Here is a 57,671-nt window from a genome sequence, read left to right as displayed (position 1 = left end):
CTCACGCTCCGGCAAATTGGCGATCGCATCCGCCAGCGCGGTCTGGAAACGTTCATCCTCCAGATCGCGCGACGGTTCGAGATGAGCACTCGCGCCATCCTCGTGCAGCCCTTCATGCTCGCCGTCCTGTAACAGGTCGTCGAAACTGAACAGGCGACTGCCCAAGGTATCATTCAAAATCCCGTAATAATCATCGAGACTCAACTGGAGTTCGGCTGCAACTTCATGATCTTTAGCGTCGCGACCGGTTTTCGCTTCAATTGCGCGGATTGCGTCACTGACCATGCGGGTGTTGCGGTGTACCGAACGGGGTGCCCAGTCACCCTTGCGCACCTCGTCGAGCATCGCGCCACGAATGCGGATACCGGCATAGGTCTCGAAACTGGCGCCCTTGCCCGAATCGTATTTGGTCGAGACCTCGAGCAGGCCGATCATCCCGGCCTGGATCAGATCCTCGACCTGGACGCTGGCCGGCAACCGCGCCAGCAGGTGATAGGCAATGCGCTTGACCAGCGGCGCGTAGCGCTCGATCAATTCATACTGGCTGTCACGCGACGACTTGGAATACATGCGATAGCCACTTGCAGTCATAGTACCGGTCCCGCACTCGTTTGAAGTACCAGACGTTCGACGAAGAATTCCAGGTGCCCACGCGGGTTGGCGGGCAACGGCCAGGTGTCGACCTTCTGCGCGATGGCCTTGAACGCCAGGGCGCATTTCGAACGAGGGAAAGCTTCATAGACCGCACGCTGCTTTTGCACGGCCTTGCGAACGCATTCGTCGTAGGGAACGGCGCCAACGTATTGTAGGGCCACGTCGAGGAAACGGTCCGTGACCTTGGTCAACTTGGCGAACAGGTTGCGCCCTTCCTGCGGGCTCTGGGCCATGTTGGCCAGGACCCGGAAACGATTCATGCCATAGTCGCGATTGAGCAGCTTGATCAATGCGTAGGCGTCGGTGATCGAGGTCGGCTCATCGCAGACCACCAGCAGCACTTCCTGGGCCGCGCGGACAAAACTGACCACCGAGTCACCAATACCCGCAGCGGTGTCGATCACCAGCACGTCGAGATTGTCGCCGATGTCGCTGAACGCCTGGATCAGGCCGGCATGCTGGGCCGGATTGAGGTTGACCATGCTCTGGGTACCGGAAGCCGCCGGCACGATACGGATCCCGCCGGGCCCCTGCAGCAGCACATCGCGCAATTCGCAGCGACCCTCGATCACATCGGCCAGGGTCCGTTTCGGGGTCAGCCCCAGCAGAACGTCGACATTCGCCAGGCCCAGGTCGGCATCCAGCAGCATGACACGCCGGCCAAGCTCAGCCAGCGCCAGGGACAAGTTCACTGACACGTTAGTCTTCCCGACGCCACCCTTGCCGCCGGTCACCGCAATCACCTGTACGGGATGCATGCTGCCCATGTTCTCTTCTTACCTTGTCTTGCGTAGACGGAAGGCCACATAACTGGCTGCGCGCTCCCGAGGGAGACTAATGCCTGGCAGACCATCGATGTAGATGCGTTGCAACGTCTTCATGGTTACCTCACCCCACTCGCTTGGAGGGGCTGTGGTAGATGTCAGCGAACATATCGGCCATGGCCTCTTCGCTGGGTTCTTCCTGCATCTGCACACTCACTGCACGACTCACCAACTGGTGACGGCGAGGCAGATGCAGATCGTCCGGGATCCTCGGTCCATCGGTCAGATAGGCCACCGGCAATTCATGGCTGATGGCCAGGCTCAGCACTTCGCCGAGGCTCGCCGTCTCGTCCAGCTTGGTCAGGATGCAACCGGCCAGGCCACAGCGCTTGTAGCTGTGGTAGGCGGCGGTGAGCACCTGCTTCTGGCTGGTGGTGGCCAGGACCAGATAGTTCTTTGCCTTGATCCCGCGACCGGCCAGGCTTTCCAGTTGCATGCGCAAGGCCGGGTCGCTGGCCTGCAGGCCGGCGGTGTCGATCAGCACCACGCGCTTGCGCAACAGCGGATCGAGGGCCTGAGCCAGGGACTGGCCGGGGTCGACATGGGTCACGGAGACATTGAGAATCCGCCCCAGCGTCTTGAGCTGCTCCTGGGCGCCAATGCGGAAGCTGTCCATGCTGACCAGCGCGATATTCTGTGCACCGTACTTGAGTACGTAGCGTGCGGCCAGTTTGGCCAGCGTAGTGGTCTTGCCCATGCCGGCCGGGCCGACCATGGCGATCACCCCACCCTCTTCCAGCGGCTCGATTTCGGGCGTGACGATCATCCGTGCCAGGTGCGCCAGCAACATGCGCCAGGCCTGGCGTGGATCCTGAATCTCGGTGATCAGCGCCAGCAGGTCACGCGACAGCGGGCCGGACAGGCCGATGCGCTGCAGGCGCCGCCAGAGGTTGGCCTGTTCCGGCTGACGGCCTTGCAACTGGTTCCAGGCCAGCGAGCCGAGCTGGACTTCCAGCAGCTCGCGCAAGCCATTGAGTTCCGAGCGCATCGACTCGAACACCCGCTGATCCACCGCCGGGGCCGCCGCAGCCGGGGCCGCGGCCGGAGCCGGGCGGCGCGGCTCATCGAAGGTCGGCTCGATCAGCGGCTCGGCCGCGGTCAACGGCAGGCCGGCGAACAGTTGGCGATTGGTGCCGGCGTCGCTCTCACCTTCGCTGCGCAGGCTCAGCTCGGCCTGGGCGTTGACGATCCGCGACTGGGTCTTGCGCAGCTCGTCCTCAAGCTCCATGTTCGGAACCCGTGGAGCCAGGGCCGAGAGCTTGTAGTCGAGCGCAGCCGTCAGCTCGACACCGCCGGCGATCCGGCGGTTGCCGATGATGGCCGCGTCCGAGCCCAATTCGTCACGAACCAGCTTCATGGCCTGACGCATATCGGCGGCGAAAAAACGCTTAACTTGCATAACCCACTACCTCAGCCGTTGGGCCCTACTGTCGCAACGATGGTGACTTGCTTGTTGTCCGGAATTTCCTGGTAGGCCAGCACATGCAGACTGGGTACCGCCAGGCGTCCGAACCGCGAAAGCATCGCGCGAACCGGACCGGCCACCAGCAGGATCACCGGCTGCCCCTGCATCTCTTGACGCTGGGCGGCTTCAATCAGTGAACGCTGGAGCTTTTCAGCCATGCTCGGCTCGAGGAGAACGCCCTCTTCCGAGCCCTGTCCGGCCTTCTGCAGACTATTGAGCAATATTTGTTCCAACCTTGGCTCCAAGGTGATCACAGGCAGCTCGGAGTCAAGCCCTACAATGCTTTGGACGATTGCACGGGATAATCCGACACGCACGGCGGCGACCAAAGCGGCAGTATCTTGACTCTTGGAGGCATTGTTGGCGATGGCTTCGGCAATGGTGCGGATATCGCGCACCGGTACGTGTTCGGCAAGCAATGCCTGCAGCACCTTGAGCAGATGTGACAGGGAAATGATCCCCGGCACCAGCTCCTCGGCCAGTTTTGGCGAGTTCTTGGCCAGCAGTTGCATGAGCTGCTGGACCTCCTCGTGGCCGATCAGTTCGCTGGAGTGCTTGTACAGGATCTGGTTGAGGTGGGTCGCGACCACGGTACTGGCATCGACCACGGTGTAGCCCAGCGACTGCGCCTGGGCACGCTGGCTGACCTCGATCCAGACCGCATCCAGCCCGAAGGCCGGGTCCTTGGCGGTGATCCCGTTGAGGGTGCCGTAGACCTGCCCCGGGTTGATCGCCAGTTCGCGCTCGGGGTAGATCTCGGCCTCGGCCAGGATCACCCCCATCAGGGTCAGGCGATAGGCGCTGGGAGCCAGGTCGAGGTTGTCACGAATATGCACGGTGGGCATCAGGAAGCCCAGATCCTGGGACAGTTTCTTGCGCACGCCCTTGATCCGCGCCAGCAACTGCCCGCCCTGGTTGCGGTCCACCAGCGGAATCAGGCGATAGCCCACTTCCAGGCCGATCATGTCGATCGGCGTCACGTCATCCCAGCCCAGCTCCTTGGTTTCCATGGCGCGAGCCGGCGACGGCAACAGTTCCTGCTGGCGCTGGACCTCGGCCAGGGCCAGGACCTTGTCGGCATTCTGCTTTTTCCAGAGCAGGTAGGCTGCACCGCCGGCCAGCAGTGCCAGGCTGAGGAAGGAGATGTGCGGCATGCCCGGCACCAGCCCCATGATCGCCATCAGGGCGGCGGCGACGGCCAGGGCCTTGGGCGAGGCGAACATCTGCCGGTTGATCTGCTTGCCCATGTCCTCCGAACCGGAGGCACGGGTCACCATGATGGCCGCTGCTGTGGATAACAACAGTGATGGCAATTGCGCCACTAAACCGTCACCGATGGTCAGCAGGGCGTAGACCCTGCCGGCATCGACGAACGTCATGTTGTGCTGGAGGATCCCGACCAACATGCCGCCGATCAGGTTGATGAACAGGATCAGCAGACCGGCGATGGCGTCACCGCGGACGAATTTGCTGGCACCGTCCATCGAGCCGTAGAACTCGGCTTCCTGGGCCACCTCCGAACGGCGCGCCTTGGCCTGGGCCTGATCGATCAGGCCGGCGTTGAGGTCGGCGTCGATCGCCATCTGCTTGCCGGGCATCGCGTCGAGGGTGAAACGCGCGCTCACCTCGGAAATCCGCCCGGCACCCTTGGTCACCACGACGAAGTTGATGATCATCAGGATCGCGAAGACCACGATACCGACCACGTAGTTACCGCCGATCACCACCTCGCCGAAGGCCTGGATCACCTTGCCGGCAGCGGCATGACCCTCCTGGCCGTGAAGCATGACCACCCGGGTCGAGGCCACGTTCAGCGACAGGCGCAACAGCGTTGCCACCAGCAGGATGGTCGGGAAAACGGCAAAGTCCAACGGCCGCAGCGCGTACACACAGACCAGCAGGACCACGATCGACAGGGCGATGTTGAAGGTGAAGAACACGTCGAGCAGAAAGGCCGGCATCGGCAACATCATCATCGCCAACATGATCAGCAGTAGCAGCGGCACACCCAGGTTGCCCCGGCCAAGGCTGACCAGGTTACTGCGAGCCGTGTTGATGAGTTGAGTGCGATCCACCGGTATTCCTCGTCACCTTGAAGCAAACTTTTGACGCCCGCGGGCGTCGTGGAGCTGCTTCTGCAAGAAGCTCTCCAACTATGACGAAGATCCAGAAAATGCTCAGAGGCGCACGGATTGCGGACCTATTCGCGGGCAAGCCCTGCCCAGGCCACCCGCACAAGAGCGACCGCCATCAGGAATCGCGGCGCAGATCCGGCGGAATCGGCAGGTCGTCCTTGAGCGGGTCCGGCCGGCGCCCCTTGCCCGCGCGGAACTGGCGAATCTGATAGACATACGCCAGCACCTGCGCAACCGCCAGGTAAAGCCCCGACGGGATTTCCTGCTCCAGCTCGGTGGAGTAATAGATCGACCGCGCCAGGGCCGGTGACTCGAGCAGCATGATCTCGTGCTCGACGGCGATCTCGCGGATCTTCAGGGCAATGAAGTCGTTGCCCTTGGCCAGCAGGATCGGCGCCCCGCCCTTTTCCGAGTCATATTTGAGCGCGACCGCATAGTGTGTGGGGTTGGTGATGACCACGTCCGCCTCGGGAATCGCCGCCATCATCCGATGCTGGGACATCTCCCGCTGCAACTGACGAATCCGCTGCTTGATCTCGGGACGCCCCTCCTGATCCTTGAACTCGTCGCGCACTTCCTGCTTGGTCATCAGCAGCTTCTTGTGGCTTTCCCACAACTGCAACGGCACGTCCACCGCCGCGATCAGCAGCAGGCCGAGGGACATCCACCAGGCACTCCACCCCACCAGTTGCAGGCTGTGGATAATCGCCATTTCCAGAGGTTCATGAGCGATGCTCAGCAGGTCGTCGATATCCGACGACAGCACCGCCAGCGCGACCATCAGGACGATAGTGAATTTCGCCAGGGCCTTGAGCAGTTCCACCAGAGACTTGGGCGCGAACATGCGCTTGAGACCGGATAGCGGGTTCATCCGGCTGAACTTGGGCGCCATGCTGCCGGCGGCGAACAACCAGCCCCCCAGGGAAACCGGCCCGATGAGGGCGGCAGCCAACAGGGTCAGCAGCAGCGGCTGAACCGCCAGGAGCGCCGCCTTGCCCGACTGCAGCAGGAAGATCGCCATGTAGCGCTGGTCGAGCACCACCTCGCGCGACAGGGTGAAGTTCAGCCGCATCAGTTCGGCCATGTGCTGGGCCAGCGTACCGCCGAACATCAGCACCCCGCCCGTGCCGGCCATCATCACCACCAATGTATTGAGTTCCTTGGAACGGGCAATTTCGCCCTTTTCCCGGGACTCCCTCTTGCGCTTCTCGGTGGGTTGTTCTGTCTTGTCCTGACCGCTCTCGCTCTCTGCCATGCTCAGCGCGCCCGTGCCAATTCACGTAAAAACTGCAAGGCCTCGGCGACCAGCGGTTGATACTGATTGAGAAGGTCCCCGAGGCTGACCCAGAGGATCAGCATCCCCAGGGCCAGCGTCAGCGGGAAGCCGATGGAAAAAATGTTCAGTTGCGGCGCCGCACGGGTCATGATGCCGAAGGCGACGTTCACTACCAGCAGTGCGGTGATCGCCGGCAGAACCAGCATCAGCGCGGCCGCGAGCACCCAGCCGAGCTTGCCAGCGATCTGCCAGAAATCCGTAGCCGCCAGGCCGCTGCCCACCGGCAGGGTGGTAAAACTCTCGGTCAGCACCTCGAACACCACCAGGTGGCCGTTCATCGCGAGGAACATCAGCGTCACCAGCATGGTCAAGAACTGCCCGATCATCGCGGTCGAGACTCCGTTGACCGGGTCGACCATCGAGGCGAAGCCCATGCCCATCTGGATCGCGACGATCTGCCCGGCCACCACGAAGGCCTGAAACAGCATCTGCAGGGAGAAACCGAGCAAGGCGCCGATGATGATCTGCTCGGCGATCAGCATCAGCCCGCTGAGGTCGAGCGGATGAACCTCGGGCATCGGCGGCAACCCCGGGGTGATCACCACGGTAATGGCCAGGGTGAAATACATTCGTATCCGTCGCGAAACCAGGGCCGTACCGAAGATCGGCATGGTCATCAGCATCGCGCCGACCCGGAACAGCGGCAGCATGAAGCTCGCGACCCAGGTACTGATCTGCGTATCGGTCAGCGCGAGCAGCGACATGTCAGCCAATGACCTGCGGAATGCTGGCGTAGAGCGTCTGGATGTACTCCATGAATTTCTGCACCATCCACGGACCGACGACGATCAGGGTGATCAGCATCACCAGCAGTCGCGGCAGAAAGCCCAGGGTCTGTTCGTTGATCTGCGTGGCGGCCTGGAACATCGACACGATCAGACCGATCACCAGGCTCGGCACCACCAGCACAGAAACCATCAGCGTGGTCAGCCAGAGGGCATCGCGGAAAATATCAAGGGCTACTTCAGGCGTCATGGCACGTTACTCGTATAGATCTAGACACCACCGAAACTGCCGGCCAAGGTACCGATGATCAGCGCCCATCCATCCACCAACACGAACAGCATGATCTTGAACGGCAGGGAGATGATCAGCGGCGACAGCATCATCATACCCATCGCCATCAACACACTGGCAACCACCAGGTCGATGATCAGGAACGGGATGAAGATCATGAAACCGATCTGGAACGCGGTCTTCAGCTCGGAAGTGACGAAGGCCGGCACGATGATGGTCAGCGGCGCCTGGTCGGGCGAGGCGATGTCGGTGCGCTTGGACAAGCGCATGAACAGCTCCAGGTCACTGCTGCGGGTCTGTGCCAGCATGAAGTCCTTGACCGGCCCCTGAGCCTTGAGCACCGCATCCTGGGCCGTGAGCTTTTCGGCGAGATAAGGCTGCAGGGCCTGCTGATTGACCTTGTCGAACACTGGCGCCATGACGAACATCGTCAGGAACAGCGCCATGCCGGTAAGGATCTGGTTCGACGGCGTCTGCTGCAAGCCCAGAGCCTGGCGCAGGATCGAGAAGACGATGATGATCCGGGTGAAGCTGGTCATCAGGATGACGAACGCCGGAATGAAGCTCAGCGCCGTCATGATCAGCAGGATCTGCAGGCTGACCGAGTACTCCTGCTGGCCGTTGGCGCCCGTGCCGAGGGTGATCGCCGGGATCGACAACGGATCGGCAGCGAACGCCAGCGGTGCGGCCAGTACCAGCACCAGGGTCAGGATGAAACGCAACGCAACCATCACTTCTTGTCCTTACCCAGCAATTCCATCAGGCGTTGGGCGAACTCCGGCGCCGCCGGCTCGCCATTCGACACCTGCACCGGCTCCTTGAGCACGTGCAACGGGGTAATCGTGCCCGGTGTCAGGCCGAGCAGGATCTGTTCCTTGCCGACCTGTACCAGCACCAGCCGGTCACGCGGTCCGAGCGCGCGTGAACCGATCAGCTCGATCACCTGCGCCTTGCCCGCCGGCCCCGCCTGCTGCACGCGACGCACCATCCAGGCGAGAGCGAAGATCACCACCAGCACCAGCAGCAGGCCCAGTACCAACTGCGCCAACTGCCCGGCCATGCCGCCACCGACCGTCGGCGCAGCCGCCGCCGTGGCCGCGGGCTCGGCAGCCAACGCAGAGAGCGGCAAGCACAGGAGCGCGCCGAGAAGCCTGCTCATTCAGCGCAACTTCTTGATACGTTCGCTCGGACTGATCACGTCGGTCAGACGGATACCGAACTTTTCGTTCACCACCACCACTTCACCATGAGCGATCAGCGTACCGTTGACCAGCACGTCCAGTGGCTCGCCGGCCAGACGGTCGAGTTCGATCACCGACCCCTGGTTCAACTGCAGCAGGTTGCGGATGTTGATATCGGTGCTGCCGACTTCCATGGAAATCGACACCGGGATGTCCAGGATCACGTCCAGGTTCGGTCCATCGAGGGTGACCGGGTCCTGGCTCCTCGGCACACTGCCGAACTCTTCCATCGGCAGGCGGTTGGAGCCTGGCGCGGTGGCCGCATCGGCCGCCAGCAGGGCGTCGATATCGGCCTGGCCGGATTCACCGGACTCTTCCAGGGCGGCCGCCCATTCGTCAGCCAGGGCCTGGTCGTTCATATCGTGTTCATCAGCCATGAGTCATCCTCGGCAGGCAGAAATTCAGTTAACGGTACATGCCTGGTCGAGCGCTCAACGGCGCTCGATCGGCGAAATCACTTGCAGCGCCAGGTTGCCCTTGTGGGAACCGAGCTTGACCTTGAACGACGGCACGCCGTTGGCGCGCATGATCATGTCCTCGGGCAACTCCACCGGAATCACGTCGCCCGGCTGCATGTGCAGGATGTCCCGCAGGCGCAGTTGTCGACGGGCCACGGTGGCACTGAGTGGCACGGCCACATCCAGCACGTCTTCGCGCAGGGCCTTGACCCAGCGTTCATCCTGGTCGTCGAGATCCGACTGGAAGCCGGCATCGAGCATTTCGCGCACCGGCTCGATCATCGAATACGGCATGGTCACGTGCAGGTCGCCCCCCCCACCGTCGAGCTCGATATGGAAAGTGGACACCACCACCGCCTCGCTCGGGCCGACGATGTTGGCCATGGCCGGGTTCACTTCCGAGTTGATGTACTCGAAATTGACTTCCATGATCGCCTGCCAGGCCTCCTTCAGGTCGATGAAGGCCTGCTCCAGCACCATGCGCACCACCCGCAGTTCGGTCGGGGTGAACTCGCGACCCTCGATCTTGGCGTGACGACCATCGCCGCCGAAGAAGTTGTCCACCAGCTTGAACACCAGCTTGGCGTCGAGAATGAACAGCGCAGTACCGCGCAATGGCTTGATCTTGACCAGGTTGAGACTGGTCGGCACGTACAGCGAGTGCACGTATTCGCCGAATTTCATCACTTGCACCCCACCTACCGCCACGTCGGCGGAACGGCGCAGCATGTTGAACATGCTGATACGGGTGTAGCGGGCAAAACGCTCGTTGATCATCTCCAGGGTCGGCATGCGTCCACGGACGATGCGATCCTGGCTGGTCAGGTCGTAACTTTTGACGCTGCCGGGGTCGGCAACGTTTTCGGTCTGCACCAGGCCGTCGTCGACGCCATGCAAGAGGGCATCGATCTCATCCTGGGACAGCAGGTCCTGCACGGCCATGTCGTGATCCTACTGCAGTACGTAGTTAGTGAAGAGCAACTGTTCGACCACCGGCTTGCCCACCTCTTTCTGGGCCACTTCCTGCACGCTGGCAGTGGCCTTCTGGCGCAGCAGTTCCTGGCCGACCGGTGTCGCGAGGGTTTCGTAGGCCTGCCCGGAGAACAGCATGACCAGGTTGTTGCGGATCACCGGCATATGGACTCTCAAGGCTTCCAGGTCAGCCTGGTTGCGCGCCAGCAGGGTGATGCTCACCTGCATGTAGCGCTGGCGGCCGCTGGCATCCTTGAAGTTGGTGACAAAGGCTGGCGCCATCGGCTCGTAGATCGCCGGCTGCTTGCCGGTCGGGGCCGCCTCGGCATGCGCTTCGGAGGCGGGCTTGCTCTGGGCACTGTGCATGAAGTACCAGGTCGCGCCCACGGAAAGACCGATGGCCAATAACAGGGCCACCACGATCACGATAATCAGCTTGAGTTTGCTTTTCCCGCCTGGTTCCTTTACCGCTGCCGCTTCGCTCTTCGCCATGCCAATAATCCGTCACTATTCGATTTTTCACAGTCGCACGGCAAGGCTGAGGCAAGTGTTATGCCAGAGTTGAGACAAACTCAAAGGAGAGAGGCATTGAGCCGCGAAAGGAACTCGACTGACGCCTTGACGATGGGAGACTCTATGGTTGTGCGCAAGGTTTGAGGGCTTCTTCGCGGCGGTCCGACGCTTCGCTGAAGCCTGTGGGAGCCGGCCGGGCGGCGCTCCGCTTGCTGGCGATAGCGATTTGACAGTCGATGGTTGCGCTGACTGAAACATCGCAATCGCCAGCAACCCGGCTCCTGCAAAAGCTTCCCGACCACACGGCGGGAAGGATCAGGCGTAGTAGTCGACCGCGCTGGAACCGACCACCACACTGGTGCCGGCCGCCGCCGCAGCCGCCTCACCGACAGCCGCGACGGACAGGTCATCATCACCACCGTCGACGCGGGTGCCGCCGTTGTTGCTCCCCTTCTGGGCCTGCTGTTGCTGCTGTTGCGGGTCCTGCCCCTGACCGGCCCAGCCACGCGCCTGGTCAGACACGCTGACATCGGCCTGGCCCAGGCCCTGCTGCTGAAGCATCTCGCGCAGACGGAACATGTTGCCTTCCAGCGCATCGCGAACAGCGGCATGACCGCTGATGAAATTGATCTGCGTGGTCTGGTCGGCCGACATGTTGACCTTGATGTCCAGTCGCCCCAGTTCCGCCGGTTCCAGTTGAATGTCAGCGGATTTGAGGTTGGCACTCGACAGATACATGACCCGGTTGACCACTTCCTCGGTCCAGCCGCTCTGGTGCATGGCCAGCGGCTGGTTGACCGGCAGCGCATTGGCAGTCTTGGGCACCACCGCCTGAGTCAGGGCCGCCAGGCGATTGGCGAAATCATCCACACGGGTGTCGCTCGAAGCGCTTTTCAGATCCTTCAGGCCATCCTCGATCAGGCCCTTGAAGGACTTCTCGCCCCCCTGCTCGGTGGTGCCCGCGTCGGTTTTCTGAGCGACCAGCAGGCCCAGATTGCCAGCCAGGTTCTGCGCCTGAGTCGGATCCTGATCAGCGTTGCCGGCAGTCTTGGCGGTGGCCGACTGACTGGCGGTCGACACGTGCCCGCTCTGCTCCATCGCCAGGCGCACGACCGGCAGGTTGTCCAACGGATCGGCGTTCGGATCGAAGTCATCGGTGCCCGTCGGGATCGCAGCCGCCTGCACCGGTGTCACGGTCGCGGTTGTCGCCAGTGGTGTCTCCACCACCGGTTCCGGCTGCACCGGCGCGGGCGGCGTCTCAGCGACCGGCGGTGTGACGACAGCCTGGATCAGCGCCGGATCGACCGGCACGGCATCCGCCACCGGGGCGCTGCCGGCCGTGTCCTTGCCGCTGTCGTCGGCATTCGCCTGCCCCTCGCCGCCAGCCTGCGCGCTATCGCTGCTGGTGGTGGTCTTGTCATCGGCCTTGCTGGCAGGCAAGGAATTGCCGCTATCGGCAACCGCCGGCTTTGCCACGTCGTCCTTCTTGCTGGCGATGGTGTCTTTTTTTGCCGGTGCCACCGCACTGGTGTCGCGGGTCGACTTGAGCGGTGCATCCGCCTGCTTGACCGGTTTGCTCTGGGTGTCCTTGTAGACCTGGGCAAAGCTGGAAGCATTGTCCTTGGGCTCCGCAGCCGGGGTTGGCTGACTGCTCGCCAGGTCAACCTTGGACTTGGCCGCAGCGGTGGCCTGCAGGAAAGGATTGGGAGCGAGGGGCATAAAACAGTCTCCGCTGCACAGGGATCGTAGATTCAATACAGGGAGTGCAAGCAAGGTTCGGGCCAGCTTATCCGACAGCGTCGTCAACTAATGCTTGACCGGGAACCGCTCGCGTTCGCGCGCATACAGAAAGCGCACCTGCTCGTACTCGCGATCGATCCGCCCGAGCAGAGCCTCGATCTCCGGTAGCGGCAACTGCGCGGCCTGTTCTTCCAACTGCCGGCAAAGGTCGGCCAGATGGAAAGCGCCCATGTTGCTGCTGCTGCCCTTGAAGCTATGGGCGACCAGCCCCAGCTCGGCCGGGTTGTTGGCCTGATGCAACTGGCCCAGGCGTTTTTCCGAATCGTCGAGGAAGGTGTCCAGCAATACCGGATACTCGTCCTCCATGACTTCCTGCAATGCATTGAGCACGTCGTAGTCGAGGTGTTCTTCCTGATTGACGCTCACTGATTCGCTCCCTGATCAACACCCGTGAATTATGCCTGAGGCCCCCACGAAAACTCCACGTGGGCACACCGGCCGCCCTTGGACCAGCGGGCGCGGTGACCAAGCTGGCGGACCAGGCCGATACCACGCCCCGACAACCGTCCAACCTCCGGCGGGCACTCCATGACCCGCTCGAAATCGAAACCGGCACCGCTGTCCTCGACCTCGATGGACAGTCGCCCACCCTCGCCTTCCGGGGTCACCCGCAGGCTGACGCGGACAAATCCCTCGCTCAGGTCGAGCAGACGCCGGTTGCGCTGCTCATAGTATTGCGCGAAGCCGCGCACATCGCGTTTGAGGTTGGAATCCAGGCCCAGCACGCCATGTTCCAGGGCATTGGAATACAGCTCGGCGAGCACGCTGTACAAGGCGCCGCCGAGGGCCCGCAAGCCATGCACCTCCGTCAGCAGTTGCAACAGGTAGGGCAATGGGTTGAAGCGCCGCAGCGTCGCGGCGCGGAATTCGAAATTGACCGACCAGTCCAGCGGACAGGACTCACCGCTGTCGGAATAGACCACCGCCGTCGGCAACTGCGCGCCGATCTCGGGCAGGCCGATCTCCACCAGGCTGATATCGTCGCGGGCCACGCCACCGAACCGCCTGAGCGCCTCCTGGACCTCCTCGAACAGCAGATCCGCATCCCGGTTGCGCTCGAACACCTGGTGCAGGCGCTCCACACCGAACAATTGCTCATCACCGTTACAGGTATCGATGACGCCGTCCGACAGCAGGATGATCCGATCGCCCCGGGCCATGGGATAGACCTCGGTGCGGTCGTCGAAGGCCTTGGCCCCCAGCACCCCCAGCGGCAGATGCCGGGCCACCAGCGGCCGGCGCTCGCCCGAGGCGACATCGTACAGATAGCCGTCGGGCATGCCGCCGTTCCACACCTCGACCGCCCGCCGATGCGGGCTCAGACGCAGAAAGGTGGCGCAGCAGAACATGTCCACCGGCAGGATACGCTTGAGCTTGGCGTTCATCTCACGCAGGGTTTCCGCCGGCCCGTAGCCCTTGGCGGTCATGCCATAGAAGACTTCCGCCAGCGGCATCGCGCCGACGGCGGCCGGCAGGCCATGACCGGTGAAATCGCCAAGCAGGATGTGCATGTCGCCACCCGGCGTATAAGCCGCCAGCAACAGGTCGCCATTGAACAGCGCGTAGGGCGATTGCAGGTAACGGATGTTCGGGGCCCGCAGGCAGCCGGAGTGGGCGACCTTGTCGAACACCGCCTTGGCCACCCGCTGCTCGTTGAGCAGGTAGTCATGGTGCCGGGCGATCAGGTCACGCTGCTGCAGTACGGTCGCCTGCAAGCGGCGCAGGCGATCCATCGCCTTGATCTTGGCCGCGAGAATGACCTGGTTGTAGGGTTTTGCCAGGAAGTCGTCACCGCCCGCCTCCAGGCAACGAACCAGCGCGCTGCTTTCGGTCAGGGAGGTGAGAAAGATGATCGGCACCAGCGACTCGCCAGCCAGCCGCTTGATCCGCCGCGCGGCCTCGAAGCCGTCCATCACCGGCATCAGCGCATCCATCAGCACCAGTTGCGGCCCCTGCGCCTGGAACACCTCGACCGCCTCGGCGCCATTGCTGGCAGTGAGCACCGTGTGCCCCTGACGTCGCACGATACTCGACAGCAGCAAGCGGTCGGCCGCACCATCCTCGGCAATCAGTACCGTCAGCGGCTCCTCATCGGACTGCATGATCGTCAGGCGATATCGAAGAGCTTGTCGAAATTGGAGATGGCGAGGATCTTGCGCACGTCCGAGTTGCTGTTGATCACGCGGATATCGGCACTGTCGCCGCCCGCATGGTCACGCAACAGGAGCAGCATCCCCAGGGCCGAACTGTCGAGGTAGGTGGCATCCTTCAGATCGACGACCACCGAGTCGGGCCTGGTGTCGACCCGCTCGTAGGAATCGCGAAACTCCTGATGCTTGCCGAAATCGAAGCGCCCCTTGATGGAGATCGTCAATTTCCTGCCGTTGTCACTTACTGCAGACTCTACAGCCATGATCCAGCTTCCTTGTCAGTGGCAATGTGTACAAGGTTTAGCACCCCGCTGACGGCAGGGCAACCAAGACCGTCAAAATACCTGCGGTCGACCCGCGCCCCGCCTGGAACGCGGGACCTGTCCGCCGGGCACTCAGTAGGCGTTCTGGCGCGGCAGGCGCTGGGACAACTCGTCCAGCAGTTTCTGCTCGCGCTTGTCCTCCAGCATCCGGGCCTCTTCGATGTAGCGCTGAACCAGCTTGCGCAGGCCTTCGACACGGGCATAGGCCTCCTGCCAGACTACCCGGCCCTTGTCGAGATTGTTCTGGTGCCAGGCCAGGCTCTGGCGCTGCTGGGCCACCGCGGTATCCAACTGGCTGAGAAACTGCTGGTAGCCCAGCAGCCACTGACTGGAAACGCCGTGCCGGCCACGCTCGATCCATTGTTCCTGATACTGCAGGCGAAACCCTTCGAGGTCGGCCAGCTTGTTCTGCGCCAGTTGCACCTGCCCCTGGAAATAACCCAGGCGCTGGGCAGCCGTGCGCTCCTTGCTCTCGGCCATCTCGACCACCGGCGCCAGGCGCGCGGCTCGACTCTGGGCCATGGCCGGATCAGCCGCCCGCCGCCGGGGCGAAGATCGTCGACAGGTGCGCGTCGCTCTCGCCGAGGCTGACGTTGTCGTTCAGGCTTTGGCGCAGGTACTGAACCATCGCCGGCTGCAGCGAGATCGCCGTGTCGGTCTCGCGATCGCCGCCAGCCACATAGGCACCGACGCTGATCAGGTCACGTGCCTGTTGATAACGCGACCAGAGCTGCTTGAAGTATTGCGCGCGCTTCATGTGGTCGGGACTGACTACCGCTGGCATCACCCGACTGATGGATGCCTCGATGTCGATGGCCGGGTAATGCCCCTCCTCGGCCAGACGCCGGGACAGCACGATGTGCCCGTCCAACACACCCCGCGCCGAGTCGGCGATCGGGTCCTGCTGGTCGTCGCCTTCCGACAGCACGGTATAGAAGGCGGTGATCGAGCCGCCGCCGGCCTCGGCATTACCGGCCCGCTCCACCAGTTTCGGCAACCTGGCGAATACCGAAGGCGGATAACCCTTGGTCGCCGGCGGCTCACCGATGGCCAGGGCGATTTCCCGCTGAGCCTGGGCGAAGCGGGTCAGCGAATCCATCAGCAGCAGGACATTTTTGCCCTTGTCGCGGAAATACTCGGCGATCCGCGTACAGTACATCGCCGCACGCAAACGCATCAGTGGTGCATCGTCGGCAGGGGATGCAACCACCACCGAACGCTTGAGCCCCTCCTCACCCAGGATGTGCTCGATGAACTCCTTCACCTCACGACCCCGCTCGCCGATCAGCCCGACCACGATGATGTCGGCCTCGGTGAAACGGGTCATCATGCCCAACAGCACACTCTTGCCGACGCCGGTACCGGCGAACAGCCCGAGACGCTGACCACGGCCCACCGTCAACAATCCGTTGATGCAGCGGATACCGACATCCAGCGGCTGGTGGATGGGGTCACGATTGAGCGGATTGATGGTCGGACCGTCCAGCGGCACCCAGTCCTCGGCCTTCATCCCGCCCTTGCCGTCCAGCGCCCGCCCGGCCCCGTCCAACACCCGGCCGAGCATGCCCATGCCCATCGGCAGGCGGCCGGTATCGGCCAGCGGCACGACCCGGGCCCCCGGCGCGATACCGGCGACGCTGCCCACCGGCATCAGGAACACCTTGTTGCCGGAGAAGCCCATGACCTCGGCTTCGACCTGCACTGGATGGTAACTGTCGTCGTTGATCACCACGCAGCGCGCGCCCATGGCCGCGCGCAAGCCCTCGGCTTCGAGGGTGAGGCCGACCATGCGCAACAGGCGCCCTTCGAGAATCGGTTGTCCCGGCAGATTGATCGCGTCGGCGTAAGAGCTCAAGCGCTTGCCGAAGCTGGTCCGTTCAAGACGCATCGGCGGGTTCCGGGGTGCCTAGCGGCACGTGGAATTCACCCAGGTCGACCTGGAGGTCGGGCTGGGCCGGATGCAGCGACTGCTCGTGCATCTGATCGAACAGTTGGGCGATCGCCTGTTCGATCCGCGTTTCGACGCTGGCATCGATCCGGCTGTGCTCGGTCTCGACCCGACAACCGCCAGGCAGCAGCGCCTCGTCCTCGACGATGCGCCAGGACGCCTCGTGGCGCTCGCGCAAGGCCTTGACCTGCTCGAAATCCTGCGGATTGATGTACAGCCGCACATTGTCGACTTCCAGCGGCAACAGCTTGAGCGCTTCGCGCAGCACGTGTTCGATCTGGCTGGAATCGGTCTTGAGTTCGCGCTGGATGACCTGCCGGGTGATATGCCCGACCAGTCGCACCAGGGTCTTCTCGATCTGCTGGTCCTGCTCGGCGATGGGCTGGAACAGGTTGCCCATAAGCCGCTCGAGGTTGGCCAGCTTGACCCCCAGGGCCACTTCGGCCTCCTGGCGGACCTTGATCTGGGTACTGTGGAAGCCTTCCCGCTCACCTACCGCGAAGCCTTCGTTGTAGGCTTCCTGGCGAATGGTCTCGAGCTCCTCGAGGGTCAGTGGCTGGACCTCCTCCAGCGGCACTTCCTCGATCTCGGCCTGCGGCTCTTCCTCCGGCTCCGGCTCGGGTTCTTCCACCTGCGGGTCGAAACTGGGCAGCGACCACAGGTCGAAGCCGCTGACGTCTCGCGCGCGGATCAGATCGGTTGGATCAGTCATGGCTCGATCCTTAGATCATCTCTTCGCCGCCCTTGCCACCGAGCACGATTTCTCCGGCTTCGGCCATACGGCGGGCGATGGTGAGGATTTCCTTCTGCGCGGTCTCCACGTCGCTGACGCGGACCGGGCCCTTGGCCTCGAGGTCGTCGCGCAGCAATTCCGCCGCACGCTTGGACATGTTCTTGAAGATCTTTTCCTTGACGTTCTCGTCGGAGCCCTTGAGCGCCAGTACCAGCACGTCCGAGGAGACTTCGCGCAGCAGCGCCTGGATACCGCGGTCGTCGACATCGGACAGGTTGTTGAAGACGAACATGAGGTCTTCGATCTGGGTCGACAGATCCTCGTCCACTTCGCGGATCGAATCCATGAGCTGGCCTTCGATCGAGCTGTCGAGGAAGTTCATGATGTCCGCGGCACGCTTGATACCGCCCAGGGTGGTACGGGCGGCGTTGGAGTTGCCGGAGAACTGCTTCTCGAGAATCTGGTTGAGCTCCTTGAGGGCCGCCGGCTGCACGGTGTTCAGCGAGGAAACCCGCAGGATGATGTCCAGGCGCACCTTGTGGTCGAAGTTGTTCAGCACTTCGCCGGCCTGGTCGGGGTCGAGATAGGCCACGACGATCGCCTGGATCTGCGGGTGCTCGTAGCGGATGACATCGGCCACGGCGCGTGGCTCCATCCACTTGAGGCTGTCCAGGCCGCTGGTGTTGCCACCGAGCAGGATACGGTCGATCAGGCCGTTGGCCTTGTCCTCGCCCAGGGCCTGGGTGAGCATCTTGCGCACGTAGTCGTCGGAGCCGACGCCCAGGCTGGTCTGGTCGCCGACGATGTCGACGAACTCGCTCATGACCTGCTCGACCTGCTCGCGATGCACGTTGCGCATCTGTGCCATGGCCACGCCGACACGCTGGACCTCCTTGGGCCCCATGTGACGCAACACCTGCGCGGCATCGGCAGAGCCCAGCGACAGCAGCAGGATCGCGGCTTTATCCACCCGGGTCAGCTTCTGGGTGACGGCGGCGTTATTACTCATCGGCGTTAATCCACTCTTTGACGACCTGTGCCACACGGCCCGGATCTTCGGCTACCAGACTCTTGATGGCGTTCAACTGCGCGTCATAGCCTTCACTTGGGCTTGGCAGGAGGATGCTCTGCGGACCGCCGAGGCTCACGCGGTCGTTGGCCAGCTCGCCATCCAGGCCGCCCATGCCACCGAGTTCGACGTCGCCGAGACCGGCCAACTGCTTGCTCTTGCCACCGTTGGTGATGTTGTTCAGCACCGGACGCAGCACGCCGAACACCAGCACCAGGATGAACAGCACGCCCAGTACCTGTTTGACCACATCCCAGAACCAGGGTTGCGAATAGAACGGAATATCGGCGATCACTTCTCCACGCTCGGCGGAGAACGGTACGTTGATCACGCTCACGCTGTCGCCGCGGCTGGCATCGAAACCGACGGCATCCTGCACCAGGCGGGTGAAGCGCGCCAATTCGTCGGCGCTCCACGGGTTGCGGGTGGTTTCGCCGTTGGCCGGGTTGACCTTGACCTGGTCATCGACCACCACCGCCACCGACAGGCGGGTCAGGCGACCCTGCTGCTGCTTGGTATGGCTGATGGAGCGATCCAGCTCGAAGTTCTTGGTGGATTGTTGACGCTTGTCCGACGGATACGGCGCCAGCATCGGCTGACCGGTCGCCGGGTCCATGATCTGCTGGCCGTTGGCATCGAGCAGCGGCTGGCCAGGTTGCACCGCACCGGCCGAAGCGGTGGCACCACCGGTGGTCTGCGGCGCCGAAGCCGGTGCCGGCGGCTGGTTGCTCAAGGCTCCCGGAACACCCTGCGGGCCGTTGCTGGCGGTGCGCTGTTCACTGGTCGACTGCTCGCTGCGCAGCGCCGGCTGGTCCGGATTGAACTGCTCGGAGGTCGATTCGACCGAACTGAAGTCGACATCCGCCGAAACCTCGGCCTTGTAGCGATCATTGCCGAGGATCGGTTGCAGGATGTTATGCACGCGCTGAGTCAGCATGCTTTCCATGCGGCGGCTGTAGTCGAACTGCTTGCCGGCCATGGTCAGTTCGGAGTTCTGCGCCTGGTCGGAGAGCAGGTTGCCCTTCTGGTCGACCACGGTGATCTGCGATTTGTTCAGCTCGGGGACGCTGGTTGCCACCAGGTTGATGATCGCCACCACCTGGCCCGGTTCCAGGGAACGGCCAGGGTACAGCTCGACCAGCACCGAGGCGCTTGGCTTGCGCTCGTCACGGACGAACACCGAGCTTTTCGGAATCGCCAGGTGCACACGGGCCGCCTTGACGTTGTTCAGGCTGGAGATGGTCCGCGCCAGTTCGCCTTCAAGGCCGCGCCGGTAACGGGTCGCCTCCATGAACTGGCTGGTGCCCAGGCCCTGTTCCTTGTCGAGGATCTCGAAGCCGATGTTGCCATCGGTCGGCGCCACACCGGCGGCGGCCAGTTTCAGACGGGCACGGGACACATCCTCGGCCTTGACCAGCAGCGCACCGGAATTCGGTTCGACGGTGTAGGGAATGTCCGCCGCCGTCAGGGTTTCGGTGACCTGCTTGGCATCCATACCGGCCAGGCTGCCGTAAAGCGGCCGGTAGTCAGGTTGCTGGGACCACAACACCACGGCAAAACCAATCGCCACGCTGGCAGCCAGGCCGACCATCAGGCCGACCTGACGCAGCATGGTCATCTCGGAAAGGTTTTCCAGAAAGGACAAACCGAACAGCGGCTTGCTCTCTGTCGCACCGGCCTTGGCCGGTACGTTCTCGGCGACTGCTTCTGCCATGACTCAATCTCGCCCTTAAACCGGCATCTGCATGATGTCTTGATACGCCTGGACCAGCTTGTTGCGGACCTGGGTCAAGGCCTGGAACGAAACGCTGGCCTTTTGCGAGGCAATCATCACGTCCGTCAGGTCGACGCCGCTCTTGCCGATTTCGAAGGCATTGGCCAACTGGCTCGAAGCCTGCTGGGTATCGCTGACCTTGTTGACGGCCTGGCCGAGCAGGTCGGCAAAGCTGCTGCCGGCAACCTCTGGCGCGGCCACAGCCGACTTCGGCTGAGCCATGGCATCCATTTGCATGGCGCGCATGTCCAACATCAACCGATTGAATTCAATACCCTGGCTCATGAACTACTCTCTCCGGCAACCTGCAATTTTTTGACACTCGTGCAGCGGTTAACACTGGTGTTAGCAACAAGGGTGCCATCTCCTTGTCGCCTCCGAATAAAAACCGATACATGACCGTATAACGGGTGAAGCGACTCAAGTGGCGAACAGATAGGCTTCCACGTCCATGCCGGCATCGCGCATCTGCGCCAATTTGTAGCGCAGCGTACGCGGACTGATACCCAGGCGCTCGGCCGCCTCCTTGCGACGCCCGCGCTCGGCGCGCAAGGTGTCGATGATCATCTGGAACTCACGCCGACGCAGGTCGTCACCGAGCGCCCCGGCGGACTCCGCCACCGCCATTTCGCTGGCGTCCGCCTCCCCCGATGGCGCCCGCGTCGCCGGCAACGGTGCACAGCCGATCGGCCCGGCGAGGCAGAAATCCTCGGCCTGGATGACTCCGCCCTGCTGCAGAATCAACGCGCGCTGGATCGCATTGTCGAGTTCGCGAACATTGCCAGGCCACGCATGAGCGACCAGGCAAGCCTGGGCCCCAGGCGACAATCTGACGGCAGCGTGCTTCATTTTCGCGCTGTGCTTGACCAACAGGCGCTCGGCCAGTGGCAGGATATCGGCAGTCCGCTCGCGCAATGGACGCCAGGCCAGCGGAAAAACCGACAGCCGGTAAAAGAGGTCCTCACGGAAGCGCCCCGCCGCCACCTCGGCAGCCAGATCACGGTTGGTGGTCGCCACCACCCGGATATCCAGGGCAATCGGCTTGCGCGCCCCGACCCGCTCGACCTCACGCTCCTGCAATACCCTCAGCAGCTTTGCCTGCAGCCCGAGGGGCATCTCGGAAATCTCGTCGAGCAGGAGAGTGCCGCCATCGGCCTGCTCGAACTTGCCCGCCTGGGATGCGATCGCGCCGGTGAAGGCCCCCTTCTCATGACCAAATAGCGTAGCTTCGAGCATGTTGTCCGGGATGGCCGCGCAGTTGATCGCGACAAACGGTTGTCCTGCACGCTGGGATTGCTGATGGATGTAACGCGCCAGCACTTCCTTGCCGGTACCCGACTCACCGGAGATCAGCACCGTCGAATCGCTGCGGGCCACCCGCGAAGCCAGTTCGAGCAACTGCGCGCTGGCCGGCTCGGCGGCGATCGGCCCCTCGCTCTCCAGCGCACCGGACAACCCCAGCGCATGACGCTCCACCAACTCCAACAGCGCCCTGGGTTCGAAGGGCTTGACCAGATAGTCGGCGGCGCCCTGGCGCATCGCTTCCACGGCGCGCTCGACCGCGCCATGGGCAGTCATCAGCAGCACCGGCAGCAGCGGCTGGCGGGCCCGCAGCAGGCCGAGCAGTTGATGCCCGTCCATGCCCGGCATGTTCACGTCGCTGACCACCAGGCTGAAGGATTCCTGCGCCACGGCCTCCAGTGCAGCCTCGGCGCAGGGCACCGCGCGAAAATCATGCCCGGCCAGCAGCAAGGTGTCCGCCAGGGCCTCGCGCAGCGCCCGATCATCCTCGACCAACAGAACCCTGATCCGTGCCGCCATCGCTATGCCTCCGTGGCGCCGGGAATCAGCGGCAGGCACAACATCGCGCAGGTGCCGCGCCCCGGACGTGAACGTAATTGCATGTCGCCCTGGTGCGCCCGGGCGACGGCCTTGACCACCGCCAGGCCGAGCCCGGTTCCGGTGGTCTTGGTGGTGAAGAAAGGCTCGCCCAGGCGCGCCAGCACCTGCGGCTCGATCCCGCTGCCGTTGTCACTGATACTCAGGCGCAAGGTATTGCCGCGACTGTACAGATGCACCTTGAGGAGCACATCGGCCCCGCTGGCCTGCATGGCGTTCTCGAGCAGATTGAGCAGCGCGCCGACCAGGGTGTCACGATTGCACAGCAACTCGCCCCCATGACTATCGCACTGCCAACGGATCGCCACGCCCTGCACGTGGGTCTGTGCAGCTGCCTGCAGGGTCTGCAGCAGGGCCGCGGGGGTCAACCGGTCGGTCAGCGGCAACTCGCCGCGGGCGAACACCAGCATGTCGCGCACCTGGTGCTCGAGTTCATGCAGACGCTCTTTCAGGCGCCCGGCGAAACGCTGCTGGGTTTCCACCGGCAAGGCCTGCTCATTGAGATGACTGGCGTACAACAGCGCCGCCGACAGCGGCGTGCGAATCTGATGAGCCAGGGAGGCGACCATCCGCCCCAGGGAAGACAGACGCTCGTGACGGGCCAACTGATCCTGGAGACGACGGGTTTCAGTCAGGTCATTGAGCAGCACCAGTTGTCCAGGCTCGCCTTCCAGCGAACGCGTGGCGATCGACAGGCGCCGACCATCCTTGAGCGAGATTTCATGACCGTCATCCTCGCGTGGCGCGAAGCAGCGGGCGATCACCTGGCGCCACAGCTCGCCTTCCAGCGGCTCGCCGAGCAATTCACGGGCGGCCGGATTGGCTTCGCAGACGAAGCCATGGGAGTCGATCACGATGACGCCGCCAGGCAGCAGGTCCAGCAGGTTCTGCAGGCGATTGGCCAGGCGCTCCTTTTCCGCCAGCTCGGCCATGCGCTGGGCGCTGACCACGGCCAGCTCACCCTTGAGTTCGGTGACCCGCGCCTCGAGCATGCTGTAGGAATCGGTGAGCTGCGTAGACATCTGGTTGAACAGGGCAAACGCCTGCTCAAGACCCAGCCGGCTTGCCTGCTCCACAGAAGAGGGTTGCCCCGGGATATCGGGGACAGTAGGCATCTGGGCGGCTTGGGGCATCGTCGTCTCTCGCTGGCTGACCGTCATTTAAACGGAAGGTTGCGGGAGACCTAGCAATACCCGTGCCTAAAAAAACCGCCCGATTTTTCAACAACTTGGGAAACAGGCGTCAATCGTCCGCCTGCTCATCCCCCTCACGACGGCTCATGCCGTACTTGCGCATCTTCTCCACCAGGGTGGTACGCCGGATACGCAGCCGCTCGGCGGCCCGCGCGACGATCCCGTTGGCATCGTCCAGCGCCTGCTGGATCAAGCCCTGCTCCAGGCCGCCCAGATAGTCCTTGAGGTCCAGGCCTTCGGGAGGCAGCATCGCCGACGTGCTGAAGTCCGGCGTATGGCCATTGATCGCCACACGCTCCTCGAGGTCGCTGCGCAGGCTGTCAACCATCTGCTCGTCTTCGTCATCGACGTAGCGGAACTTCTTCGGCAGCTCGGCCACGCCAATCACACCATAGGGATGCATGATCGCCATGCGCTCCACCAGGTTGGCCAGTTCGCGGACGTTGCCCGGCCAGCCATGACGGCACAGCGACATGATCGCGGCCGAGTTGAAACGGATCGAGCCGCGCTTCTCGTGCTCCATGCGCGAGATCAGCTCGTTCATCAGCAGCGGGATATCCTCGACCCGCTCGCGCAGTGGCGCCATCTCGATCGGGAAAACGTTCAGACGATAGTAGAGATCCTCCCGAAAGCTGCCCACCTCGATCATGCTTTCGAGGTTCTTGTGGGTGGCCGCGATGATCCGCACGTCGATGCTCTGGGTCTTGTTGCTGCCCACGCGCTCGAAAGTGCGCTCCTGCAGCACGCGCAGCAGCTTGACCTGCATCGGCAGCGGCATGTCGCCGATTTCATCGAGGAACAGCGTCCCGCCATTGGCCAGTTCGAAACGCCCGGCCCGGCTGGTGATGGCGCCGGTGAAAGCGCCCTTCTCGTGGCCGAACAGCTCGCTCTCCAGCAGCTCGGCTGGAATCGCCCCGCAGTTCACCGGAACGAAGGGCGCGTCACGCCGCTTGGAATGGTAGTGCAGGTTGCGCGCCACCACTTCCTTGCCGGTGCCGGACTCGCCCAGGATCAGCACGCTGGCGTCGGTATCGGCCACCTGCTGCATCATCTGCCGCACATGCTGGATCGCCCGACTGGTGCCAACCAGACTGCGGAACAGGTTCGGCTCGCGCTGACGGCCACGCTCGCGGGCCTGGTCGTACATCTCGCGATAGACCTGGGCACGGTGCAGCGAGTCGAGCAGCTTGCTGTAGCTGGGTGGCAGTTCGAGACTGGAAAGCACCCGGCGGCGCAGGTCCTCGGGCAGCTCGGCGGAACTATTTTCGCCCAAAAGCAGAACAGGAAGGAACTCATCCCAGGTTCCGAGTGTCTTAAGCAAGCCCGATAACCCGGTGCTGGCGTTGACGCTCCCGATCAGGACGCACAACACCTCGCGACTGGACGCCAGGGAATCGGCCGCCTGCTGCCAGTCATTGCTGCCGCAGGACAGGTTGTCTTCGCCGAGAAAATTTAGAATCACCGCCAAGTCACGGCGGCGAACGCTATCGTCATCGATCAGCAGAATTTTGGTTTCACGCCACATGCAATAGCAACTTCCCTAGTCAACTCGATGCCCTGGATGAGCGGGCAGCCTTGACGCCCGAGGTGGGCTATCACCTTCAAAGACGACCGAAATCTGGAAAACAGCACTAGTTAAGTCAAAAATTCGTACGCAGTCAAATTTATGGCGCAAGTACGTCTCGATTTGCCCTGCGCGAAATCTGCGTCAACCGAATAAATGGTAAACCTTAGCCGCATTCTGTGCCTGCTGGAGGTGTTGCATCTCGTCGACTATTGCCTGCCTCTCCGCCATCGCCGTCTCCAGCAACTGCCGATAGACGTGCAACAGTTCTTCCAGGCTGCTGCGCAAGGCATCCTCGTCGACCGACGCCTCGTTGAGCACATCCTCCATGCAGGCACGGCATGCGAGGTCCAGTTCGGCGATGCTGCCCCAGTCACGATCGGCCAGGGCTTTCACCAGGGCTTCACGGGTTTCCTGGATACGCTGCAGTACGAGGCTCATGACGCTGTACTCCTTAGAACTTTGGAGCGGGGTCGCCGATGGCGTCCCAACCCTCTTTGACCGTGCTCAACAGGCCTGCCACTTCATCAAGGATCTTGGGATCGGACTTGATATTGGCTTCGGCCAGACGCCTCATCATGTAGATATAGAGACTGTCCAGGTCAGCCAGGGCATCCGCCTGCTTCTCCAGATCCAGACCTTCACGCAGGCCGCCGACGATGCCGATGGCCTTGCCGATTGCCACGCACTTGGCGGGGATATCCTTGCGCTCGATAGCCCCCTTGGCCTGAGCAATGCGATCCAGGCCACCTTCCATCAGCATCTGCACCAGACGGTGAGGGCTGGCCTCGGAGGTCTGTGCCTGGGCCCCCACTTTCTGATACTGCCGAAGGGCTAACATCGGGTTCATGTCGTACCTCGCTACAACCTTGAAAGTTCGTATGTCCAGTGTATCGCCTTCGAGTCAAAAAACTTTAACTCTAAAGGCAAAAACCCGGCGCGCCTTTAAGCGTAGCCGGGTTTTTGGCGTCAACCTGGATTACTTGGCGGACTGCTGCGCGTTCAGCGAAGTGAAGAACGAGGTGATACTGCTCGCCGTCGCCTTCATCTGCCCAACCAGAAGATCCATGGCATTGTACTTGGCCGTCAGTGTCTTGGTCATGTTGGCGACCCGCAAGTCCAGGGCGGCCTGCTGATCGGTCAGATTCTTGGCCGTTTTCTGCAGAATGGTGTTACGGTCGTCGAGCAACCCGCCAGTGCGCAGACTGGTACCGGCAACCGGCGTCCCCAGGTAGGTGTTGAGCGTGTTGCCGATGCGCGAAAACAGGCCATTGGTCGAGTTGGTGCCATTGAACAACTGCTGCACCTGACCACTCATGCCAGGCGTAGCCATGGCCTTGCTGAACGCGGCGGTGTCGAAGGACAGGTTACCGGAGTTGCTGGAATTACCACCCGCCACCGTCAGAACGCCCAGTTGCGACAGCACGGACAGCGCCCCACCCGGCCCCGGAGCGGTGAGCTGCTCGCGGATGTCGGAAATCAGCGAACGCGGCAGGGAATCACCCGTGAACGCCGCCGATACCGTCAGATTGCCATCGGCATCCGCCGTCGCCTTGGACAGGCTATTGATGGTAGTCATCAGGGTGTTATACGAGTCGACGAACGACTGGATCGAGGTCTGCAGCCCGCTGGTGTTGGTCGCGACGGTGACTGTCGAACTGGCGCCGACACCGGGAGCACCAGCCGATAGCAGGTTCAGGGTCAGACCACTGATCGCACCGGTGACGGTATTGCTCTTGCTGGTGACCTGCAGGCCGTCCACGGTCAGCGAAGCGTCGGTGGCAAGCGCTGTCACCGCACCGGATGCCGTTGCCGAGGGATTGTTACCCATCAGTTGGGTACCATCGATCGCCAGGCCGGCGATACCGCTGACCTTGATATCGGAACCCGCACCGGTGGTCGTCGAACTGATCACCATGCGCGACGCGCCAGAGCTGTCGGTCACGATGTTGGCCGAGAAGCCATTGCCGCTCAGCTTGCTGTTGATCAGGTCCCGGGTGCTTTGCAGGGTGGCATTGGCCGGGATGTCGACATTGTAGTTAGTGCCATTTTGACTGATAGTCAGGGTACCACTCGGAATGGCACTGCTGGCACCGCCGGCAAACGCCGCACTGGCGACCTTCGACCCCGTGGCCAGACTCGACACGACCACGTTGTAGGTACCGGGAACGGCCGTGTTATCGGCAGTCGAGGTGAGGGTGGTCGCCGTACCGGAGGTCGCCGTATAGCCAGCGAACGCGGTAAGCGAAACATTCAGATCGGTCATGGTCTTCTGAAACGCCGCCAGGGCGCTCTTCAGGGACGCAACACCGGAAATCTTCAGCGTATTGGTTTTGGTCGCGGTATCGATCTGCGTCTGCTTGGCCGATTTGTCGGCGTTCACCAGCGCAGTAACGATCGAACCGATGTCCAGGCCCGAGCCGAGGCCCGTTCCCGGTAAAATTGGACTTGCCATGTGCCTCTCCCGTCAGGTTGCTGCCGGTCTTTTGACCTTCATCAGCAGTCAAAGATCCTGCAAACACTATTCATGCCAGTTGTCAGGCTTTTCCATCGAACAGCACACTGCTCGCCGAACTCAGACTGTCCGCCAACTTCATGGCCTCGGCGGAAGGGATCTGCCTGACCACTTCACCCGTCTCGCTGGCGATGACCTTGACGATGACTTTCCCGGAGTGTTCGTCAATCGAGAACTCCAGGTTGCGCTTGATCGACTGCACGAACTTTTCGATGTCCTGAACAGCCCGCTTGAGTCTTTCGGAGGAATCCGCATCCTTGTTGGTGGCGTCGGTGTCGGGAGCTGCTTGCACCTTGTCCGCCTGAGGCGCCGCAGCCGATTTGTCAGCCACAGGGGCGCTGTTGGAACTGGCCGGCAGAACAGCTGGGTAAGACAGATTAAGCTTTACACTCATGTCCATCTTCATCACCTCTCAACGTAAAAAGGCGAGAGAGCGTGGCAAGCACACTCCCCCGCCAAAACTCATTCCGAAATTACTGAAGCAGCTTCAGTACAGCGGAAGGCAGTTGGTTAGCCTGAGCCAGAACAGAGGTGGAAGCCTGTTGCAGGGTCTGCTGCTTGGTCAGGTTAGCAGTTTCCGCGGCGAAGTCGGTATCTTGTACGCGGCCTTGTGCAGCAGTGGTGTTTTCGTTGATGTTCTGCAGGTTCTGGATGGTGCTGCTCAGACGGTTCTGCGAAGCACCCAGGTTGGCACGGGTGGTACCGATTTTGGCGATTGCCGCGTCGATCGCGGTGATCGCGTTGTCGATGTTCTGCGAGGCCGAACCTGCACCAGTACCGGAAGTACCGGTCAGAACCACAGTACCGCTACCTACCGACAGGCTGGCGGCGTCGAACTTCGAGCTCAGTACCAGGTCGATGTGGTTGGCACTGCCGGTGTTGGCGCCGACTTGCAGAGTCACGGTACCAGCCGAACCGTCCAGCAGGAACTTGCCGTTCAGGTTGGTGGACTGAGCGATACGGGTCAATTCGTCAGACATCTGAGCGAATTCGGAGTTGGTAGCGGTCTGGTCGGCAGTACCGTTGGTTCCGTTACGGGCCTTGACAGCCAGTTCACGCATACGCTGCAGAATGTCGGTCGAAGCTTGCAGAGCGCCTTCAGCGGTCTGGGCAACGGAGATACCGTCGTTGGCGTTCTGAACGGCCTGGGTGTTACCACGGATCTGCGAAGACATACGGTTCGAGATCTGCAGACCGGCGGCGTCGTCTTTGGCGCTGTTGATTTTCAGACCGGAAGACAGGCGCTGCATGGAGACAGACAGGGCATCGGAAGCACGGTTCAGGTTCTTCTGAACGTTCAGCGACGTAGTGTTGGTGTTTACAGTTAAAGCCATGACGAATTCCTCGTTGGGTGGTGTACTACGGCTTCCGGCCCTGGCAACCGCCGGGTGTGGCCTAGAGAACCTTCGTAATAGTTATCGTCGGTATGGCAGGTTGCTTGAGGGCTTTTTTCAAAAAATTTGCTAGCAACCTGCCACCCCTCTAAAAACAAGGGCTTAGCGCGCACCTGTAGAGGAAAAATGGCGCCAGAGAACCGCCTACACCTTACCGTTCGTCACCGAACACTGACCGACCGCTCTGCACGACCTCCAACAGCGCGACCAGTTCGTATTGCAGCAGATCCGCCAACCCCAGCCAATCCTGACGCGCCTGGCAATCGAACATCGACAGCAGCAGTTGCGTCCACCTCTGCCGCACCTCGGCGGACGCCTGCTGGAGTTGCGACTGAATACCGTCGAAGACCTCGACCATCACCAGCGCCGCCTCGACATCGCGACCGAACCGAAACAGCGCCGAACAACGCTGAGCCTCGCTGATGCTGTACTCGAAGGGCTTCATTGCACGAACTCCTGATCGAACCCGCTGCCGATGATCTGCGCGCCCGCCCGGCTGCTGTTGAGAAAACGCACCTGCGGATGCGCGGCGATGTAGCGTTCCAGCTCACAAAGATAGCGGCGGAAATTCAACTGCGTGCGGACCCGCCGGCCATTGCCATCCAACACCCAATGCTGCGCCTCGTCGATCCGCGAACCCAGCTCGCCATCCCTCCAGCCGGCATGGGTCTTGTTCATCGGGAAGGCGAAGTCGGCACCGAACAGGGTGATGGTCGCCGCCCCCATCTTCACCGCCAGGTCCACCGCCGGGTGCAGCACGCTGCCACCGACATACAGCAGACCGCGCTCAAACTGCTGGCGAACCGCCGCATAGATCGGGCTGGCGGAGTAGGCGCCATAGCGCGGCCCCTGCCAGGCCCGGAGCACCTCGGGATCACTCATGGGCATGTAGGCCAGCGAAACCCCTGCGGACGCCTCCGGTGGCAGGTGCCTGAAGCCGATCCGCTGGTCGATGCTCACGACCAGGTCAGGCTTGATGCCCTGCTCATGCAGTGGCAGGTAGGCCGTATCGGCGCAGATGAATAGCGGGCGCCGGTCGCTGGAGCGGATTGCGCGCAGTGCATCGAAGTGCTGCTCAAGCGTCGGCCCCGTGCCGATCACGTAGATGTGCTGCCCCGCCTGCGTGGCGAACAACTCGGCCACATCGCGATCGGCGGCAAAGATCTCGCGACTCTCGCGCAAGCGCTGGAGAATCTCCGGTGACTGCGGGTCGAATTCCCGATTGCTGAAGCTCAGATGCACCTCAGCCACCAGGCGATCGCGCATCCGCGCGTTGAAATCATCGGCCAGGACCAGTTCGGCCGGCAACGCAAAGAACGGAAAGAGGATTTCCGGATGATCGGCCGCATAACTCAGCTCGACCCGCGGATCGGCCAGCCAGCCGTCCTGTTCGAGCAGGCCGAGCACCAGCCTGAACAACGCGCCATTGAGAATATGCACGTTCAGGCGCTGCAACCGCGGCGACTCCAGCAGCACCTGCTGCAGGTCACCCAACCCCGTGCCGTAGACATGCAGCACCGCACTGTCGGGCGGCAGGACCGAGGCCTGCAGACGCGCCTCGGCGGTACGATCATGGCGACTGGTCAATTGCACGCCGGCGACGCTCAGGGTCGACCCCTGCCCTTCGACCAACTCCACCGGCAAGCCATCGTCAGCCTCGGCCCGCAGGCGTTGCCAAACACCCGGCCAACGCACCTCAATGATCCGTGCGTTCCGCTCAAAGCTGTCGCTCATCCTGCCTCGCTCCGCGCAAAAAAATAGCGCTCAAGGTTAACTCACCTGGAGCGCCACTTTGCAACCCTGTGGAATCAGGGCCGATGAATGATCGCCGAGCCCCACGACAGACCCACGCCGAAGCCACTGAGGGCGACGCGCTTCCAGGTCGAGTTGAGCACGTGCTTTTCCAGCAGCAGCGGAATGCTCGAAGACACCGTGTTGCCGGTCTCCGTCATGTCCTTGATGAACTTCTCCGGCTTGTCCTCGAAGCGCCGCGCCACCGCGTCGACGATCGCCGCACTGCCCTGGTGGATGCAGAAGGCGTCGATATCGCTCGGCTGCAGGCCCGAGTCGCCGAGCAACTCATGCAAGTGCGCCGGCACCTTGAGCAGGGCAAAATTGAACACCTGGCGGCCGTTCATGAAGAACACACCGTCGCTGACCTTCAGGTGCGGCGCGCCGGAACCGTCGGTCCCGAACTTCGACTTGCCCAGTTGCCAAGGCGCGTCTTCACCCATCCAGGTCGCGGTCGCGGCATCGCCGAACAGCATGGTGGTGTTGCGGTCTTCCGGATCGACGATCTTCGAATACGGGTCGGCGGTGATCAGCAGGCCGTTCTTCAGGCCGGCGGCTTCCATGAAGCCCTTCATGGCATAGATGCCATAGACGTAGCCGGAGCAGCCCAGGGAAATGTCGAACGCCGCCACGTGGGTCGGCAGGCCGAGCTTGTCCTGGACGATCGCCGCGGTATGCGGCAGGCCTTCCTCGTCACCGTTCTGGGTCACGACGATCAGCGCATCGATGTTCTCTCGCTTGAGTTGCGGATTGCTGGCGAACAAGGCATTCGCCGCTTCGACACACAGGTCCGAGGTTTCCTGCCCGGCGTCTTTGCGCGGCAGGAAGGCGGAACCGATCTTGCCCAGGATGAACTCTTCATCCTTGGCGAATTTGGCACCCTGAGCGTAGTTGTCCACGCCGGCTGTCGGCACGTAACTGGCAATGCTTTTTATGCCAATCATTATGAATTCCCAAATAATAAACAGCTGAATATCACCGCTCGCAGGCATCGAGGGGCGCCGATCAACAGGGGCTTTCCGTCCCCCCAAGACAGGGCGAAAACGGCGGATAAGAAGGGGCAATCACCGACCGAAAAGGCTCAGGTGCCCACATCCCCGGAAAATACAATATTGTGAAGATGCGCGTCATGACTCACAAGTCACGCCTATTTTGCCCGAATCGATGCCCAGGAGGCTATTGGATCAACGACCAGTCCAACGGCGTACCGCGTTTCAGGGACACCCGGGCCTTGCGCCCGAGCACGCCATCGACATGTTTCGGCGCCAGCCCCAGGCCGGGACGGATCGCCCGCACGTTCTGCGCGGTGAAGGGCTCACCCTCGTCGATATCCTGCACCACGTACAACGAACGCCGGTAGGCCAGGGATTTGCGCTCCGCCTCGGTAGCGCCATAGCGCACCTGCCCCAATGCCTGCCAGGCCCGTTCGGTCTCCACCACCAGGCTGGCCAGTTCGGCCGGCTCCAGGGAGAAGCTGGCGTCCACGCCACCAGCGGCACGGTCGAGCGTAAAGTGTTTCTCCACCACGGTGGCACCGAGCGCCACCGCCGCCACCGCGACACCAACGCCCATGGAATGATCGGAGAGCCCCACCTGGCAGCCAAACAGCTGTTGCAAGTGGGCAATGGTGCGGATATGGCTGTTGAGCGGCGACGCCGGGTAGGTGCTGGTGCACTTCAGCAACACCAGGTCCTGGCAGCCGGCGGCCCGCGCGGCACGAACCGTCTCATCCAGTTCGGCCACGCTGGCCATGCCGGTGGAGATGATCAACGGCTTGCCCGTGGCGGCCACCCGGCGGATCAGCGGCAGGTCGGTATTCTCGAAACTGGCGATCTTGTAGGCCGGCACCTCGAGACTCTCGAGAAAATCCACGGCCGTTTCGTCGAAGGGGGTGGAGAACGCCAGCATTCCCAGTTCCCGGGCCCGGGCGAAGATCGGCGCATGCCATTCCCAAGGCGTATGGGCCTTCTCGTAGAGGTCATAGAGCGACGAACCGACCCACAGGCTGCCGGGATCCTTGATGAAGAACTCGCCCTCTGCCAGGTCCAGCGTCATGGTGTCGGCAGTGTAGGTCTGCAACTTCAACGCATGGGCACCGGCCTTGGCCGCCGCCTCGACGATCCGCAGGGCCACCTCCAGCGACTGGTTGTGGTTGCCGCTCATTTCGGCAATGACGAAAGGCGGTGCTTCCGAGCCAACCAGACGCTGGCCGATCTTGAAACTAGTCATGGAGCTGATCCTTCACTGCACAGTCAAAACGGCTGACCGACTGGGCCCTGCCGCTGTTGAGAAACAAGGAAACTCTCGCCCAGCAGGGCGCTGGCGAAACGCCGCGCACCCTGCCCGTCGACCAGGCTGCGCGAACGCTCGGCCAGGCTGCGGCGCAGGTCGACATCGCCGAGCACGTCCTCCACCGCCTGCTTCAGGTGACCGACATCCACCGCCTGGCAGGGGCCGAGATAGAGGTGAGCCCCCGCCGCCGCCAGCCGTTCGGCATTGGCCTGCTGGTTCTCGGCCACGGCGATACACAGGGTCGGCAGCCCCAGCGCGGCGCGCTCCCAACTGGTACCGCCGCCAGCGCCGATGAACAGGTCGGCAGCGGCCATCAGCTCGGCAAAATCCTGGACGAAGGTCCGCACCCGCCACGATGGGCGATCCGCAGCCATCGCCTGCAGCTGCGCCAGGCGCGGATTGGCCGTGCCGGCGACGAAGTCCACCTGCAAATCCCGGAAATCCGCCAGAGCCAGCATGGCCTTCCAGGTTTCCCCCGCACCGTCGAGCCCGCCAAAGTTCACCAGCACGCGATCCACCCGGGGCTTGATCGGTACCGGTGCACGACAGAACTCGTCGCGGATCAGCGCATAGCGGGGACCGAGCAATTGCCGACAAGGCGCCAGGGTGCGTCCGGCGTACGCGGGATCGCTGGCGGTGAAATTCTGATCGAAGAGCAGATCCACCGCATGCTGGCGATTGTTCAGGTCATCGATCGCCGCGATCCGCCCGGCCCAGCGCCGGGCAGCGGTCTGCCAGTGATGGTCGAGGCCATAGTGGTCGACGACGATCCAGTCGAATGCGGGCTCCCCCGACAGGCCGTTCTGCAGGGCGTCGATATCGGCCTGCCAGGGCAACGGCGCCTCGATCCCCCTGGCAGGCTCTTCACCCGGATAGAGCGCCGGCAGGCCCACACTACGCCACCCCTCCCCCGCCAGCCGGGCCAGCGCATTGCCGGGCAATTCGCGACAGGCGAACACCACCTCGGCACCGTTGGCACGCAGGACCGTGGCCAACGTCAGGCAACGGGCAACATGCCCGCTGCCAATAGCGGCCGATGCGTCGGCACGGATCAACACCCTCACGACTCCAACTCTCCTCCGGCTTGCAGGGCGGCATACAGGTACTCGGCCCGACACCAGTCCTCGGGCGTATCGATATCCTGAACCAGATGGCGCGGAAGCCGCACCGGCAGACTCTTTTCGGAAAACAGCACGTCGCCGCGCAACCAGGCGGCACTGCGCCCCCAATAGAACTGGGCGGCATCCTGGAACGCCGGCGGCAGATCCTGGGACCGGGTCTGGCGGTACTCCGGGTACAACGCAGTCAGCGCTCCGTCCTCTGTGAGGGTCAGGGCCCGCTGGACCGGAAAGCCGAACTCGCAGACGGAAAAGGCGAAGGATCGCTCGGGATTCTGCTCCAGCAAGTCGAAGCCTTCACGCAGAAAACGCCCTTGCAAAAGGGGAGCCGTGGCGTAGAGGCAACAGGCGTAATCGAACACCTGCCCCTGGCGGGCCAAGGCCTCGATGGCATGGACGATCACCGCCGTGGTACCGGTGAAATCATCGGCCAGCGTCGTCGGGCGCATGAACGGCACCTGGGCGCCCCGCTCACGGGCCACCTCGGCGATCTGCTTATCATCGGTACTGACCAGCACCTGCTCGAACAGACCGCTGGCCAGCGCCAGCCGGATCGAACGCGCGATCATCGGCTCGCCATGGAACAGCTTGAGATTCTTGCCCGGGATCCGCTTGCTGCCACCCCGCGCCGGAATGATCGCTACGGCACTCAACGGCGTTTTTCCAACTGGAACCCGTTCCGCTTATCGACGGGAAACTGTCGGCGCCGGTGGGGACCGAAGCCATGGTCGAGTAACGGCAGTTCGCTATCGCGAGTGGGTATCTCGCTGGTGAAATCGCGCTTGAACAGCATTATGCCGGTACCGCACTCCTGTCCCTGGTTGCGCCACACACACGCATCACTGAACTCGCCCCGCCACAAGTGTTCCTGCTCGCTCAGCTCATGCATGATTGCCATCGCTGTTCAAAATCCGTCGTAATTGATCGACAACATAATTCTGTTGCTCGTCCCCCAGATCCGGGTACATCGGCAGGCTGATGGCCTCGGCGTAATAACGCTCGGCCTGGGGAAAATCGCCTTCGGCAAAACCCAGCTCGCGGTAATACGGTTGCAGATGCACGGGTATATAGTGCAGGTTCACGCCGACCCCCGCCGCCCGCAACGCCTCGAAGGCCTCACGGTGAGTCACACTGATACACTCCAGTTGCAGCCGGATCACATACAGGTGCCAAGCCGATTCGGCATCCGCCTGAAGGCCCGGCAGCGTCACCGGCAAATCTGCCAGCAGGCGCTGATAACGCGCTGCCAGGTAGCGCCGTCGGGCGATGAAAGCGTCCAGCCTGGCCAACTGCGACAGACCGAGCGCCGCCTGGATATCGGTGATCCGGTAATTGAAACCCAACTCGATCTGCTGGTAGTACCAGGGACCGTGGCTGGGCCCGCTCATCTGCGCCGGATCACGGGTCATGCCATGGCTACGCAGGCGACGCAGGTGTTCGGCCAACTCCGTGCGATTGGTCAAAACCATCCCGCCCTCGGCTGTGGTGATGATCTTGACCGGATGGAAACTGAAAACCGTCATGTCGGCGAACCGCCCGCTGCCAACCGGGCTTCCGGCATAAGAAGCCCCTACCGCGTGTGAGGCGTCCTCAATCAGCATGAAGCCGTACTCACGGGCCAGTTGCGCGATGACCTGCATATCGCAGCTTTGCCCGGAGAAGGCCACTGCCACCACCACCCTGGGCAGACGGCCCGTACTCTCAGCCGCCATCAGCTTGCGCTTCAGGGCAGCGGCATCGAGGTTCCAGGTCAAGGGATCGATGTCGACGAAATCAACCTGGGCACCACAGTAAAGCCCGCAGTTGGCCGATGCCAGGAAGGTATTCGGGGTGGTCCAAAGCCAATCGCCTGGCCCCAGGCCAGCAGCCAGACAAGCGATATGCAGGGCGGCGGTCGCATTGCACACTGCAATCGCGTGCAAGGCCTGGCAACGTGCTGCCAGCGCCGACTCGAATCGCTCGATGGTCGGCCCCTGGGTCAACCAGTCCGATTGCAGTACGGCTACGACTGCATCGATATCCGCCTGGTCAAGGCTCTGGCGCCCATAGGGGATCATGCGGACAGACCGTCATGCAGCTCGGCAAGCTCTGCCACCGAGAGGAACTGCGGATTGGTGTCGGAGCGGTATTCGAAATCCTCGGATACCGGCCGGCCGCGCTCGCCGAGGCCATCCACGGCAAAGTCGACATCAACCTGAGTGAAGCGGATCGACGGCTGAATCGTGTAATGGTCGGCGAACTCCAGCGTCATGCGCGCATCGTCCAGGGGCACCATCAATTCATGGAGTTTTTCGCCGGGACGGATCCCCACGTGCTTGTGCGGCAGGTGGCTGGCCATGCCGCGGGCCAGGTCGACGATGCGGATGGAGGGAATCTTCGGGACGAAGACCTCTCCACCATGCATCCGAGCAAAGCTGTCGAGCACGAACTGTACGCCATGATCGAGAGTGATCCAGAAACGGGTCATGCGCTCGTCGGTGATCGGCAGTTCGCCCGCCCCCTCCCTGATCAGCTTGTCGAAGAACGGCACCACCGAGCCTCGCGATCCGGCCACGTTGCCATAACGCACCACGGAAAAACGCGTCTGCTGATCCCCGGCAATGTTGTTCGCAGCCACGAACAACTTGTCGGACATCAACTTGGTCGCGCCATAGAGGTTGATCGGGCTGGCGGCCTTGTCCGTGGACAAGGCGACAACCTTTTTCACGCCGTTATCAATGGCCGCAGAAATGATGTTCTCCGCCCCATTGACGTTGGTGCGGATACATTCCGTCGGGTTGTATTCCGCTGCCGGCACCTGCTTGAGCGCAGCGGCATGCACCACGAAGTCGATGCCGCGCATGGCCTGGCGCAGCCGCTCGACATCACGCACATCGCCCAGGAAATAACGCATGCATGGAGCGTTGAACGTCTGCTGCATCTCGTACTGCTTGAGCTCGTCACGCGAGAACACCACCACCCGCTTGGGCTGATACTGTTCCAGCAGGCGCCGGATGAAATTGCGTCCGAACGAGCCGGTACCACCGGAGATGAAAATCGATTTGCCGTTGAACATGTTGTCTCCTGACAGCCGGCTCAAGCCAGCAATTGCGCCCAATCCACGTGGTACGCCTCGCCCAGGGTAAAGCCCTTGCCACGCAATGCCAGGCTCGAGTTGTACGCCGGGTCGACCTGGAAGTTGGCTGCCCACTTCTCACGCAATGCCTCCAGGGCCGCAGGTGCCTCGGGCAGCACGCCCGGATGCAGGACCTGCACTTGTGGCGTCCACGACACCAGGTAACCGGCCTGGCCGATGTTCAGGCACAGGTCGACTTCGCTGAAGCCCTCGGCAAAGTCGCCCTCGTCCAGCCCACCGAGCGCATCGAAGAGCGCCTTGCGCACCATCAGGCACAGCGCCGAAACCGCCGAGTAGTTCTGCTCGACCATCAGGCGTTGCATATAACCCTTGGCATCCTTCTTCTCGCCCACGAACGGAGAGTCGATGCCTTCGTTCAGACCAAGAATCAGGCCAGCCTGGGAAATCTTGCCGTCGCGGCTGTAGAACTTGGCCCCCACCGCCCCGACTTCCGGACGCAGCGCCTGGTTGAGCAGCGACTCGATCCAGTTGGGGTTGACCACTTCACTGTCGGCCGCCAGCAGCACCAGGTACTCACCCCTCGCCTGCCGCGCCGCGGCGTTGCAGAAAGCCGGGGGGCTCGCCCAGTCAGATTGCAGCAAGCTGACCTTGCTGGCCTGCGGCTGGCCCTGTAACCAGTTGGACAATGCCTCGGCATAGCTCGAGTGTTCAGCCACCAGCACTTCGTAGTTCAGGTAGCGCGTACGCTGTAACAGCGCACTCAGGCAGCGCTCCAACTCGTCAAAGCCTACCGCGCCATGGACGATGATCGACACCAATGGACGTTCGCTGTGCCGGTAGTCGATCATGTAGGTACCCGGCTCCTGGGAGGTGACCTGGGCCTTGTAGCCACGCACGCCGAGGTGACGCAGCAGCGTCGCACGCTCGTGGGCGTTCTCCTTCAGCTCCGGCTTCGTGCTGATCAGCAGAGGCTCGTCCAGGTGTGCCAATCCGGCCAGACCGTTCTGTTCGATCAACCGCAGCAACAAGTCGAATTCCAGGGCATCAGGGTAGTCGGCGCTGTAGCCACCGGCCTCGACCAGTACATCACGCCGGACCAACCAGTGGCGCGCCATCAGGGCCGGCACGCTCAACAGCAGATCGGGGTTGAAGCCCGGGCGGAAGACATCGGTCAGCGCGCCATTTTCATCTCGTTGGATTTCATCGATGCATACCGCGCGGCAGCCTTCGGCGTGACGCAGCTCCAGGCCGGCCTTCAGCAGGCCACTGGCCGTGAACTCATCGCCCACCTGGGCGAGCATCAACCAGTCACAGGACGACTGGCGGGCAAACTGGTTGAGCTTGTCGACGTAGTTGCCCTCGGTCACCCGAATGAAATGCAGGGTATTCTGCAGGGTCGTTGCCGCCTGTGGCTCACCGGTGGTGAAGACCACGATGCGGAACGCCTTGCCATGGCCTTCCAGGAGACTGTCGAGGGTCACCTGCAGCTTGTCGACATCATCCGCCAGGTCCAGCAGCATCAGGCCGAACAGCGGACCGACGCCCTGCTGGGCCTGATACTCGGCAATCGCCTTGCGTTCGCTGACATCCGGCTCACGCGCGTCCAGCCAGTGCAACAGACGTCCCGAGAGCGTGGCGTCGAATGTCGCACGGTTGTCGTCGCTCGACACCGCATCCAGGCGCTCGCTCCAGGCGGCGATACGCTGGGCATCGTCATGCTCGCCCAGGGATTCGAGCTGCCGCGCCAGGGCCCGGATCACACGCCGGTTGAACAGGTTGCAGTCGTGAGCCTGCCACAGACGATCGACCACGCTTTGCGGGGTGTCGTTGTTGTGTGGGCGCATCAGCGCCTGCTGGCGGGCCCAGGCCGCTTCCAGCCGTTGCAGTTGCGAACGGCCGGCGGGCATGGCATGCAGAAGGAATTCGAACCGGGTCAGTTGATCGAAGAAAACCTGGTTGTAAAACGGCATCTCCATGTACTGCTTGGGCCCGAAGCGCCGCTGCGGCGGCTCCTCGATGCTGTTCCAGGTCGAGTCGAAGATCATCTCGACGGTCAGCGCCCGACCGCTGCGCAGGCTGTCGACCATGGCCTCGAAGCTTTCCAGGGCGAAGGCTTTGGTCTGGGTCCGATCCAGGCCCTCAATGCCGGTGGGCAGTGTCGCCAGGAACTCGGCGAACGCTTCACGCTCGGCGGTCGACTTGGCATCGGTGTAGGACAGTGAGTGGTAGACCTCGGTGCTGTGCTCCGAATCACCGTAGTTGAGCTCGCGCACCACATAGGGGATCGGCAGGATCCGCGCCTTGGCCCTGGCCAGCATGTAGTAGACGTGACCGATCTCCTGCCACTGGAAGCTGGTGCCCTTGGGCATCGCCGAGTGCCAGTCGCGCATCAGGTCGGTGCGGTGCACCGCATAGAACGGCGGCAGGTACTGGCCCATGTAGCTCAGCACACGATCCTGCGCACGCTCGCAAGCGTAGTCCTCGCAGACCTTCTTGTCGCGGCGATAATACAGGACGCTGTTGGCCAGGGTCAGGTACATCATGCAGTAGCCGTGACACATCCCGTAGTCGGGATGGTCCTCCAGGAAGGCCACGGACTGGCTCAGGGCATCATGGACGATGAAGTCGTCGTCGGCGGCGAACACCATGTATGGCGTCTTCACGCTCATCACGCCATGGGCGAACTTGTCCTGCAACTTCCAGTAGTCGTACTGCGGCACGTGCAGGTACTCGACCGAATCGCGCCCCTCGGCGACCTCGGCACAGGGCTCGGGCGAAGAGTCGAGAATCAGCAGCTTGCAAGGCAGGGCGCTGTAGTAGACCACCGCCCGACGCAGGAACGCCAGCCTATTATGGGTGACCATCACCACCGTCAACAGATCCCCCAGGGGTTCCTCATCCCCCAGGAGCCGCGCCTGCTCGAAAACGTACTTGCCTTGCATAACCTGTCCCCAAAATGCCGAATAGACCAATGAACTCAAGATGATGTGGCTACTCAGCGCACCCGACGCAGATAGCCGTCAGGTGCAACGGTGACCAGCAGCTTGTTCTCCAGCTGCTTGTCGATCTCGAAGTCCCGGTTCTCTTCCAGGTAGGCCCAGACCGCGGTCTTCGGGTTGTCACCCGGGCCCCATGGACGGTCCGGGAAGAACTCCGGCGGCATGTCCTCGACCACGGTGTCCATCACCACGCAATAGCTGCCGACCGACACCAGCGGCGCGTACAGGCGCAGCTCTTCCAGCACGTGCTCATGAGTGTGGTTCGAGTCCAGTACCAGGATCACCTTCTTGCCGGCGGCCGCGGCCCGTACCCGCTCGACCACCGCCAGGTCGATGCTCGACCCTTCGATCATGCTGATACGCTTGCTCATCGGATGGCTCTCGATCGCCTCGCGGTTGTGCGGACGGATGTCGCGATCGATACCCAGTACTTCGCCGTGGCCCTGCAACTCGAGCAGCGAAGCGTAGTAGATGATCGAGCCACCGTGGGCGATGCCGCATTCGATCACCAGATCCGGCTTGACCTGCCAGATGATCTCCTGCATTGCCATCATGTCCTGGGGCAGTTGAATGATCGGCCGGCCCATCCACGAGAAGTGGTAGCTGTACTTGTGCCTGGCGGATTCGTTGAAGAAGTCGCGGGCCAGCCCCTGGAGTTTTTCATCCTGGCCCTGGGCGGCGATTTCGGCCTTGCACTCGGCTTCGAAAGCTTGAATCGGGTTATTGCTCATGGGTTCGTTCTCGGCAAAGGTTCATTGAAAGGAGGCGCTGTCGACGGCGTGGTAGACGTAGCGTCCACCGGTCATGCGCTTGATTTCTTCGAGGTAATTGGAATTCATCACAAACAGGTTGGCGCCTTCGGGCAGTGCATCCATGGCCTCCCGCGGCGACGACACGCGCACACCGCTCAGGGGCAGGTAGCGCCCCTGCTTGGCCGGATTGATATCCACCACCTGATCCACCGCCACGCCTGCCCGCTGCAGGGCCAGCGAATAGATCACGCCCTTGGATGAGGCGCCCCAGATGCAGGAGCCCTGTTCGGGCGCCTCGCGGATAATCCGCACCGCCCTCTCCAGGCTGGCGCTGAAATCGTCCGGCAACTGCTGGCGATGCACCGGCTCGCTCGGCGTCGGACGCAGGCTGCCGAGATCGGCGACGATGTACAGGTATTGTCCGCCAAACAGGTGGCCGGCCTCGTGCACGGTACCGAAAAGGCGGCGCAGGTCCTCGAGGCGGAAGTAATTGACGTGCTCGTAGAACAGGTCGAACCAGGCACGATGCTCGACGATCCAGTCGAAGCACGGCACCTCGATGTAGATCTGCCCGCCCTGATTGGCCTCGGCCATCGCAGCGAGGAACGCCACCGGCTCGGCGATATGCTCCAGCACGTGCCGCAGCACCAGGGCATCGGCAGCCAAGCCCAGGCCGCGGGTGAAGGGCGCCTTGATCACTTCGGGGTTACTGCCCTCGTAGGCCGGGTCGATGCCGGTGATGGCATAGCCCAGGCCGCGCAGCAGCTCGAGGAAATAGCCTTTGCCACACCCCACTTCGATCAGGCTGCGGCCCTTGAAGTGCCGGGCAATGATGCCTTCCACATCGTTCAGGTGTCGCTGAAACTGCCCGGAGTGGGCCTGCTCGTTCTGATAGTCGCTGTCGTAGCTCAGCTTGTCGGCATCGAAGGCCTGGTTGAAAATCAGCCCGCTGACCTCGTCCTGCACCAGCACCATGTCGGCACTGGCCGAGGCCCTGGCCGAGGCCGCGTCGGCAAAGGTACGGTTCTGCAACACCGGCAGACCGCTTGCCCGATACAACTCATGCGCCATGTTCGACTCCCAGTAACTGTTGCAGCCGCTGCGCCACGCCCCAGAACGCCATGGGCTCGTGGTCGGGATAACCGTAGTGCCCCAGGTTCAGGGCGATCGACGCGTCGCGCTCGCGCAGGCGTTGTTCGACCAGGGTCCTGACCGCTATGGGCCGACCGCTGGAACAATTGACCACCCCGGAAAAATCTCGCTGCTCCACCAGCCGCGCCAGGTAACCGGCGGCTACCTCGATTGGCAGGTAATCACGCAACTGCTCGCCCGCCGACATGTCGAAACGCTCGGCGCCGGCATCGATGGCCCGGTCCAGGCTGGCCAGCAGGCTGTTGGGGTTCTGCCCCTCGCCATACAGGTAGAACAACCGGGCCCATTGCAGATTGAACGGCCGTTGCTGACGTAGCGTCTCCAGAAACAGCCGCAGGGTATTCTTCGCCAGACCGTAGGGGTTGCTCGGCTGCGGGAGCATCGTTTCGCTCAGCGGGCCGCTCTGCATGCCGTATTCGAAACAGGTTCCGGTGACCAGCACCTGGGACACGCCAGCCTCCACCGCCCGCTTGATGAAACGGTAGTCGGCGAACAGGTTGTGCTCGAAGTGAAACAGCGCCTGGTAGTTCGGCAGCCCCGGCCAGGCCAGGTGCGCCAGCACCTCGACGTCGGCGCTCAGGCGGGCCAGGTCGAGATCCTCGGCATGCACATCGGCAGCGATGAATTCGACGTCGTCGATCCATGGCAGGGCGCGTGCGGCCTGCGCATCGCGAGCTACCGCCCGGACCGAATACCCACGGGCCAGCAATGCCGTCACCAGATGGCGACCGACAAAACCGGTCGCCCCCGTCACCAGCACCTTCAGGCCGCTCACAGGACCGTCAACTCGGGCACGGCGACGACAAAGCGGCCGCCCCACTCACGCACCACCGCCTGCTGCTGGCTGACTTCCTGCAGCAGGTTCCACGGCAGCACCAACACATAGTCCGGTTTTTCGGCAGCGATGCACTGCGGCGAAACCACCGGAATCCGGCTGCCCGGCAGGAACTTGCCCTGCTTGTGCGGATTGGCGTCGGCGACCCAGGCCAGCAGGTCCGGGCGCACCCCGGCATAGTTGAGCAGCGTGTTGCCCTTGGCCGCCGCACCGTAACCCACCACCCGCTTGCCTTCGGACTTGGCCTTGAGCAGGAAGCGCAGCAGGTCGTGCTTGATGCGTTCGGCGGCGGGCGCCAGGGTGGCGTAGAACGCCGGGGTCTTGACCCCGGCGGCCAACTCGGCGTCCAGCAACTGGCGCAACACCGGCAATACATCGCGCCGCTCACCGTCAGCGCGCTGCACGAACACCCGCAGCGAGCCGCCGTGGGTCGACAGGCCGCCGACATCGAAAACTTCCAGGCCATTGCGCTCGCAGAGCGCCTGCACGGCAGTCAGCGACAGGTAGGAATAGTGTTCGTGATAGAGGGTGTCGAACTGATGCCCGGCCATCAGCGCCAGCAGGTGCGGGAACTCGAAGGTCGCCACGCCCGTGGGCTTGAGCAGGGTCGCGAAGCCCTGGAGGAAGTCATTGATGTCCGGCACATGGGCCAGCACATTGTTGGCCGCCATCAGGTCGGCGGCCCAGCCTTCCTCGCGCAACTGCCGGGCAGTCTCGCGGCCGAAGAACACCTCGCGGATCTCCAGGCCCTTGTCCCGTGCCGCCTGGGCAGTGCTGCGGGTCGGCTCGACGCCCAGGCAGGGAATGCCGCGACCGGCCACGTACTGCAGCAGATAGCCATCGTTGGCCGCCACTTCCACCACCCGGCTGTCACCGGTCAGGCCGAAGCGTTCGGTCATCTCGGCCACGTAGCGCTCGGCATGGGCCAGCCAGGTGCTGGAGAACGAACTGAAATAGGCATAGTCGGCGTCGAACAGTGTATCGGCGCGGGTGTAGTCCTCGGTCTGGACCAGCCAGCAGCTCTGGCACACCGCGACCTTCAGCGGTACCCAGGCCTCTGCCTGCTCCAGTTGATCGGCACGCAGGTAGGCGTTGGACGGCGGCGACGTGCCGAGATCGATCAACGGCAGGACCAGTGGGGTGCCGCAACCTCGGCAGTTCATAGACGCACTCCAGGAAAAGACGCATCGATCAGCGGATGGCTGGCATCCCTGGCCGACAGATTTTTGACAGCCTCGGGCCAGGTGATCGCCAGGCGCGGGTCGAGCACCGACAATCCGCCCTCACTCGCGGGCGTGTAGTCGGCACTGTGCAAGTACAGCAGTTCGGCATCGTCGCTCAGGGTCTGGAAGCCATGGGCGAAGCCGGCCGGCAGCAGCAGGCCGCGGCCATCGCCGGCACGCAGGTGCTCGGCATGCCACTGCAGGAAGGTCGGAGAGTCCGGCCGCAGGTCTACCGCGACGTCCCACACCTCGCCGCGCAGGCAGGTGATCAACTTGGCTTCCGGGGCCTGGGCATTCTGGTAATGCAGGCCGCGCACGCTGCCACGCTCACGGGTGCGGGAATGGTTGATCTGGCGGATGTGAAAAGGCTCGCCGAAGGCACTCAGGCTGCCTTCGCAGAAGAGCCTGGAGAAATGCCCGCGCTGATCGGAATGGCGTTTGTGCTGCACGTTGAACAGCCCCGCGAGGGGCAAGGCCTGAATCAGGAACTCGCTCACAGCGCCCCCCGATAGAGGTCCAACTGGGCCAGGGTCAGCGCGCGCATGTCGGCGCCGCCCTGCCAGGCCAGATGCCAGTCCAGGGTCTGCTCCAGGCATTGCTGCAACGACCAGCGTGGTTGCCAGCCGAGCAGTTGCCGCGCGCGGCTGCTGTCCAGGCGCAACAGCCCGGCCTCGTGCAGTTCGCTCGGTTCGACCCGCAACCCGGGAGCCTGTGGCCAGCGTCCGGCCAGTCGTGCAACCACATCGCCAACGCTGCACATGTCGTCCTCGCCCGGTCCGAAGTTCCACGCACCGGCCAGGTCCGGCCCGCGTTCATACAACGCAGCGGCCAATTGCAGGTAGCCGGCCAGCGGCTCCAGCGCATGCTGCCAGGGCCGTACGGCCTGGGGATAACGCAGGGTCACCGGCTCGCCCGCCGACCAGGCGCGCAGCACGTCGGGAATCAGCCGCTCCGGCGAGAAGTCGCCGCCGCCGAGCACGTTGCCGGCCCGCGCGGTCGCCACCGCCAAACCGTGCACGTCGTAGCGCCCGGGTGGGAAAAAGGACGCCACGTAGGACTGCGCCAACAGCTCGCAACAGGCCTTGCTGCTGCTGTAGGGGTCATGACCGCCGAGGGCTTCGTTCTCGCGATAGGGCCAGGCCCATTCCTGATTGGCGTAGACCTTGTCGGTGGTGACCAGCACACAGGCGCTCACGCCGCCGACCTGGCGAATCGCCTCGAGCAGGTTGAGCGTGCCCATGACGTTGCTCGAGTAGGTGCCGAGCGGATCGCGATAGGCTTCGCGCACCAGCGGCTGGGCGGCCAGGTGCAGGACGATTTCCGGTTCGGTTTCGGCAATCAGTTCCAGCAGTGCGCCGAGGTCGCGCAGGTCACCGCGGCGATCGTCCATGCCCTCGCCGACCCGCGCCAGGTCGAACAGGTTCGGTTCGGTCGCCGGCGCCAGGGCGAAACCGCTGACCTGGGCCCCCAGGCTCTGCAGCCACAGGGCCAGCCAACTGCCCTTGAAACCGGTGTGGCCGGTCAGCAGGACCCGCTTGCCGTTCCAAAACGTCCGGCTCAGTCCCACTGCTTCCATGGGGCCTCCCCGCTCTGCCAGAGCTGTTCCAGATGATTCTTGTCGCGCAGGGTGTCCATCGGGTGCCAGAAGCCGTCATGCTGGAAGGCATTCAACTGGCCATCGGCGGCCAGGCCCATCAGCGGCTCGGCCTCCCAGACCGTGGAGTCACCGTTGATCAGTGGCAGGACCTTGGGCGACAGGACAAAGAAGCCACCATTGATCCAGCCGCCGTCGCCACGGGGCTTCTCGATGAAGCCGCGGACCATGTCGCCATCGCGCTCCAGGGCGCCATAGCGGCCAGGCGGTTGTACGGCGGTGACCGTCGCCAGCTTGCCGCTGGCCCGGTGGAAATTCACCAACGCACCGATATCGAGGTCCGAGACACCGTCACCGTAGGTGAAGCAGAAGGCCTCCTCGTCCTGCAGGTAGCGACCGGCACGACGCAGGCGGCCACCGGTCATGGTTTCCTCGCCGGTGTCGATCAAGGTCACGCGCCATGGCTCGCTGTAGTTCTGGTGAACGTCCATGCGGTTGTTGCACATGTCGAAGGTGACGTCGGAGGTGTGTAGGAAATAGTTGGCGAAGAAGTCTTTGATGGCGTAGCCCTTATACCCCAGGCAGATCACGAAATCGTGGATGCCGTGGGCCGAGTACTGCTTCATGATGTGCCAGAGAATTGGCTTGCCACCGATCTCGATCATCGGCTTGGGCTTGAGGTGCGACTCCTCGCTGATCCGCGTACCCAGACCGCCCGCCAGAATTACTGCCTTCATCAACGTCCCCTTCTTACTTAAGCACAGGACCAGCTCGGGCCCTGTGGGACTTCCCAGACTGCCGGGTCAAATCGCAAGCAATAGCTCAAGGCCGGCAGGCCCTGGCGCCAAGTGCACGATTTATGGCGATATGAAGGGGGGCTTGCAGGAAACGCGCCAGCTCACCGGACTCGTGGGGGGGCGGTTTGTTCGCGATGGTGGCGGCAACGCCACACTGCAGGAGCCAGGCTCGCCCGCGCGGCCGTCAGCGGCCCCGAGGCCCCTGGCAGGCAAGCCTTGCTCCTACAGAAATGGTGGTCAGCCGTCCAGAGCACGGCAGACTCAATCGGCCAGCCAGCCCTGCTCCCAGTAGCGGACGTTATCGCCGCGCAACATGTAGTCGCGCAGGACGGTTTCGCGCAATTCATCACCCATGCGGTAACTGGCATCGGGATCGGCCAGGTGCATGCGAATGGCCTGTATCCATTCGTCGGTGGTGTTGGTCCGGATCCGCGTGCACGGCAGGTAGCCGGCATAGGCCTTGGTATCGGTGCAGATCACCGGATAACCGCAGGCTCCATACTCCAGCAGGCGCAGGTTGCTCTTGCAGTCGTTGAAAATGTGGAATTCCAACGGAGCCAGCGCCAGGTCAAGGTTCAGGCTCGCCAGCTTCGCCGGGTAGTCCTTGAGATCGATCACCCCATGAAACTGATGCATGTACGGCCGCAGTTCCTCCGGGCACATGCCGAAAAACACCCAGTCCACCTCGTTGGCCAGTTCGCGCACCACATCGGCGATGACCGCCAGATCGCCCGCGTGACTGGTACCACCACCCCATCCCACCCGCGGTTTCTTCGTGGTCCGGCGCTGGCTCTGCAGGCCGCTCCACATGTGCGGCGCCAACATGTTCGGTACCACGCGGATATCCTGGTGCATCGATGACAGCGCATCGGCCAGTGGCTGGGTCGACACCACCACCCGGTCGCACAGGCTGATCCCGCGACGAATCAGACGCTCCATCTCATCCCGTTGCGGCAGGTTGCGGATATGACCGTTCTTGCGCGGCGGGTCTATGACGTAATCATCGAGTTCATAGATGCGTCGCGCGTTGCTGTAGCTCATCAGGACCGCGATTTCCTCAATCGGCTGTGCCGTGTAGCGCCCCTGCTGGACAATAACGTCAGGCGACTGTCGCTCGACCTCGATGATCGACGGCAGGTTGTAGTAGGTACGGCCGATCGCCCGCCCAGAAGCTTCCAACTCGATCAATGGCTGGGTCATCCGGTAATGGCCGACGGCCGAGGCATTGATCGGCAGCACCATGATCTTCGGCAGGTGAGGCGCGGAGAATGGACTCCAGCCTTCACGCAGACCCGGTTCGAGGCTGAAGCTCGGACCGTTGAGACCATCCAGCGTCAGGCTCGGGTTGTAGGCCGGGTCACGGGCAATGATCGGCAACCAGCGCTGGTAGAAACTCTTCTCCTCGGCCTGGCGCCGGACCTTCTGCCCGGCTTCGAGCGTCGCCTCGGGTACGGCCCCCAAGGCCAATTGCGCGAATGGCGTCCAGACCACCAGGTGATTGCTCTGACCGACCCGCAGACAGAAATCCACCTCGTTGAGCGTCTGAGCGAAGCTCTCCTCGTCCAGACCGCCAAGGCTGTCGAACAGCGACTTGCGTACCAGCATGCAATCGGCCCCGACCGCGCTGAAATCCTGCACCGCCTGCAGCCGATGCATGTAACCGGTCGCCTGCATCACTTCACCGTAGAACGGCAGACCGGCCGGCCCGCGCAGGCCGAGAACCACTCCAGCGTGCAGCACCCGGCCTTCCGGGCTGAACAGTTTGGCGCCCACCACGCCAACCTCCGGACGCTGAGCCTGGGCCAGCATTTCGTCCAGCCACTGGGCATTGGTAATCACGACATAGGGGTTGAGCAGCAGCAGATACTCACCACGCGCCTGCTGCGCGGCGAAGTTGCGCAGCGCCGCGGGATTGCCCTGCTGCGGATATGACAACACCCTCAGGCGCTCACTCCCCAACTGGGCCATGTTATCGAACCAGGCCCTGGCGCCAGCACTTTCACTGCCATTGTCCACCAGCAACAACTCGTAATCGGCATAGGCCGTACGTTCCAGCAAGGTATCGATACAGCGCTGCAGGGCGGCGCACTGATCCTTGCTGGCCAGGATGATCGACACCAGCGGACGACCGGCGTGAAGGTATTCGATACGCGTGAGCGGCGAGCCGTCCCCCGGATGGATCTGGTGGGCAATGCCCAGACGACTGAGGTGCGCCCCGGTCACCTGCGGCGCAAGCGCCAGCACCTCTGGCGAGGACAACCACTTGGCCAGCGAGAAGAGCGACTCCACCTGGATCTCGGCGATATGTTCCACGGCCCGGGTACCATCGCTTTCGACCATGCGCCAGAGCAAATCGTGGGGTGCCATCTCCCCCCTGACAAGGTCGAACCCATCCAGCTCGACGAAACCCTTGCGCTGGAAAGCCAACGCACGGCCAACGTAGGGATAGCTGCGCATCAGGTCGAGGTTGAAGTCCGGCTTGAATACCGGATCGGCGGACTCGCCATCACGCAAGGCCCCCTCATCACTGTAAACGCAACGAATCGCCGGCGAGACCAGGATGCGCTCGGCCAGCACCAGCAGAGCCGGCTCACGCAGGCGATCGCCGGATCGCAGCAGATAGAACCAGTCGGCACCCTCCAGTTGCGCCAGCAAGCCGTTCAACTGCTCGCGCCAGTCATCCGCCAGCGGCAGACGGAACACTTTGCCATCGAGGCTGGCCTCGGTACAGGCACTGGACAGCACCAGCGTCAATTCCGGCGCGTAAAGCTGCTCCTCGATACTGCGCAGAGTGACGCCAAGGCTCGCGCTACCGCCCTGCTCATCGATCACCACGGGCACGATCTTCGGCTGCCAAGCCCAGCCCGCGAGCGTATCGGGCAGCAACTTTTTCTGTGGCTCGGGCAGGGTCCGGCAAGCCAGCCATTCGGTATACAACTGGGTGAAACTTTCACTGGCAATACCGACGCGCCAGGGCTGGGTGGTCTGCTTGTTGCCCAGGGTACGACTCAGCGGCAACTCATCCCACTCGCGCGGCAGGCCGGCGGCATTGGCCAACGGCAGGTAACGCACCCAGCCGGGGGCAGGGGCCGACTCGCCGCCGCGCGCCTTGAGCATCTGCACCAGCCATTCCATTTCCGTGGCAGCGGCATCCTTCATCGCCTGCTGACGATTCATGCGCTCGGGGTACAGACGCTCGATGCTCAACACATTGTTCAACATCGCCAGGGTGCCGCGACGGAACAGGCAGATGTACAAGGCCAGGTCGAGGGACGCGACAAAGCAGTGACCCGGCTGGGTCAGCGCCGGCAACAACTCGACCAGATCCGTGCGCCGGAACATCGCGCAGGTCAGGCCGCCGAAGAAGTTCACCGGGAAATTTTCGCAGATGGCCAACAGGTCTTCGCCCTTGAACAGGCCGGAAGCCGGCGACAGCGCGGTGTTTTCCAGACGCGATGGCAACTGCAGACCGTCGGCGTCCCAGAACAGACGTTGCGCGAGCACCAGATTGACATCCGGCTGCTCAAGGAACACCTGGACCTGCTGCGCCAGAATATCGGACAGCAACTGGTCGTCTTCCATGAGAAACTTGACGTACTCGCCCCGTGCTTGCGCCAGGCAGGCATGCAGGTTGCCGATATAGCCCAGCGACTGCGGGTTGCGCACGTAGCGCACGGCCTTGCCCGCACTCTCGCTCAGTTCCACAACCGCCTGCCCGATCTCGTCGCCGCGGCTGTCGTCGCAGACGATGATCTCGAAATTGCCATAAGCCTGAGTCAGCGCCCCACTGAGGGCCCTGGAGAAGAACCGCGGGTTGGAGGCGGGAATGACGACACTGACAAGCGGCATAGGGTTCACGGCAGGACTCTCGAGCGGAGGATGCCCTTCCGGCCGGAAGGGCCCCTGAGGCCGCTGCACGCAGCGGCTGGAAGACGATACTGGACGACAAGGGGGCGCGAGCGCGCCCGCCATCTTCAGATCTTGTTGAACAGGCCCAGTTGACTGACCTTGCTGAAGGCCAGTTGGGCGGCCTGCAGCATGGTCTGCTGCAGGGTCAGGCGGGTCATCACTTCAGCGGGGTCGGAATCACGGATCGCCTGCTGGCTGCTGGTGTTGGCCAGGGTCAGGCTTTCATTGGTGGCCGCCTGGTTATCCAGTGCCGCTCCACGCGAACCGACGGTGGTGCGTGCCGAGCTGACCTGTTCGAACGCACTGTCAATGTTGCTGATCCCCGCGTTCATCGTCGCCAACTGCTTCTGCTGGGCAGCCGGATTGCCATCTACCGAGGTATTCAGCGCATTGATCATCGATGACAGGGTGTCGAGGATGTTCTGGGTCTGGTGATTGTTGGACTGGACCATGAACTGGTCGCCCGCCGAGGCCGCACCACTGAAGGTGAAGGTCACGCCGGCCGCGGTGATGGTCTGTGCCGCCGGTGGCGCAGCCATGGTCCCCGAGGAGATCGGCTGGCTGGTCGAGCTGATTGGCGTGGCATACACGTCATAGGCCCCGCCGGCACCAAACCTGATGGTCGCACCGCCGTTGGGGAAGGTGCTGGTGTAGGCCGTCTGGTTGGTGGTGGTCGCCCCGGTGATCACCGTGGTCGACGGGTTGCCCGCACTGCGGGTGGTGTTGAAGGTGTCCGGCTGCGCGCTCAGGGTGAAGGTATGCCCGGCAATGACCGTATCCGCCACATCACCCGACTTCAGGTTGATATTCAGGTTCAGGTCGATGCCACGGAAGTTCACCGTCTGGTTGGCACCGTTGCTGTTGCTGACCACACCGTTCTGGGTGGCTTCCGAGGTCACATCGTTGCCGGCCCCGTCAGTGATCTTCAACTGCGTGCTGCTGAGGAACGTCACGGTGTACGGCTGGCCGGCGGTGAACTTGGAATCATAGGTGGCGCTGTTGCTGACCAGACCGTTGGACAGGCTCACACGACCATCATCGACCGCTGGCGAGGTCATGGTGACACTGGTGCGCGCGGTGTTGATCGACTGCTGGAACGCTTCCCAGCCGGTGATGTTGGTGCCCAGCGACAGGTTGTCACCCACCTGCAGGCTCAAGGTGGACTGGTCGCCGTTGTAGCTGTAGGTGCCATCGGCGTTGGCGGTGTAAGGCGCGGCGCTGGTCTTCGAACCGGCGAACAGGTAGTTGCCGTCGGAGTCCTGGCTGTTCATCAGGCCGAGGATGGTCTCCTGCAGTTGACTCAGTTCCTGGGCCACCGCCTTGCGATCGGTGTCGGTCTTGGTACCGTTGTTGGCCGACAGGGCCAGCTCGCGCGCGCGCTGCATCGCGTCCTGGATCGACTGCAGCGCGGTTTCGCTCTGACTGTACTGGGTCTTCAGCGAGTTGGAGTTGGTGGTGTACTGCACCAGCGCAGCGCTCTGCTGCCCCAACTGCAACAGGCGTGCGGCGCCGACCGGATCGTCGGCGGCGGTGTTGACCTTGGTCAGGCTGCTCGCTTCTGCAGCGCTCTTGAGCAGGCCGTCGTAGCCGCGCTGATAGTTGGCGGCGGTCGTTTCGTAATACTGGGCGGTGGAAATGCGCATGAATTACGACTCCTTAAAGACTGTTGATCAGCACGCTGAAGGTTTCCTGGGCCGCCTTGATGATCTGCGAAGAGGCGGTGTAGTACTGCTGGTACTTGACCAGGTTGCCGGTTTCCTCGTCGAGGTTGACCCCCGACAGCGAGTCCCGGGCGCCTTTGGCGGTAGTCAGCACGGTGGTGGTCGCATCGCTGTCGGACTTGGCCTGGGCGGCCTTGGTGCCGACGTTGGAGATCAACTTGCCATAGGCATCCGACAGGCTGATACCCTGGCTGGCGGTGCCGGTGTCGACTGTCTTGCTGGTCTGCAGAGCGATCAGGGCTGCGCTGTTGCGGTTGTCCGAGGAAGCGGCGCCGGTCATCGAGATGGTATAGCTCTCGCCGGCCTTCGGGTTGCCGCCCACGGTGGTCTGCACGGTGAAGGTCTTCTGCACCGCCGGGGTGACGGTGTTGTCCATCACCGGGTTGCCCGAGGCATCGACCATGTTGATCTTCAGGTTCAGGGTGTTGCCCTGGCCCGGCACGATGGTGCCGGTGCCCATGACGTTGCCCTTGGCATCGGTCAGGGTGTAGCCCTGGGTGCCGGCGGCGGCGCCGGTACCGGCGGCGTCGAACACCAGTTTGACCGGCGTGCCGTACTTGATGGCGTCCTGCAGTTGCGCGTTGTTGGTCGCATTGGAGGTGCCCAACTGATCGACCAGCACCGGCTGGGTGTAGGTACCGCCGTTGTTGGCACTGGTCACACCGGTCAGTGGCGCCGCGGCAGCGATGCTCTTGGAGTCGCTCATCACCATCTGGATATCGCTGGCGCCACTGCGCGTCGGCGTGACCTTGAAGCTGTCGCCGGCGGTCATCGCCGTGGCGCTGTTCGGGCTCAGGGTAAAGCCGTCGATCACCGGTGCCGGCGTGGTCGTGGTGCTGAAGGTGCCCATGCTGGTACCGTCGGAACGCTTGACGGTGTAGTCGGTACCACTGGTGAAGGTCACCTGGTAGTCATAGGTGGTCAGCGCGCCGGTGTTGCTGATATTGACGTTCAGGTTGCCGGAAGCCGGGTTGTTGGTCGACTTGGCGATGCTGCGCTGGCTGACCAGCGCGGCGCTGTTGATATCGTTGAAGATCGCCGCGCCGAAGTTGCCGTTCTTGTCGATGCCCTGGGCGTTCTGCTTGTTCATCTGGTCGGCGAGGACCATGGCCACGCGCCCCAGCTCGTTGAGCGAAGGGTTCAGCACCTCGGTGCGATAGCGCAGCAGGCCGCCGATCTCGCCACCACTCACCGTGTCGGTGATGTCGATGGTGCTGGAGGCACGCTCCAGCTGCAGCGAGTAGCGGCTCGGGTCATCCTTGCTCGGTACGGTCGACAGGGTGTTGGTGGAGTTGCCCATGACCAGCGGCTGGCCATTGGCCAGGTACACATCATAGTTGGAGCCGCGCTCGGTCACCGAGGTGCCGACCAGTTCGGACAACTGGCGCACGGCCTCGTTGCGCCTGTCCATCAGGTCGTTGGGTGCGCCGGCGGACGGGGAAATCCTGGTGATCTGCTCGTTGAGCTGGGCAATGCTGGTCGCCAGCTTGTTCACCTGGTCGGCCATGTCCGCCAGGTTGGTGTTGATCCCGGTGTTCTGGTCGTTGAGCTGTTTGGCGATGGAGTTGAAGCGATCGCTCAGGGCCTTGGCACTGCTCAGGGTGTTCTGCCGGGCAGCATCGTCGGTCGGCTTGGTCGAGACGGCCTGCAGGGATGTGAAGAAGCTCTGCAGGGACGCGGTCATGCCGGTGTTGGTGTCGGACAGCATCGAGTCGGTCGGCGTGACCTGGGCCAGGTAGGACGAGGCGTCGCTGTTGAGCGAGGTCGCGGTATGCAACTGCGATTCCAGGTAGGAACTGTAGACCCGGCGCACGTCCGCCAGGGTGGTACCGGTGCCGATGAAAACGTTGCCGTAACGCTGCGAGGCTGCGGTGGTCTGCACGGTTTGCTGGCGCGAATAACCGGCCGTGTCGACGTTGGCTATGTTGTTACCCGTAGTCGTCAGGGCCGAGCTGGCAGCGTTCAACCCCGTCATCCCGATATTGAGCAAACTCATGATTCAGACCTTATAAATTCGTGGAAGCGCCCGTCACCGCAGCGTAGTTCTGGTAGCTCTTCATCTGTTTTGCTATTTGCGTGATCTTGCTGGCGTAGTCCGGATCGGTTGCATAACCGGCCTTCTGCAGCTCACGCACAAACTGTTCTGGTTTATCGGCCGACTTCAGCACATCTTGATAGCGACTGTTGCTTTGCAGCAGGGTCACCAGGTCATGGAAGCTGTCCTGATAGGACGCATAGGAACGGAAGTCCGCTGTTTCCTTGACCATCTGCCCATCGCGGAATTCACTGGTAATGGCCCGCGCCTGCGGTCCCCGCCAACTGCTGCCGGTCTTGATGCCGAACAGGTTGTGGCTGCTGCTGCCATCCTGCTGACGCATGACCGACTTGCCCCAACCGGTTTCCAGCGCGGCCTGGGCCACCAGGTAGCGTGGGTCGACCCCGATGCGCTTGGCGGCCTGCTCGGCCATCGGCAGCATGGTGGCGACGAATTCGTCAGGCGAGCCGAAGGCGCGCTTGGCCGGCGCCAATGGCGGCTGGGCCACGGCACGACCGTAGATCTGCATGCGTGCCGCCGGCACGGCGATGCTGCGGGTCGCCATACTGTCGCTCTTGAGCACCGCATCGGCGGCGGCAGTGGTGCGCTCCGGCACGGCGTAGCCGGCTGCCGCGACCTGGCCGGCATCGGCGGACGGCACCAGGCCGGCCAACAGCCGGTCGGTGAGCTTGCTCGGCAGCGCCAGGCGCCGGGCATTGAGCTTGGCCACGTCGTTGCGCAGAGTGCCATCGGCGGCATTGCCGTGGGCAACCCGCGAGGCCCACAAGGCGTGCTGACCGTTGGAACGGGTAAAAGGCGAGCCCGGCGTCGAAGTGACGGTACCGGCGGCGATCGGCGTTTCGACCGGTGCGGCAGGCGCATCGGTCGTGCCTGCCGGTGGTCCGACCGTCAAGCCGCTGTCGGATGGCCGGGTGTGCTTTTCCTTCGACATCTGGCGCATCAGCACATCCGCCAGGCCGATGCCACCACCCTGACGGGACATGGTCACCGCCAACTGCTGGTCATACATTTCCTGGTACTGCTTGGCCGTCGGGGTGTTGAGCGGGTTGTCCTGACCCAGCACTTCGGTGGCCGAACGCATCGACTTGAGCATCTGACTGAGGAACAGCGATTCGAACTCCTGAGCGACCTTGCGCAGGTTGCCATCGCTGGTGCGATCGCCGACCTTCAGATTGTTCAGGCGATTGAGGTCGCTGTACGCCCCCGAATCGCTGACATTGACGATGCCGCTGTTGCGAATATCAACCATGGAACCGGCCTCAGATCACGATCAGGTCGGCCTGCAACGCGCCGGCCTGTTTCAATGCTTCGAGAATCGCCATCAGGTCGCCTGGCGCCGCGCCCACCTGGTTCACCGCACGGACGATTTCGTCCAGGGTGGTCCCCGGGCCGAACTTGAACATCGGCTTGGCTTCCTGCTGGGCATTGACCCGCGAGCGCGGCACGACCGCCGTGGTGCCGTTGGACAGCGGCCCCGGCTGGCTGACGATCGGATCTTCGGTGATGGTCACCGTCAGGCTGCCGTGGGTCACTGCCGCCGGCGAAACCTTGACGTTCTGACCGATCACGATGGTGCCGGTACGCGAGTTGATGATGACCTTGGCCACCGCCTGGCCCGGATCGACCTCGAGGTTTTCCAGAATCGAGATGTAGTCGACACGCTGGCTCGGATCCAATGGCGCGGTGACCCGCACCGAACCACCGTCGATGGCCTGGGCCACGCCAGGGCCGAGCATGTCGTTGACCTTGTCGACGATGCGCTTGGCCGTGGTGAAGTCGGAACGGTTGAGGTTCAGGGTCAGGCTGTTGCCCTGGTTGAAACCGCTCGGCACCGCGCGCTCGACGGATGCACCACCGGGAATCCGACCGGCCGACGGAACGTTGACGGTGATCTTCGAGCCGTCACGACCCTCGGCATCGAAGCCGCCCACCACCAGGTTGCCCTGGGCGATGGCGTAGACGTTGCCGTCGATACCCTTCAACGGCGTCAGCAGCAGGGTGCCGCCACGCAGGCTCTTGGCGTTACCGATGGAGGACACGGTGATATCGACCACCTGCCCCGGCTTGGCGAACGCCGGCAGATCGGCACTGACCGAGACCGCCGCGACGTTCTTCAACTGCACGCTGCCGGAGTTGGCAGGCACCTTGATGCCGAACTGCGACAGCATGTTGTTGAAGGTCTGCAGGGTGAACGGGGTCTGGGTGGTCTGGTCACCCGTACCGTTCAGACCGACCACCAGACCGTAGCCGATCAACTGGTTGGAACGCACGCCGGAGATGCTGGCGATGTCCTTCAACCGTTCGGCCTGGACACTGAGGGCGGTCGACATCAGCAGCACGGCCGCCATCAGATGCTTGAAGTTGAACATGATCGTCGGCACCTAGAAAGGCCAGAGTGGGCTGAGGAAGAAACGATCGAACCAGCCCGGCTGACTCGTATCGGCAAAGGAGCCGGTACCCGAATAGGTGATGCGCGCATCGGCCACGCGGGTGGACGGTACGGTGTTGTCGGTGGCGATGTCGTCGGCCCGGACCAGGCCGGCGATCCGCACCAGCTCGTCGCCGGTATTGAGGGTCAGCCACTTCTCGCCACGAACCGCGATGATACCGTTGGGCAGCACATCCGCGACGGTGACGGTGATCGAACCGGTCAGGCTGTTGCTCTGACCGGCCTTGGACGTGCCGTCGGTGGCGCGGTTGCCGCTGTAGCCGGCGTTCAGGGTGAGGTCACCGCTGCCCAGCGGGTTGTTGGTATTCGGCACACTGCCAAACAGCGACGTCAGGCCCAGGCTGTTGGAGCTTTTCTTCGACAGGTTGGAGTTGGCGTTCTTGCTGGCCTGGGTGGCTTCGTTCAGGGTGATGGTGATGATGTCACCGACCCGGAACGCCTTGCGGTCGCCATACAGGTTCTGTTCGAAACCGGCCTGGTAGATCGAGCCGTTGTTCGCCGCGGCAGGCAGCGGGGTACGCGGCAACACCGGTGCATAGTACGGGTCATTGGGCTTGGGCGGTGGGCTCACGCACCCTGCCAGCGCAGCAATCCCACTCAGCGCGAGAATAGAAAACAACCGATTCATGACCCTTACCTCACGGTGTTGCCGGCGACCCCGAGGCCGCCATATAGACTTGATTACAGATTCTGCGCGACGAACGAAAGCATCTGGTCGGCGGTGGAGATCACCTTGGAGTTCATTTCGTAGGCACGCTGGGTGGTGATCATGTTGACCATCTCCTCCACGGTGCTGACGTTGGAGGTTTCCAGGGTGCTCTGCTCGGTGGTGCCGAAACCGTTCAGGCCTGGCGTGCTGACCTGCGGCGCGCCGCTGGCGGCGGTTTCCAGGAACAGGTTGCCACCGATGGCCTGCAGGCCGGCCGGGTT

At 62.9% G+C, this 57,671-nt stretch carries 53 protein-coding genes and 1 pseudogene (1 of these 54 running past the window's edge); all 54 read right to left on the bottom strand.

What is annotated here, in order from left to right:
• Positions 1-591, bottom strand: the 5' portion of a protein-coding gene (fliA, locus tag K675_RS0104275) for an RNA polymerase sigma factor FliA (RefSeq protein WP_026144915.1). 150 nt of this gene lie to the left of the window's left edge; the window shows 591 of its 741 coding nt (coding positions 1-591); the start codon lies at positions 589-591; the stop codon falls past the left edge of the window.
• On the bottom strand, positions 588-1,421 hold the full coding sequence (gene fleN, locus K675_RS0104270) for a flagellar synthesis regulator FleN (protein WP_017902274.1): 834 nt from the start codon (positions 1,419-1,421) through the stop codon (positions 588-590). The genes fliA and fleN overlap by 4 nt, the downstream gene beginning before the upstream one ends.
• Before the next feature lie 121 nt (positions 1,422-1,542).
• Positions 1,543-2,877, bottom strand: coding sequence for a flagellar biosynthesis protein FlhF (gene flhF / locus K675_RS0104265; protein ID WP_017902273.1), 1,335 nt, complete (start codon positions 2,875-2,877; stop codon positions 1,543-1,545).
• A gap of 11 nt (positions 2,878-2,888) precedes the next feature.
• Positions 2,889-5,018 carry a flagellar biosynthesis protein FlhA gene (flhA, locus tag K675_RS0104260; protein ID WP_017902272.1) on the bottom strand — a complete coding sequence of 710 codons (2,130 nt, stop codon included), beginning with the start codon at positions 5,016-5,018 and terminating at the stop codon, positions 2,889-2,891.
• A gap of 175 nt (positions 5,019-5,193) precedes the next feature.
• Positions 5,194-6,333, bottom strand: a complete 1,140-nt coding sequence (gene flhB, locus K675_RS0104255) for a flagellar biosynthesis protein FlhB (RefSeq protein WP_017902271.1) — start codon at positions 6,331-6,333, stop codon at positions 5,194-5,196.
• Positions 6,334-6,335: 2 nt separating this feature from the next.
• Complete coding sequence (fliR, locus tag K675_RS0104250; protein WP_017902270.1) at positions 6,336-7,118, bottom strand: flagellar biosynthetic protein FliR; 783 nt, start codon at positions 7,116-7,118, stop codon at positions 6,336-6,338.
• 1 nt (position 7,119) lies between these two features.
• Positions 7,120-7,389, bottom strand: coding sequence for a flagellar biosynthesis protein FliQ (fliQ, locus tag K675_RS0104245; RefSeq protein WP_017902269.1), 270 nt, complete (start codon positions 7,387-7,389; stop codon positions 7,120-7,122).
• 20 nt (positions 7,390-7,409) lie between these two features.
• Positions 7,410-8,162 (bottom strand): flagellar type III secretion system pore protein FliP, encoded by a 753-nt coding sequence (gene fliP, locus K675_RS0104240; RefSeq protein WP_017902268.1) that lies wholly within the window; start codon positions 8,160-8,162, stop codon positions 7,410-7,412.
• The gene (fliO, locus tag K675_RS0104235) at positions 8,162-8,590 is read right to left on the bottom strand and encodes a flagellar biosynthetic protein FliO (RefSeq protein WP_017902267.1); all 429 of its coding nucleotides are present in this window, start codon (positions 8,588-8,590) and stop codon (positions 8,162-8,164) included. Before fliO ends, fliP begins: the two co-directional genes overlap by 1 nt.
• Positions 8,591-9,049: a flagellar motor switch protein FliN gene (gene fliN / locus K675_RS0104230; protein WP_017902266.1), complete on the bottom strand. Its 459-nt coding sequence runs from the start codon at positions 9,047-9,049 to the stop codon at positions 8,591-8,593.
• Positions 9,050-9,103: 54 nt separating this feature from the next.
• Positions 9,104-10,072, bottom strand: a complete 969-nt coding sequence (fliM, locus tag K675_RS0104225; protein ID WP_017902265.1) for a flagellar motor switch protein FliM — start codon at positions 10,070-10,072, stop codon at positions 9,104-9,106.
• Between the two features lie 9 nt (positions 10,073-10,081).
• Complete coding sequence (gene fliL / locus K675_RS0104220) at positions 10,082-10,594, bottom strand: flagellar basal body-associated protein FliL (protein ID WP_017902264.1); 513 nt, start codon at positions 10,592-10,594, stop codon at positions 10,082-10,084.
• 336 nt (positions 10,595-10,930) lie between these two features.
• Entirely contained in the window at positions 10,931-12,334 is a 1,404-nt protein-coding gene (locus tag K675_RS0104215; RefSeq protein ID WP_017902263.1) for a flagellar hook-length control protein FliK, read from the bottom strand.
• A gap of 87 nt (positions 12,335-12,421) precedes the next feature.
• Positions 12,422-12,781, bottom strand: coding sequence for an Hpt domain-containing protein (locus K675_RS0104210; RefSeq protein ID WP_017902262.1), 360 nt, complete (start codon positions 12,779-12,781; stop codon positions 12,422-12,424).
• Positions 12,782-12,810: 29 nt separating this feature from the next.
• Positions 12,811-14,517 (bottom strand): ATP-binding SpoIIE family protein phosphatase, encoded by a 1,707-nt coding sequence (locus K675_RS0104205; RefSeq protein ID WP_017902261.1) that lies wholly within the window; start codon positions 14,515-14,517, stop codon positions 12,811-12,813.
• Between the two features lie 5 nt (positions 14,518-14,522).
• Positions 14,523-14,828: an STAS domain-containing protein gene (locus tag K675_RS0104200; protein WP_026144914.1), complete on the bottom strand. Its 306-nt coding sequence runs from the start codon at positions 14,826-14,828 to the stop codon at positions 14,523-14,525.
• A gap of 132 nt (positions 14,829-14,960) precedes the next feature.
• Positions 14,961-15,410 (bottom strand): flagellar export protein FliJ, encoded by a 450-nt coding sequence (fliJ, locus tag K675_RS0104195; RefSeq protein WP_017902259.1) that lies wholly within the window; start codon positions 15,408-15,410, stop codon positions 14,961-14,963.
• Between the two features lie 7 nt (positions 15,411-15,417).
• A complete protein-coding gene (gene fliI / locus K675_RS0104190) occupies positions 15,418-16,776 on the bottom strand; it encodes a flagellar protein export ATPase FliI (protein WP_017902258.1) in 1,359 nt (452 codons plus the stop codon).
• Positions 16,766-17,548, bottom strand: coding sequence for a flagellar assembly protein FliH (gene fliH / locus K675_RS0104185; protein ID WP_017902257.1), 783 nt, complete (start codon positions 17,546-17,548; stop codon positions 16,766-16,768). The genes fliI and fliH overlap by 11 nt, the downstream gene beginning before the upstream one ends.
• 10 nt (positions 17,549-17,558) lie before the next feature.
• Positions 17,559-18,578 (bottom strand): flagellar motor switch protein FliG, encoded by a 1,020-nt coding sequence (gene fliG, locus K675_RS0104180; RefSeq protein WP_017902256.1) that lies wholly within the window; start codon positions 18,576-18,578, stop codon positions 17,559-17,561.
• Positions 18,571-20,352: a flagellar basal-body MS-ring/collar protein FliF gene (gene fliF, locus K675_RS0104175; protein WP_017902255.1), complete on the bottom strand. Its 1,782-nt coding sequence runs from the start codon at positions 20,350-20,352 to the stop codon at positions 18,571-18,573. Before fliF ends, fliG begins: the two co-directional genes overlap by 8 nt.
• A 15-nt stretch (positions 20,353-20,367) precedes the next feature.
• Positions 20,368-20,697, bottom strand: coding sequence for a flagellar hook-basal body complex protein FliE (fliE, locus tag K675_RS0104170; protein ID WP_017902254.1), 330 nt, complete (start codon positions 20,695-20,697; stop codon positions 20,368-20,370).
• Between the two features lie 135 nt (positions 20,698-20,832).
• Positions 20,833-22,233, bottom strand: coding sequence for a sigma-54-dependent transcriptional regulator (locus tag K675_RS0104165; RefSeq protein WP_017902253.1), 1,401 nt, complete (start codon positions 22,231-22,233; stop codon positions 20,833-20,835).
• Positions 22,234-22,235: 2 nt separating this feature from the next.
• Positions 22,236-23,426, bottom strand: a complete 1,191-nt coding sequence (locus K675_RS0104160) for a sensor histidine kinase (RefSeq protein WP_198291610.1) — start codon at positions 23,424-23,426, stop codon at positions 22,236-22,238.
• Positions 23,427-23,553: 127 nt separating this feature from the next.
• Positions 23,554-25,029, bottom strand: coding sequence for a sigma-54 dependent transcriptional regulator (locus K675_RS0104155; protein WP_017902251.1), 1,476 nt, complete (start codon positions 25,027-25,029; stop codon positions 23,554-23,556).
• A gap of 183 nt (positions 25,030-25,212) precedes the next feature.
• A complete protein-coding gene (locus K675_RS0104150; protein WP_017902250.1) occupies positions 25,213-25,509 on the bottom strand; it encodes a hypothetical protein in 297 nt (98 codons plus the stop codon).
• Positions 25,510-25,522: 13 nt separating this feature from the next.
• Entirely contained in the window at positions 25,523-25,918 is a 396-nt protein-coding gene (gene fliS / locus K675_RS0104145) for a flagellar export chaperone FliS (protein WP_020481033.1), read from the bottom strand.
• Positions 25,919-26,047: 129 nt separating this feature from the next.
• The gene (gene fliD, locus K675_RS0104140; protein ID WP_017902248.1) at positions 26,048-27,523 is read right to left on the bottom strand and encodes a flagellar filament capping protein FliD; all 1,476 of its coding nucleotides are present in this window, start codon (positions 27,521-27,523) and stop codon (positions 26,048-26,050) included.
• An 82-nt stretch (positions 27,524-27,605) separates the two neighbouring features.
• On the bottom strand, positions 27,606-27,983 hold the full coding sequence (locus tag K675_RS0104135) for a flagellar protein FlaG (protein ID WP_026144912.1): 378 nt from the start codon (positions 27,981-27,983) through the stop codon (positions 27,606-27,608).
• A 73-nt stretch (positions 27,984-28,056) separates the two neighbouring features.
• Positions 28,057-28,917 (bottom strand): flagellin domain-containing protein, encoded by an 861-nt coding sequence (locus K675_RS0104130; RefSeq protein WP_026144911.1) that lies wholly within the window; start codon positions 28,915-28,917, stop codon positions 28,057-28,059.
• Positions 28,918-29,128: 211 nt separating this feature from the next.
• Positions 29,129-29,422 (bottom strand): hypothetical protein, encoded by a 294-nt coding sequence (locus K675_RS0104125; protein ID WP_017902245.1) that lies wholly within the window; start codon positions 29,420-29,422, stop codon positions 29,129-29,131.
• Positions 29,419-30,711, bottom strand: coding sequence for a motility associated factor glycosyltransferase family protein (locus tag K675_RS0104120; RefSeq protein WP_017902244.1), 1,293 nt, complete (start codon positions 30,709-30,711; stop codon positions 29,419-29,421). The genes K675_RS0104125 and K675_RS0104120 overlap by 4 nt, the downstream gene beginning before the upstream one ends.
• Before the next feature lie 74 nt (positions 30,712-30,785).
• Positions 30,786-31,712 carry a ketoacyl-ACP synthase III gene (locus tag K675_RS0104115; protein ID WP_017902243.1) on the bottom strand — a complete coding sequence of 309 codons (927 nt, stop codon included), beginning with the start codon at positions 31,710-31,712 and terminating at the stop codon, positions 30,786-30,788.
• A gap of 232 nt (positions 31,713-31,944) precedes the next feature.
• The gene (gene pseI / locus K675_RS0104110; protein WP_017902242.1) at positions 31,945-32,997 is read right to left on the bottom strand and encodes a pseudaminic acid synthase; all 1,053 of its coding nucleotides are present in this window, start codon (positions 32,995-32,997) and stop codon (positions 31,945-31,947) included.
• Positions 32,998-33,074: 77 nt separating this feature from the next.
• Positions 33,075-34,124, bottom strand: a pseudogene (gene pseG / locus K675_RS0104105) (UDP-2,4-diacetamido-2,4,6-trideoxy-beta-L-altropyranose hydrolase); the annotation flags it as partial.
• The gene (pseF, locus tag K675_RS0104100; RefSeq protein ID WP_017902240.1) at positions 34,121-34,831 is read right to left on the bottom strand and encodes a pseudaminic acid cytidylyltransferase; all 711 of its coding nucleotides are present in this window, start codon (positions 34,829-34,831) and stop codon (positions 34,121-34,123) included. The pseudogene pseG and the gene pseF, both read right to left, overlap by 4 nt.
• Entirely contained in the window at positions 34,828-35,076 is a 249-nt protein-coding gene (locus tag K675_RS0104095) for a hypothetical protein (RefSeq protein WP_017902239.1), read from the bottom strand. Before K675_RS0104095 ends, pseF begins: the two co-directional genes overlap by 4 nt.
• Positions 35,060-36,235 carry a UDP-4-amino-4,6-dideoxy-N-acetyl-beta-L-altrosamine transaminase gene (gene pseC / locus K675_RS0104090; RefSeq protein WP_017902238.1) on the bottom strand — a complete coding sequence of 392 codons (1,176 nt, stop codon included), beginning with the start codon at positions 36,233-36,235 and terminating at the stop codon, positions 35,060-35,062. The genes K675_RS0104095 and pseC overlap by 17 nt, the downstream gene beginning before the upstream one ends.
• Positions 36,232-37,233 (bottom strand): UDP-N-acetylglucosamine 4,6-dehydratase (inverting), encoded by a 1,002-nt coding sequence (gene pseB, locus K675_RS0104085; RefSeq protein WP_017902237.1) that lies wholly within the window; start codon positions 37,231-37,233, stop codon positions 36,232-36,234. Before pseB ends, pseC begins: the two co-directional genes overlap by 4 nt.
• 20 nt (positions 37,234-37,253) lie before the next feature.
• A complete protein-coding gene (locus K675_RS0104080; protein ID WP_017902236.1) occupies positions 37,254-40,196 on the bottom strand; it encodes a TIGR00180 family glycosyltransferase in 2,943 nt (980 codons plus the stop codon).
• Between the two features lie 53 nt (positions 40,197-40,249).
• On the bottom strand, positions 40,250-40,984 hold the full coding sequence (locus K675_RS0104075) for a cephalosporin hydroxylase family protein (protein ID WP_017902235.1): 735 nt from the start codon (positions 40,982-40,984) through the stop codon (positions 40,250-40,252).
• 21 nt (positions 40,985-41,005) lie between these two features.
• Positions 41,006-42,076, bottom strand: a complete 1,071-nt coding sequence (locus tag K675_RS0104070; RefSeq protein WP_017902234.1) for a class I SAM-dependent methyltransferase — start codon at positions 42,074-42,076, stop codon at positions 41,006-41,008.
• The gene (locus K675_RS0104065; RefSeq protein WP_026144910.1) at positions 42,066-42,923 is read right to left on the bottom strand and encodes an NAD-dependent epimerase/dehydratase family protein; all 858 of its coding nucleotides are present in this window, start codon (positions 42,921-42,923) and stop codon (positions 42,066-42,068) included. The genes K675_RS0104070 and K675_RS0104065 overlap by 11 nt, the downstream gene beginning before the upstream one ends.
• Before the next feature lie 5 nt (positions 42,924-42,928).
• A complete protein-coding gene (locus K675_RS0104060; RefSeq protein ID WP_017902232.1) occupies positions 42,929-44,155 on the bottom strand; it encodes a class I SAM-dependent methyltransferase in 1,227 nt (408 codons plus the stop codon).
• Positions 44,152-44,712, bottom strand: a complete 561-nt coding sequence (locus tag K675_RS0104055; RefSeq protein WP_017902231.1) for a dTDP-4-dehydrorhamnose 3,5-epimerase family protein — start codon at positions 44,710-44,712, stop codon at positions 44,152-44,154. The genes K675_RS0104060 and K675_RS0104055 overlap by 4 nt, the downstream gene beginning before the upstream one ends.
• Complete coding sequence (rfbG, locus tag K675_RS0104050) at positions 44,709-45,791, bottom strand: CDP-glucose 4,6-dehydratase (RefSeq protein WP_017902230.1); 1,083 nt, start codon at positions 45,789-45,791, stop codon at positions 44,709-44,711. Before rfbG ends, K675_RS0104055 begins: the two co-directional genes overlap by 4 nt.
• Entirely contained in the window at positions 45,773-46,546 is a 774-nt protein-coding gene (gene rfbF, locus K675_RS0104045) for a glucose-1-phosphate cytidylyltransferase (protein WP_017902229.1), read from the bottom strand. Before rfbF ends, rfbG begins: the two co-directional genes overlap by 19 nt.
• Before the next feature lie 321 nt (positions 46,547-46,867).
• Positions 46,868-50,455 carry a glycosyltransferase gene (locus K675_RS0104040; protein ID WP_017902228.1) on the bottom strand — a complete coding sequence of 1,196 codons (3,588 nt, stop codon included), beginning with the start codon at positions 50,453-50,455 and terminating at the stop codon, positions 46,868-46,870.
• Positions 50,456-50,580: 125 nt separating this feature from the next.
• Positions 50,581-52,158, bottom strand: a complete 1,578-nt coding sequence (locus tag K675_RS0104035) for a flagellar hook-associated protein 3 (protein ID WP_017902227.1) — start codon at positions 52,156-52,158, stop codon at positions 50,581-50,583.
• A gap of 13 nt (positions 52,159-52,171) precedes the next feature.
• Positions 52,172-54,232: a flagellar hook-associated protein FlgK gene (flgK, locus tag K675_RS0104030; RefSeq protein WP_020481032.1), complete on the bottom strand. Its 2,061-nt coding sequence runs from the start codon at positions 54,230-54,232 to the stop codon at positions 52,172-52,174.
• Between the two features lie 10 nt (positions 54,233-54,242).
• The gene (gene flgJ, locus K675_RS0104025) at positions 54,243-55,541 is read right to left on the bottom strand and encodes a flagellar assembly peptidoglycan hydrolase FlgJ (protein WP_017902225.1); all 1,299 of its coding nucleotides are present in this window, start codon (positions 55,539-55,541) and stop codon (positions 54,243-54,245) included.
• Between the two features lie 10 nt (positions 55,542-55,551).
• Positions 55,552-56,661 (bottom strand): flagellar basal body P-ring protein FlgI, encoded by a 1,110-nt coding sequence (locus tag K675_RS0104020; RefSeq protein WP_017902224.1) that lies wholly within the window; start codon positions 56,659-56,661, stop codon positions 55,552-55,554.
• 12 nt (positions 56,662-56,673) lie between these two features.
• Positions 56,674-57,369 (bottom strand): flagellar basal body L-ring protein FlgH, encoded by a 696-nt coding sequence (gene flgH, locus K675_RS0104015; RefSeq protein ID WP_026144908.1) that lies wholly within the window; start codon positions 57,367-57,369, stop codon positions 56,674-56,676.
• A 53-nt stretch (positions 57,370-57,422) separates the two neighbouring features.
• On the bottom strand, positions 57,423-57,671 hold a 249-nt coding region (locus K675_RS30375), incomplete at its 5' end, for a flagellar hook-basal body complex protein (RefSeq protein ID WP_037006285.1).

It is taken from the genome of Pseudomonas fuscovaginae SE-1, assembly GCF_000364705.1.
Lineage (GTDB): Bacteria > Pseudomonadota > Gammaproteobacteria > Pseudomonadales > Pseudomonadaceae > Aquipseudomonas > Aquipseudomonas fuscovaginae_A.
The sequence above is the reverse complement of the archived record's forward strand: the minus strand, read 5'-3'. Positions and strand labels throughout refer to the sequence as shown.

Excerpts from the sequence above, each read along its gene's own strand:
- fleN (WP_017902274.1), bottom strand. The coding sequence starts at position 1,421 with ATGGGCAGCATGCATCCCGTACAGGTGATTGCGGTGACCGGCGGCAAG.
- flhF (WP_017902273.1), bottom strand. The coding sequence starts at position 2,877 with ATGCAAGTTAAGCGTTTTTTCGCCGCCGATATGCGTCAGGCCATGAAG.
- flhB (WP_017902271.1), bottom strand. The coding sequence starts at position 6,333 with ATGGCAGAGAGCGAGAGCGGTCAGGACAAGACAGAACAACCCACCGAG.
- fliR (WP_017902270.1), bottom strand. The coding sequence starts at position 7,118 with ATGTCGCTGCTCGCGCTGACCGATACGCAGATCAGTACCTGGGTCGCG.
- fliQ (WP_017902269.1), bottom strand. The coding sequence starts at position 7,389 with ATGACGCCTGAAGTAGCCCTTGATATTTTCCGCGATGCCCTCTGGCTG.
- fliP (WP_017902268.1), bottom strand. The coding sequence starts at position 8,162 with ATGGTTGCGTTGCGTTTCATCCTGACCCTGGTGCTGGTACTGGCCGCA.
- fliO (WP_017902267.1), bottom strand. The coding sequence starts at position 8,590 with ATGAGCAGGCTTCTCGGCGCGCTCCTGTGCTTGCCGCTCTCTGCGTTG.
- fliN (WP_017902266.1), bottom strand. The coding sequence starts at position 9,049 with ATGGCTGATGAACACGATATGAACGACCAGGCCCTGGCTGACGAATGG.
- fliM (WP_017902265.1), bottom strand. The coding sequence starts at position 10,072 with ATGGCCGTGCAGGACCTGCTGTCCCAGGATGAGATCGATGCCCTCTTG.
- fliL (WP_017902264.1), bottom strand. The coding sequence starts at position 10,594 with ATGGCGAAGAGCGAAGCGGCAGCGGTAAAGGAACCAGGCGGGAAAAGC.
- K675_RS0104215 (WP_017902263.1), bottom strand. The coding sequence starts at position 12,334 with ATGCCCCTCGCTCCCAATCCTTTCCTGCAGGCCACCGCTGCGGCCAAG.
- K675_RS0104205 (WP_017902261.1), bottom strand. The coding sequence starts at position 14,517 with ATGCAGTCCGATGAGGAGCCGCTGACGGTACTGATTGCCGAGGATGGT.
- K675_RS0104200 (WP_026144914.1), bottom strand. The coding sequence starts at position 14,828 with ATGGCTGTAGAGTCTGCAGTAAGTGACAACGGCAGGAAATTGACGATC.
- fliJ (WP_017902259.1), bottom strand. The coding sequence starts at position 15,410 with ATGGCCCAGAGTCGAGCCGCGCGCCTGGCGCCGGTGGTCGAGATGGCC.
- fliI (WP_017902258.1), bottom strand. The coding sequence starts at position 16,776 with ATGCGTCTTGAACGGACCAGCTTCGGCAAGCGCTTGAGCTCTTACGCC.
- fliH (WP_017902257.1), bottom strand. The coding sequence starts at position 17,548 with ATGACTGATCCAACCGATCTGATCCGCGCGCGAGACGTCAGCGGCTTC.
- fliG (WP_017902256.1), bottom strand. The coding sequence starts at position 18,578 with ATGAGTAATAACGCCGCCGTCACCCAGAAGCTGACCCGGGTGGATAAA.
- fliF (WP_017902255.1), bottom strand. The coding sequence starts at position 20,352 with ATGGCAGAAGCAGTCGCCGAGAACGTACCGGCCAAGGCCGGTGCGACA.
- fliE (WP_017902254.1), bottom strand. The coding sequence starts at position 20,697 with ATGAGCCAGGGTATTGAATTCAATCGGTTGATGTTGGACATGCGCGCC.
- K675_RS0104165 (WP_017902253.1), bottom strand. The coding sequence starts at position 22,233 with ATGGCGGCACGGATCAGGGTTCTGTTGGTCGAGGATGATCGGGCGCTG.
- K675_RS0104160 (WP_198291610.1), bottom strand. The coding sequence starts at position 23,426 with ATGCCTACTGTCCCCGATATCCCGGGGCAACCCTCTTCTGTGGAGCAG.
- K675_RS0104155 (WP_017902251.1), bottom strand. The coding sequence starts at position 25,029 with ATGTGGCGTGAAACCAAAATTCTGCTGATCGATGACGATAGCGTTCGC.
- K675_RS0104150 (WP_017902250.1), bottom strand. The coding sequence starts at position 25,509 with ATGAGCCTCGTACTGCAGCGTATCCAGGAAACCCGTGAAGCCCTGGTG.
- fliS (WP_020481033.1), bottom strand. The coding sequence starts at position 25,918 with ATGAACCCGATGTTAGCCCTTCGGCAGTATCAGAAAGTGGGGGCCCAG.
- fliD (WP_017902248.1), bottom strand. The coding sequence starts at position 27,523 with ATGGCAAGTCCAATTTTACCGGGAACGGGCCTCGGCTCGGGCCTGGAC.
- K675_RS0104135 (WP_026144912.1), bottom strand. The coding sequence starts at position 27,983 with ATGGACATGAGTGTAAAGCTTAATCTGTCTTACCCAGCTGTTCTGCCG.
- K675_RS0104130 (WP_026144911.1), bottom strand. The coding sequence starts at position 28,917 with ATGGCTTTAACTGTAAACACCAACACTACGTCGCTGAACGTTCAGAAG.
- K675_RS0104125 (WP_017902245.1), bottom strand. The coding sequence starts at position 29,422 with ATGAAGCCCTTCGAGTACAGCATCAGCGAGGCTCAGCGTTGTTCGGCG.
- K675_RS0104120 (WP_017902244.1), bottom strand. The coding sequence starts at position 30,711 with ATGAGCGACAGCTTTGAGCGGAACGCACGGATCATTGAGGTGCGTTGG.
- K675_RS0104115 (WP_017902243.1), bottom strand. The coding sequence starts at position 31,712 with ATGATTGGCATAAAAAGCATTGCCAGTTACGTGCCGACAGCCGGCGTG.
- pseI (WP_017902242.1), bottom strand. The coding sequence starts at position 32,997 with ATGACTAGTTTCAAGATCGGCCAGCGTCTGGTTGGCTCGGAAGCACCG.
- K675_RS0104095 (WP_017902239.1), bottom strand. The coding sequence starts at position 35,076 with ATGGCAATCATGCATGAGCTGAGCGAGCAGGAACACTTGTGGCGGGGC.
- pseC (WP_017902238.1), bottom strand. The coding sequence starts at position 36,235 with ATGATCCCCTATGGGCGCCAGAGCCTTGACCAGGCGGATATCGATGCA.
- pseB (WP_017902237.1), bottom strand. The coding sequence starts at position 37,233 with ATGTTCAACGGCAAATCGATTTTCATCTCCGGTGGTACCGGCTCGTTC.
- K675_RS0104080 (WP_017902236.1), bottom strand. The coding sequence starts at position 40,196 with ATGCAAGGCAAGTACGTTTTCGAGCAGGCGCGGCTCCTGGGGGATGAG.
- K675_RS0104075 (WP_017902235.1), bottom strand. The coding sequence starts at position 40,984 with ATGAGCAATAACCCGATTCAAGCTTTCGAAGCCGAGTGCAAGGCCGAA.
- K675_RS0104070 (WP_017902234.1), bottom strand. The coding sequence starts at position 42,076 with ATGGCGCATGAGTTGTATCGGGCAAGCGGTCTGCCGGTGTTGCAGAAC.
- K675_RS0104060 (WP_017902232.1), bottom strand. The coding sequence starts at position 44,155 with ATGAACTGCCGAGGTTGCGGCACCCCACTGGTCCTGCCGTTGATCGAT.
- rfbG (WP_017902230.1), bottom strand. The coding sequence starts at position 45,791 with ATGGAAGCAGTGGGACTGAGCCGGACGTTTTGGAACGGCAAGCGGGTC.
- rfbF (WP_017902229.1), bottom strand. The coding sequence starts at position 46,546 with ATGAAGGCAGTAATTCTGGCGGGCGGTCTGGGTACGCGGATCAGCGAG.
- K675_RS0104040 (WP_017902228.1), bottom strand. The coding sequence starts at position 50,455 with ATGCCGCTTGTCAGTGTCGTCATTCCCGCCTCCAACCCGCGGTTCTTC.
- K675_RS0104035 (WP_017902227.1), bottom strand. The coding sequence starts at position 52,158 with ATGCGCATTTCCACCGCCCAGTATTACGAAACGACCGCCGCCAACTAT.
- flgK (WP_020481032.1), bottom strand. The coding sequence starts at position 54,232 with ATGAGTTTGCTCAATATCGGGATGACGGGGTTGAACGCTGCCAGCTCG.
- flgJ (WP_017902225.1), bottom strand. The coding sequence starts at position 55,541 with ATGGTTGATATTCGCAACAGCGGCATCGTCAATGTCAGCGATTCGGGG.
- K675_RS0104020 (WP_017902224.1), bottom strand. The coding sequence starts at position 56,661 with ATGTTCAACTTCAAGCATCTGATGGCGGCCGTGCTGCTGATGTCGACC.
- flgH (WP_026144908.1), bottom strand. The coding sequence starts at position 57,369 with ATGAATCGGTTGTTTTCTATTCTCGCGCTGAGTGGGATTGCTGCGCTG.